This is a genomic window from Kribbella sp. NPDC058245, from assembly GCF_042882005.1.
Lineage (GTDB): Bacteria > Actinomycetota > Actinomycetes > Propionibacteriales > Kribbellaceae > Kribbella.
Map to the genome: position 1 here is coordinate 229584 of NZ_JBHVWY010000011.1, position 57207 is coordinate 286790.

51 protein-coding genes are annotated in these 57207 nt (G+C 66.9%); 26 read left to right on the plus strand and 25 right to left on the minus strand.

Annotated elements, in window-relative coordinates:
* Window positions 1–106: 106 nt before the first annotated feature.
* The 6 genes from ACFVWG_RS25645 to ACFVWG_RS25670 all read left to right on the plus strand — a co-directional run bounded on the left by ACFVWG_RS25645 (window position 107) and on the right by ACFVWG_RS25670 (window position 3717).
* Window positions 107–319: a hypothetical protein gene (locus ACFVWG_RS25645; protein ID WP_391545939.1), complete on the plus strand. Its 213-nt coding sequence runs from the start codon at window positions 107–109 to the stop codon at window positions 317–319.
* Between the two features lie 105 nt (window positions 320–424).
* The gene (locus ACFVWG_RS25650; protein WP_391545940.1) at window positions 425–865 is read left to right on the plus strand and encodes a hypothetical protein; all 441 of its coding nucleotides are present in this window, start codon (window positions 425–427) and stop codon (window positions 863–865) included.
* Entirely contained in the window at window positions 862–2091 is a 1230-nt protein-coding gene (locus tag ACFVWG_RS25655; RefSeq protein WP_391545941.1) for an NRAMP family divalent metal transporter, read from the plus strand. Before ACFVWG_RS25650 ends, ACFVWG_RS25655 begins: the two co-directional genes overlap by 4 nt.
* Window positions 2088–2387, plus strand: a complete 300-nt coding sequence (locus ACFVWG_RS25660; protein WP_391545942.1) for a hypothetical protein — start codon at window positions 2088–2090, stop codon at window positions 2385–2387. Before ACFVWG_RS25655 ends, ACFVWG_RS25660 begins: the two co-directional genes overlap by 4 nt.
* Entirely contained in the window at window positions 2374–2721 is a 348-nt protein-coding gene (locus ACFVWG_RS25665) for a PRC-barrel domain-containing protein (protein ID WP_391545943.1), read from the plus strand. Before ACFVWG_RS25660 ends, ACFVWG_RS25665 begins: the two co-directional genes overlap by 14 nt.
* Before the next feature lie 117 nt (window positions 2722–2838).
* On the plus strand, window positions 2839–3717 hold the full coding sequence (locus ACFVWG_RS25670) for an alpha/beta fold hydrolase (RefSeq protein WP_391545945.1): 879 nt from the start codon (window positions 2839–2841) through the stop codon (window positions 3715–3717).
* A 3-nt stretch (window positions 3718–3720) separates the two neighbouring features.
* Here ACFVWG_RS25670 and ACFVWG_RS25675 read toward each other — a convergent pair whose 3' ends face one another.
* Together ACFVWG_RS25675 and ACFVWG_RS25680 are read right to left on the minus strand one after the other, a co-directional pair.
* The gene (locus ACFVWG_RS25675; protein ID WP_391545946.1) at window positions 3721–4389 is read right to left on the minus strand and encodes a GAF and ANTAR domain-containing protein; all 669 of its coding nucleotides are present in this window, start codon (window positions 4387–4389) and stop codon (window positions 3721–3723) included.
* A 600-nt stretch (window positions 4390–4989) separates the two neighbouring features.
* Window positions 4990–5367, minus strand: a complete 378-nt coding sequence (locus ACFVWG_RS25680; RefSeq protein ID WP_391545947.1) for a VOC family protein — start codon at window positions 5365–5367, stop codon at window positions 4990–4992.
* Between the two features lie 89 nt (window positions 5368–5456).
* Here ACFVWG_RS25680 and ACFVWG_RS25685 point away from each other — a divergent pair, with 89 nt between their 5' ends.
* The gene (locus ACFVWG_RS25685) at window positions 5457–6629 is read left to right on the plus strand and encodes a zinc-dependent alcohol dehydrogenase (protein ID WP_391545948.1); all 1173 of its coding nucleotides are present in this window, start codon (window positions 5457–5459) and stop codon (window positions 6627–6629) included.
* Window positions 6630–6663: 34 nt separating this feature from the next.
* Here the strand turns inward: ACFVWG_RS25685 and ACFVWG_RS25690 are convergent, their stop codons facing one another.
* A complete protein-coding gene (locus ACFVWG_RS25690; protein WP_391545949.1) occupies window positions 6664–8163 on the minus strand; it encodes an FAD-dependent oxidoreductase in 1500 nt (499 codons plus the stop codon).
* Between the two features lie 253 nt (window positions 8164–8416).
* Between ACFVWG_RS25690 and ACFVWG_RS25695 the strand changes: the two genes are divergently transcribed.
* From ACFVWG_RS25695 to ACFVWG_RS25710, 4 genes are read left to right on the plus strand one after another with little or no spacing between them, the layout of a single operon-like run.
* Window positions 8417–8887, plus strand: a complete 471-nt coding sequence (locus ACFVWG_RS25695; protein WP_391545950.1) for an Hsp20/alpha crystallin family protein — start codon at window positions 8417–8419, stop codon at window positions 8885–8887.
* Window positions 8888–8919: 32 nt separating this feature from the next.
* Window positions 8920–9543, plus strand: coding sequence for a hypothetical protein (locus ACFVWG_RS25700; RefSeq protein WP_391545951.1), 624 nt, complete (start codon window positions 8920–8922; stop codon window positions 9541–9543).
* Between the two features lie 32 nt (window positions 9544–9575).
* Complete coding sequence (locus ACFVWG_RS25705) at window positions 9576–9959, plus strand: VOC family protein (protein ID WP_391545952.1); 384 nt, start codon at window positions 9576–9578, stop codon at window positions 9957–9959.
* A gap of 4 nt (window positions 9960–9963) precedes the next feature.
* Window positions 9964–10164, plus strand: a complete 201-nt coding sequence (locus tag ACFVWG_RS25710; RefSeq protein ID WP_391545953.1) for a hypothetical protein — start codon at window positions 9964–9966, stop codon at window positions 10162–10164.
* Between the two features lie 300 nt (window positions 10165–10464).
* On the opposite strand, the gene trxA is transcribed toward ACFVWG_RS25710, so the two are convergent.
* The 3 genes from trxA to ACFVWG_RS25725 form a co-directional block, all read right to left on the minus strand.
* Window positions 10465–10803: a thioredoxin gene (trxA, locus tag ACFVWG_RS25715; protein ID WP_391545954.1), complete on the minus strand. Its 339-nt coding sequence runs from the start codon at window positions 10801–10803 to the stop codon at window positions 10465–10467.
* 22 nt (window positions 10804–10825) lie between these two features.
* Window positions 10826–11797, minus strand: coding sequence for a thioredoxin-disulfide reductase (trxB, locus tag ACFVWG_RS25720; protein ID WP_391545955.1), 972 nt, complete (start codon window positions 11795–11797; stop codon window positions 10826–10828).
* Window positions 11798–11901: 104 nt separating this feature from the next.
* Window positions 11902–13662: a cytochrome c biogenesis protein CcdA gene (locus ACFVWG_RS25725; RefSeq protein WP_391545956.1), complete on the minus strand. Its 1761-nt coding sequence runs from the start codon at window positions 13660–13662 to the stop codon at window positions 11902–11904.
* 276 nt (window positions 13663–13938) lie between these two features.
* Between ACFVWG_RS25725 and ACFVWG_RS25730 the strand changes: the two genes are divergently transcribed.
* The 4 genes from ACFVWG_RS25730 (at window position 13939) to ACFVWG_RS25745 (ending at window position 16254) form a co-directional block, all read left to right on the plus strand.
* Window positions 13939–14211 carry a twin-arginine translocation signal domain-containing protein gene (locus ACFVWG_RS25730; protein WP_391545957.1) on the plus strand — a complete coding sequence of 91 codons (273 nt, stop codon included), beginning with the start codon at window positions 13939–13941 and terminating at the stop codon, window positions 14209–14211.
* Entirely contained in the window at window positions 14211–15590 is a 1380-nt protein-coding gene (locus ACFVWG_RS25735) for a DUF4331 domain-containing protein (RefSeq protein WP_391545958.1), read from the plus strand. Before ACFVWG_RS25730 ends, ACFVWG_RS25735 begins: the two co-directional genes overlap by 1 nt.
* Window positions 15587–15973 carry a hypothetical protein gene (locus ACFVWG_RS25740; RefSeq protein WP_391545959.1) on the plus strand — a complete coding sequence of 129 codons (387 nt, stop codon included), beginning with the start codon at window positions 15587–15589 and terminating at the stop codon, window positions 15971–15973. The genes ACFVWG_RS25735 and ACFVWG_RS25740 overlap by 4 nt, the downstream gene beginning before the upstream one ends.
* Window positions 15974–16077: 104 nt before the next feature.
* Entirely contained in the window at window positions 16078–16254 is a 177-nt protein-coding gene (locus tag ACFVWG_RS25745) for a hypothetical protein (RefSeq protein ID WP_391545960.1), read from the plus strand.
* 33 nt (window positions 16255–16287) lie between these two features.
* Here the strand turns inward: ACFVWG_RS25745 and ACFVWG_RS25750 are convergent, their stop codons facing one another.
* The 3 genes from ACFVWG_RS25750 to ACFVWG_RS25760 are packed head-to-tail and all read right to left on the minus strand — an operon-like array spanning window position 16288 to window position 19299.
* On the minus strand, window positions 16288–17124 hold the full coding sequence (locus tag ACFVWG_RS25750; RefSeq protein ID WP_391545961.1) for a carbohydrate ABC transporter permease: 837 nt from the start codon (window positions 17122–17124) through the stop codon (window positions 16288–16290).
* A gap of 1 nt (window position 17125) precedes the next feature.
* Window positions 17126–18016 carry a carbohydrate ABC transporter permease gene (locus ACFVWG_RS25755; protein WP_391545962.1) on the minus strand — a complete coding sequence of 297 codons (891 nt, stop codon included), beginning with the start codon at window positions 18014–18016 and terminating at the stop codon, window positions 17126–17128.
* A 5-nt stretch (window positions 18017–18021) separates the two neighbouring features.
* A complete protein-coding gene (locus ACFVWG_RS25760; RefSeq protein ID WP_391545963.1) occupies window positions 18022–19299 on the minus strand; it encodes an ABC transporter substrate-binding protein in 1278 nt (425 codons plus the stop codon).
* Window positions 19300–19440: 141 nt separating this feature from the next.
* On the opposite strand from ACFVWG_RS25760, the gene ACFVWG_RS25765 reads away from it, so the two are divergent.
* From ACFVWG_RS25765 to ACFVWG_RS25775, 3 genes are all read left to right on the plus strand, one after another.
* Window positions 19441–21096: a hypothetical protein gene (locus ACFVWG_RS25765; RefSeq protein WP_391545964.1), complete on the plus strand. Its 1656-nt coding sequence runs from the start codon at window positions 19441–19443 to the stop codon at window positions 21094–21096.
* A 98-nt stretch (window positions 21097–21194) separates the two neighbouring features.
* Window positions 21195–22172 carry a LacI family DNA-binding transcriptional regulator gene (locus ACFVWG_RS25770; RefSeq protein WP_391545965.1) on the plus strand — a complete coding sequence of 326 codons (978 nt, stop codon included), beginning with the start codon at window positions 21195–21197 and terminating at the stop codon, window positions 22170–22172.
* A 74-nt stretch (window positions 22173–22246) separates the two neighbouring features.
* Window positions 22247–25129, plus strand: coding sequence for a family 43 glycosylhydrolase (locus ACFVWG_RS25775; RefSeq protein ID WP_391545966.1), 2883 nt, complete (start codon window positions 22247–22249; stop codon window positions 25127–25129).
* 267 nt (window positions 25130–25396) lie between these two features.
* Here ACFVWG_RS25775 and ACFVWG_RS25780 read toward each other — a convergent pair whose 3' ends face one another.
* The 5 genes from ACFVWG_RS25780 to ACFVWG_RS25800 are packed head-to-tail and all read right to left on the minus strand — an operon-like array spanning window position 25397 to window position 31689.
* Window positions 25397–27157 carry a beta-galactosidase family protein gene (locus ACFVWG_RS25780; protein WP_391545967.1) on the minus strand — a complete coding sequence of 587 codons (1761 nt, stop codon included), beginning with the start codon at window positions 27155–27157 and terminating at the stop codon, window positions 25397–25399.
* A 45-nt stretch (window positions 27158–27202) separates the two neighbouring features.
* Window positions 27203–28552, minus strand: coding sequence for an ABC transporter substrate-binding protein (locus tag ACFVWG_RS25785; protein ID WP_391545968.1), 1350 nt, complete (start codon window positions 28550–28552; stop codon window positions 27203–27205).
* A gap of 18 nt (window positions 28553–28570) precedes the next feature.
* Window positions 28571–29965 carry a ricin-type beta-trefoil lectin domain protein gene (locus ACFVWG_RS25790; RefSeq protein ID WP_391545969.1) on the minus strand — a complete coding sequence of 465 codons (1395 nt, stop codon included), beginning with the start codon at window positions 29963–29965 and terminating at the stop codon, window positions 28571–28573.
* 9 nt (window positions 29966–29974) lie between these two features.
* Entirely contained in the window at window positions 29975–30781 is an 807-nt protein-coding gene (locus ACFVWG_RS25795) for a carbohydrate ABC transporter permease (protein ID WP_391546021.1), read from the minus strand.
* Window positions 30782–30816: 35 nt separating this feature from the next.
* Window positions 30817–31689: a carbohydrate ABC transporter permease gene (locus tag ACFVWG_RS25800; RefSeq protein WP_391545970.1), complete on the minus strand. Its 873-nt coding sequence runs from the start codon at window positions 31687–31689 to the stop codon at window positions 30817–30819.
* 112 nt (window positions 31690–31801) lie between these two features.
* Here ACFVWG_RS25800 and ACFVWG_RS25805 point away from each other — a divergent pair, with 112 nt between their 5' ends.
* Together ACFVWG_RS25805 and ACFVWG_RS25810 are read left to right on the plus strand one after the other, a co-directional pair.
* Window positions 31802–32815, plus strand: coding sequence for a LacI family DNA-binding transcriptional regulator (locus ACFVWG_RS25805; RefSeq protein ID WP_391545971.1), 1014 nt, complete (start codon window positions 31802–31804; stop codon window positions 32813–32815).
* The gene (locus tag ACFVWG_RS25810) at window positions 32812–34695 is read left to right on the plus strand and encodes a heparinase II/III family protein (protein ID WP_391545972.1); all 1884 of its coding nucleotides are present in this window, start codon (window positions 32812–32814) and stop codon (window positions 34693–34695) included. The genes ACFVWG_RS25805 and ACFVWG_RS25810 overlap by 4 nt, the downstream gene beginning before the upstream one ends.
* On the opposite strand, the gene ACFVWG_RS25815 is transcribed toward ACFVWG_RS25810, so the two are convergent.
* Genes ACFVWG_RS25815 through ACFVWG_RS25835 form a run of 5 tightly spaced genes read right to left on the minus strand, consistent with a single transcriptional unit; the run spans window position 34616 to window position 41461 of the window.
* Window positions 34616–35854: an ROK family protein gene (locus ACFVWG_RS25815; RefSeq protein ID WP_391545973.1), complete on the minus strand. Its 1239-nt coding sequence runs from the start codon at window positions 35852–35854 to the stop codon at window positions 34616–34618. The genes ACFVWG_RS25810 and ACFVWG_RS25815 overlap by 80 nt on opposite strands.
* A gap of 11 nt (window positions 35855–35865) precedes the next feature.
* Window positions 35866–38406 (minus strand): beta-galactosidase, encoded by a 2541-nt coding sequence (locus ACFVWG_RS25820; protein WP_391545974.1) that lies wholly within the window; start codon window positions 38404–38406, stop codon window positions 35866–35868.
* The gene (locus ACFVWG_RS25825) at window positions 38403–39254 is read right to left on the minus strand and encodes a carbohydrate ABC transporter permease (RefSeq protein ID WP_391545975.1); all 852 of its coding nucleotides are present in this window, start codon (window positions 39252–39254) and stop codon (window positions 38403–38405) included. Before ACFVWG_RS25825 ends, ACFVWG_RS25820 begins: the two co-directional genes overlap by 4 nt.
* Window positions 39255–40151 (minus strand): carbohydrate ABC transporter permease, encoded by an 897-nt coding sequence (locus tag ACFVWG_RS25830; protein WP_391545976.1) that lies wholly within the window; start codon window positions 40149–40151, stop codon window positions 39255–39257.
* Window positions 40152–40159: 8 nt separating this feature from the next.
* Window positions 40160–41461, minus strand: a complete 1302-nt coding sequence (locus ACFVWG_RS25835) for an ABC transporter substrate-binding protein (RefSeq protein WP_391545977.1) — start codon at window positions 41459–41461, stop codon at window positions 40160–40162.
* Window positions 41462–41616: 155 nt separating this feature from the next.
* Here ACFVWG_RS25835 and ACFVWG_RS25840 point away from each other — a divergent pair, with 155 nt between their 5' ends.
* The 5 genes from ACFVWG_RS25840 to ACFVWG_RS25860 all read left to right on the plus strand — a co-directional run bounded on the left by ACFVWG_RS25840 (window position 41617) and on the right by ACFVWG_RS25860 (window position 49559).
* A complete protein-coding gene (locus ACFVWG_RS25840) occupies window positions 41617–43695 on the plus strand; it encodes a glycoside hydrolase family 36 protein (RefSeq protein ID WP_391545978.1) in 2079 nt (692 codons plus the stop codon).
* Between the two features lie 83 nt (window positions 43696–43778).
* Window positions 43779–44918 carry a multiple monosaccharide ABC transporter substrate-binding protein gene (gene chvE / locus ACFVWG_RS25845; RefSeq protein WP_391545979.1) on the plus strand — a complete coding sequence of 380 codons (1140 nt, stop codon included), beginning with the start codon at window positions 43779–43781 and terminating at the stop codon, window positions 44916–44918.
* Window positions 44915–46453 (plus strand): multiple monosaccharide ABC transporter ATP-binding protein, encoded by a 1539-nt coding sequence (gene mmsA / locus ACFVWG_RS25850; protein ID WP_391545980.1) that lies wholly within the window; start codon window positions 44915–44917, stop codon window positions 46451–46453. The genes chvE and mmsA overlap by 4 nt, the downstream gene beginning before the upstream one ends.
* On the plus strand, window positions 46450–47691 hold the full coding sequence (mmsB, locus tag ACFVWG_RS25855) for a multiple monosaccharide ABC transporter permease (protein WP_391545981.1): 1242 nt from the start codon (window positions 46450–46452) through the stop codon (window positions 47689–47691). The genes mmsA and mmsB overlap by 4 nt, the downstream gene beginning before the upstream one ends.
* Before the next feature lie 83 nt (window positions 47692–47774).
* Entirely contained in the window at window positions 47775–49559 is a 1785-nt protein-coding gene (locus ACFVWG_RS25860; protein ID WP_391545982.1) for a glycoside hydrolase family 127 protein, read from the plus strand.
* A gap of 384 nt (window positions 49560–49943) precedes the next feature.
* Here ACFVWG_RS25860 and araA read toward each other — a convergent pair whose 3' ends face one another.
* The 5 genes from araA to ACFVWG_RS25885 form a co-directional block, all read right to left on the minus strand.
* On the minus strand, window positions 49944–51449 hold the full coding sequence (araA, locus tag ACFVWG_RS25865) for an L-arabinose isomerase (protein WP_391545983.1): 1506 nt from the start codon (window positions 51447–51449) through the stop codon (window positions 49944–49946).
* Window positions 51446–52099 carry an L-ribulose-5-phosphate 4-epimerase gene (locus ACFVWG_RS25870; RefSeq protein WP_391545984.1) on the minus strand — a complete coding sequence of 218 codons (654 nt, stop codon included), beginning with the start codon at window positions 52097–52099 and terminating at the stop codon, window positions 51446–51448. The genes araA and ACFVWG_RS25870 overlap by 4 nt, the downstream gene beginning before the upstream one ends.
* Window positions 52096–53775, minus strand: a complete 1680-nt coding sequence (gene araB / locus ACFVWG_RS25875; RefSeq protein WP_391545985.1) for a ribulokinase — start codon at window positions 53773–53775, stop codon at window positions 52096–52098. The genes ACFVWG_RS25870 and araB overlap by 4 nt, the downstream gene beginning before the upstream one ends.
* 166 nt (window positions 53776–53941) lie before the next feature.
* Entirely contained in the window at window positions 53942–54433 is a 492-nt protein-coding gene (locus ACFVWG_RS25880; RefSeq protein WP_391545986.1) for a hypothetical protein, read from the minus strand.
* A 52-nt stretch (window positions 54434–54485) separates the two neighbouring features.
* Entirely contained in the window at window positions 54486–55211 is a 726-nt protein-coding gene (locus ACFVWG_RS25885) for a 2OG-Fe(II) oxygenase (protein ID WP_391545987.1), read from the minus strand.
* Window positions 55212–55392: 181 nt separating this feature from the next.
* Here ACFVWG_RS25885 and ACFVWG_RS25890 point away from each other — a divergent pair, with 181 nt between their 5' ends.
* Window positions 55393–56367 carry a glycoside hydrolase family 16 protein gene (locus tag ACFVWG_RS25890; RefSeq protein ID WP_391545988.1) on the plus strand — a complete coding sequence of 325 codons (975 nt, stop codon included), beginning with the start codon at window positions 55393–55395 and terminating at the stop codon, window positions 56365–56367.
* Window positions 56368–56372: 5 nt separating this feature from the next.
* Here the strand turns inward: ACFVWG_RS25890 and ACFVWG_RS25895 are convergent, their stop codons facing one another.
* On the minus strand, window positions 56373–57056 hold the full coding sequence (locus ACFVWG_RS25895; RefSeq protein ID WP_391545989.1) for a GntR family transcriptional regulator: 684 nt from the start codon (window positions 57054–57056) through the stop codon (window positions 56373–56375).
* Between the last annotated feature and the right edge of the window lie 151 nt (window positions 57057–57207).

Below are 57207 nucleotides of genomic sequence, written 5' to 3' on the forward strand. Positions count from 1 at the left end.
GCTCGCGGTCCGACGACTGGCCGCGGTCCGCCGTCGCCGCGTCGTACACCGGGCTTTCGAGCGGCCGTTGGTGGGCACAGGGTGGGGGAGACGCTCAAGGAAGGAAGTGAGATCGATGGTGTTGCCGCAGTCCGTCAGTAACGCGGAAAAGCCGTGGACGGAGAAGGAACTTGCTCGCCTGGGTGAGTTCGCCGCTTCGAATATCCCGCCGTGCGTGATCGGCATCAGGCTTGGTCGTCCGCAGGCTGCGGTGCAGCAGAAGGCAGCCCAGGCCGGCATCACCCTGCAACCGGCGCAGCGGCCGCCGTACGGCCGGTGATACCCGGACGCGATGCCCGACGCCGGTTGGGCAGGCGATGACGCATGTGGCCTGCAGTTGGGGGGTACCGGCGGTGCAGTACGGCCGAACAGACAGGAGATCAGGGTGCGGCGACTGATTGGCTGGTGCGCGGCGGGTTGCCTGATCCTCACGGCTGCCGCCGGGTGTGGTGACGCGGATCAGCAGTTGCGGTCGGAGGGTGCCAGGGCGGCTCGGGATGCGGCCTCGGCAGCTGGCGCTGCGCGGGTGGCTGGTCAGTCGTTTCTTGATCACAAGCTCTGGTCCCAGCCTGCCACCCAGCTCGTTGACGAGGCGGAGAAGTCGATGGGTAAGGCCGTGAGTACGTTCGGCCAGCAGCAACCCGAGTCGCCGGAATCCCGAAAGACCTACGAGCAGGTCTCCAAGACGCTGGACGACGCCGACGGCACCGTGACCGACCTGCGGATCGCGTTGGTGAACGGAGACCGCGACGGGGTGGCCAAGCTGGTGCGGAAGCTGGCCGACACCACAGAGGGTCTGCGGCAGCTCGGGGAGACCGCGAAGTGAAGAAGATCCTCGCCGTCAGTCTCGGCATCCTCACCGCGATCGGCGGCTTCGTCGACATCGGCGACCTGGTCACCAACGCCCTGGTCGGCGCGCGGTTCGGGATGCGGCTGAGTTGGGTCGTGGTGGTCGGCGTGATCGGGATCTGCCTGTACGCCGACATGTCCGGGCGCGTGGTCGCGGTGTCGGGACGGCCCGTGTTCGACCTCATCCGGGAACGCCTCGGCCGTCGTACCGGGTTGTTCACGCTCATCGCGTCGTTCCTGGTCACCTTGCTGACGCTGATCGCGGAGATCGGCGGCGTCGCGCTCGCCTTCGAGTTGGCGACGGGCGTGAACTACCTGCTGTGGGTACCGCTGGCCGCGCTGGCTGTTTGGCTGGTCATCTGGCGGGTCAGGTTCTCGAAGCTGGAGACGGTCTTCGGGTTGATGGGGCTGCTGCTGATCATCTTCGCCGTAGCCCTCTGGAAACTGGGTCCTGATTGGGGCCAGCTCGTCCACCAGGCGACGAACCCGCACCCGACCGGTCACGAGACGTGGGCGACGTATGCGTACTACGCGATCGCGCTGTTCGGTGCGGCGATGACGCCGTACGAGGTGTTCTTCTTCTCGTCCGGGGGCGTCGAGGAGAAGTGGACCAGGCGCGACCTGTCCACCGAGCGATCGAACGTGTTCATCGGGTTCCCGCTCGGCGGACTGCTGTCGCTGGCGATCGCCGGGTGCGCGGCGGTGCTGTACCTGCCTGTCGGCATCAAGGTCGAGACACTCGGCCAGGTGGCGCTGCCGGTAGCGGTTGCCTTCGGCAAGCTCGGGCTCGCGATCGTGCTGATCGGCGTGTTCGCGGCGACCTTCGGCGCGGCTCTGGAGACGTCGCTGTCGTCGGGGTACACGATCGCGCAGTACTTCGGCTGGCAGTGGGGCAAGTTCGTCCGGCCGCGGCAGGCGTCGCGGTTCCATGTGGTGATGATCGTCTGCTTGCTGCTGGCGATCCTGACCTTGATGACGATGGTCGATCCGGTGCTGGTGACTGAGTACTCGGTGGTGTTCGCCGCGATGGCACTGCCGCTGACGTATCTGCCGATCCTGATCATTGCCAACGACCCCGACTACATGCGCGACCAGGTCAACGGCAAGGTGCGGAACTTCCTCGGACTGATCTATCTCGCCTTGTTGCTGGTGGCATCGATCGCGGCGATTCCCTTGATGATCATCACGAAAGCGGGGCGGTGACAGTGGCTGGCAAGGTGCTGCACGCGCAGTTGCATCTACTGGATCGGCAGCTGATCGACCAGGCGTCGGGAGCGTTGCTGGGCAAGGTCGACGACGTCGAGCTGGATCTGGACGCCGATCCGCCGGTCGTGTCGGCACTCATCTCCGGGCGGGTGCGCATCCCCGCCGTACAGGTGATGGAGATCGACACCGCGGTCAAGATCGTGCCCGGAGAGTTGAACCTGACCAGCGGTGACGACTGGGCGAACAAGCACATCATCGACCACATCCCCGGAGCCGGCCATGCGCCTGAATGAGCTGCTCGGCCGGCCTGTGCTCGACGGCGACGGTCAGCGCGTCGGTGGTGTCGCGGACGTCCGATTGGTTCAGGACGGCCCGCTGGCACCGGGTGCCGCCCAGGCGGCGTTGCGGGTGGACGGCCTGATTGTCGTGGAGCGGCGGGCGACACAGCTGTTGGGGTATGAGCGTCACGTCGGCCCTGCGCTGCTCCGAGCCTTGGTGCACAGGAGGCTGGGTGAGGTCTGGTATCTGCCGTGGGCCGGCATCGCCCGGATCACCAATGAGGCCGTCGAGTTGACGACCCTGCGCGCGGATCTTCAGCCGCTCGAACAGTTGGCACGCTACGGCTGAGCGCTGCGTCGCCCTCAGCGTCACGGCGCTGCCGTTGGACCCGCGCGCTGTTGAACGGCCCGATGCCCAAGACCTTCGATCACACCCGTCCACGACCGGCCTTCTGGAGGCGGATAGATGTTCGACGGGTTCGTTCTGGAAGAGATGGATGTCGCGGGTGTGCGGATCCGCGTGCGACACGGCGGATCGGGTCCTGCAGTCGTGCTGCTGCATGGTCATCCACGGACGCACACGACCTGGTACGCCGTCGCGCCGCGCCTCGTAGCTGCCGGCTTCACCGTGGTCTGTCCGGATCTGCGCGGGTACGGCGGTTCCGCGAAACCGCTGACCGATGCCGAGCACACGCCGTACTCGGGCCGTGCGATGGCGGGCGACGTGGTGGGCCTGATGGAGCTGCTGGGGCATCGACGGTTCGCGGTGGTGGGGCATGACCGCGGGATGCGGGTCGCCTACCGTACGGCGCTCGACCATCCGGATCGGGTGACCAGGCTGGTCGTCATGGACGGGATCCCGACGGTCGAGGCGCTCGAGCGGTGTGACGCGAAGTTCGCGGCGGCCTGGTGGCATTGGTGGTTCTTCGCGCAGACCGCGAAGCCGGCCGAGCGGGTGATCTGTGCGGATCCCGAAACGTGGTACAACGCGTGGACCAGCAACGGCCCCGGCCGGCTCGGGGCCGAGAATCACGCCGACTTCCTGGCCGCGATCCGGGATCCCACGACGGTTCACGCGATGCTGGAGGACTACCGCGCCGGCGTCGGCATCGACCGCCGCCACGACGAGGAGGACCGCGCTGCCGGTCGGCAGATCACCTGCCAGGCCATGATGTTGTGGTCGACGCGCGACGACATGGAAGAGCTGTACGGCGATCCGCTGGCGATCTGGCGACCGTGGTGCCCGCAGATCGTCGGGCACGGGATCGACTCCACCCACCACATCGCCGAGAACGCCCCAGAAGAGCTGGCTGACAGCTTGCGTGCTTTCTTGACGGGTGACTAGCGATCAGCCGGGGAGTTTGCGGGTGTCGATGAGTTGCTGGGCGACGTCGCGCAGTTTGGTGTTGGTGTCTTGGGAGTAGCGCTTCAGGACGGCGAAGGCGCGGTCGGAATCGATGTCATGGCGCTCCATCAGAATGCCCATCGCTTGGCCGACCAGCTTGCGGGCGTCGATCGCGACAGCCATCGTCTCTTCGTGCCGGGCGGTGGCAACCGCCACCGAAGCGTGCCGGGCGAGGATCTGCGCGATTGCCTCGTCGTCAGGCCCGAACGCGTTCGGTTGCGCACTGTAGAGACCTAGTACGCCGACGGTGCCGGCCGATGTCGCCAGCGGCACGTCGAACACGCTGCGGACACCCAACCGCAGCACCTGAGCGGACCAGTCCGGCCAGCGCTCATCAGCGGCGGTGTCGCCGACGGCGACCGTCGTACGGTGGCGCATTGATTCCGCCAAAGGCCCGGTGTTGCAGCGGATCTGCAGCTCGTAGATGTCCGCGACCACGGGATCCGTCACGGCCGGAATCTCCAGGCGGCCGCCGCGCGTCACCAGCGCGACGCCGGCGTGCGAGCAGTCGAGAGCCTGCAGGGCGAACTCGACGACGGCCTGGACGGTTTCGTCAACGCCGTCTGAGTCGTGGAGTTCGACGGCCAGCTGAGCGAATCGGTCTGCGGACACGCCGCCGACCAGGCTGAGGGAAGGCGTAGGCTCCCCAGCGCCCTCGAACCCGGAGGTCACAGTGCGGCCGACGTGATCATGGGGCCATACTTCCCCAACATCGCTCGTCCCGGAAGGCGATCGATCAAGATCAGGCTCACCAAGCTCTCCGCCAGGTCATGCTCACTGAGCGTCACGTCAAGCGATAAGGTCGGCAAAGAGCGGGTTCGTCGGGATCGAGTTGAACGGTGGTGTTTCGATGCGGTGGGCCCGCGATCACCGTGTCTACCTGCGGCAGCGTTCGTCGTCGCAGTCCAAGCCTGTGCACGCACCCAACGCCGAAACAGGGGACTGATCCTCAAGCCCGGCTAGTCGGCGGGCCGCGCCCGCCCCCGGCGCTAACGTCCGAACGTCCGGAGGGCCCGTCTCCGGTTCTTCGGACGTTAGCCCCGGTCCTGCGTTAGCGTCCGAACGTCCGGAGGGCCCGTCTCCGGTTTTTCGGACGTTGTGAGCGGTCGGGCGGGGTTTGGGGAGAGTTGGCCCGGCCTGGAAGGCGGTCTGGGGAGGGTTTGCCCCCCGAATCGGTCCACCATCCTCCCCAAACCGGCCTTCGTCTGGCGCCTAGAAGCCTGGGAGGAACAGGCATAACACGTGGCCGTGTGGGTCGCGGATGACCCGTACGCCGTCGGGTTGGGGCTGGTGGTCCTCCACGGTCGCGCCGAGGCTGACCGCGCGAGCGGTTTCGGCCTCCAGGTCGTCGACCTGTACGTCGAGGTGCGCCTGCATCTGTTGGTCGCCGGGTTGCTGGGGCCAGACCGGTGGAGTGTGGTCGGTCTCGAGCTGGAAGCTGAGGCCGGGGCGGTCGTCGTCGGGATGGCGAAGCCGGGCCCAGGTCCGGTCGCTGCTGGTGATCGGCCAGCCCAGCAGATCGCGGTAGAAGACGGCCAGCGCCGGGGGATCCGGCGTACCGAGAACGGTGGCGACGAGTTTCGCTGGCATGGCAGACCTCCGGGTCCGTTGGGTGCTGGGCCGGTACCCAGGAATGTCACCGGGTACCGGTGCGGCTCAGCGATCCGAGGAGCAGCGTCGTGAAGGCATTGACCTGGCAGGGCAAGCGGAAGATCGAGTACGGCGAGGTGCCGGATCCGCGGATCGAGCAGCCGACGGACGCGATCATCAAGGTGACGTCGAGTGGTATCTGTGGTTCGGATCTGCATCTGTACGAGGTGATGGGGCCGTTCCTGGACGCGGGTGACGTGCTCGGTCACGAGGTGATCGGGATCGTCGAGGAGACCGGCTCCGAGGTGACGAACCTGAGGGTCGGCGACCGCGTCGTCGTACCGTTCCAGATTGCGTGCGGCTCGTGTTTCATGTGCGACCAGGGCCTGCAGACGCAATGTGAGACCACGCAGGTGCGCGACCAGGGCATGGGCGCGGCGCTGTTCGGCTACACCAAGCTCTATGGGCAAGTCCCTGGCGGGCAGGCCGAGTACCTGCGGGTTCCGCAGGCGCAGTACGGGCCGATCAAGGTGCCGCATGGTCCGCCGGACGACCGGTTCGTGTACCTGTCCGACGTGCTTCCGACGGCCTGGCAGGCGGTCGAGTACGCCGGGATCCCGGCGGGCGGAACAGTCGCCGTACTGGGTCTTGGGCCGATCGGCGACATGGCATGCCGCGTCGCGCTGCACCGCGGTCACCGGGTGATCGGCGTCGACCTCGTCCCGGAGCGGCTGGAGCGAGCGCGGCTGTACGGCGTCGAGACCCTCGAGTACGACGATGACGTGGCGGACGCGATCCGGAACCTGACCGACGGGCGCGGACCGGACTCGGTGATCGATGCCGTGGGCATGGAAGCGCACGGTTCGCCGGGTGCGAAGTTCGCCCAGCAGGCGGCTGGCTTGCTGCCCGATGCGATCCAGCGTCCGTTCATGCAGAAGGTCGGCGTGGATCGGCTCGCCGCGTTCCTGCTCGCGATCGACGCCGTACGGCGTGGTGGCACGATCTCGTTGATCGGTGTCTACGGTGGTATGGCCGATCCGTTGCCGATGCTGACGATCTTCGACAAGCAGATCCAGTTGCGGATGGGGCAGGCGAATGTCCGGCGCTGGAGTGACGACATCCTGCCGTTGCTTGGCGATGACGACCCGTTGAAGGTGGATTCGTTCGCCACTCATCGGCTCTCGCTGGCCGACGGACCGGCGGCGTACGAGATGTTCCAGGCCAAGCGCGACGGCGCCGTCAAAGTCCTCCTCACCCCGTAATCCATGCAGAGCTTCTACCGGCGCCGTCTTCCGGTTATCGGTGCTCGGGTTTGGCCAGTGGGGTGGTGGCGGGGCCGTCGAGGACGGTGCCGTCGGGGGTGAAGCGGGATCCGTGGCAGTTGCAGTCCCAGGTCGTGTCGCCTTGGTTCCAGCGCAGTGGGCACCCTAGGTGGGTGCACACCGGTACGACGGTGTGCAGGTGGCCGTCGCGGTCGCAGTAGGCGCCGACGGTTTGCCCGTCGACGTCGTACAGGCCGCCTTCGCCGACCTCCAGGTGATCCAGTCCGCCACCTAGCAGGCGGCGGAGGTGACCGGCGGCGAACTCCTTGCCCACCTTGAGGTTGTCTTTCACCAGGCTTGCGACGGCGTGCGCGTCGCCGATCCGGCCGGCGTCGTACAGGGTGGTGAAGGAGTTGGTGCGGTCGAGGACGAGGTCGCGAAGGATGCCAGCGGCAACGGTTCCGTTGCTGAGTCCCCATTTGTGCATGCCGGTGGCAACGAGGATCGGCGAACCTGGCGCCTTGCCGACGTAGGGGAGCTGGTCCGGGGTGCTGTAGTCGTGGGCCGACCATCGGTATTCGGGCTCCAGGCGGTGGTCCCACAGCGAGCTCGCCCAGTCGATCAGGGCGCGGTAGGCGGCGTCGGTGTCGGTCTGGTCGCCGACCTCGTGATCGCTGCCGACGATGATCAGCCCGTTCGGACCGCCGCCCGGCCAGGGCCGGGTCGAGCGGGTCGGGCCGTTGGCCGAGATCGCCAGACCGGCCGGAGCCGGGACGGGCAGGCGGACGGCGATGCCGTGAGACTGCTGGGGTCGGGTCCGGGCAAAGTACCCGCCGAGGATTCCGATGGGCAGCAGGGTCGCGACGATCGCCTGTTCGGCGCGGACGACGGCGCCCGGCTCAGTTTCTGCCGTGATGTCGTCGCCGTCGGCGGTGAGTGCCGTCACGCGGGTGTTTTCGAAGATTCGTCCGCCGGCCTGGGTGAAGGCACGCGCGAGACCGGCGAGGTACTGGCTGGGATGCAGCTGCACCTGGTCGTCGAAGCGGACCAGCCCGGTGGCCGTGAGCGGTAGTCCCAGCTCGGCGGGATCGGCGTAGTGCGCGGGCAGGCCGAGTTTCGCCGCAACGTCGGCTTCTTGCCGCAGGTCGGTGTCATCGGTGGCGTAGACGAAGGCCGGCGTACGGGTGAACTCGCAGTCGATGGCGAACCGGTCGACGAGTTGCGCGACGCGCTCGACGCCGGCTTGATTCGCGGCCGCGTACTGACCAGCCGTCTCCAGGCCGTGTCTGTCGGCCAGTGCGGCGTAGATCGCTCCGTGCTGTGAGGTGACCTTGCCGGTCGTGTTCCCGCTGGTCCGAGCGCCGATCCGGTCGGCCTCGAGGAGTACGACGTCGGCCCCTTCCAGTTGCAGTTCGAGGGCTGTGGTCAGCCCGATGATGCCGCCGCCCACGACAAGGACCTCGGACCTCAGATCGGAGGCGAGCGCGTCGTACTGCGGCAGATCGGCGGTAGCGAGCCAAACAGACGTGGTCATACCTCGTGCGGTACCCGGCCGGAATCTCCTTGAGCGGATCGGGCAGCGCGGGGTGTCGTTGCGTCCGAATGCTCGCAGTACGTGGTCGGCGTGTTTTCGGACGTTGCGCGCTCGCGGACGTGGTCCCAGTAACAGCGATGTCCGGCGGAATTTCGTCAACGGATTGATGACTAGGCACTTGTCAACGGAGTGATGACGCGTTATAACAGTGGGGCGTGTTGACAGAGCTTGTCGACGATTCTGGAGGTGGATGATGTTGATGCGCACCGACCCGTTCCGGGAGTTCGACCGGCTGGCCCAGCAGTTGAGCGGGGCCGCGACGCCGGGCACCTGGTCCCGGCCGGCCTCGATGCCGATGGACGCCTACCGTGCTGGGGACGACTACGTGATCGTGTTCGATCTGCCGGGGGTGAGTCCGGACGCGATCGACCTGGACGTCGAGCGCAACGTGCTGACGGTGAAGGCCGAGCGCCGGCCGGATGCCGTTGCCGAAGGCACCGAGATGCAGATCGCGGAGCGCCCGCTGGGGATCTTCTCGCGGCAGCTCTTCCTCGGCGACACCCTCGACGCCGACCGCATCAGCGCGGCGTACGAGAACGGCGTACTGACCGTGAAGATCCCGGTCGCGGCGCGGGCCAAGCCGCGCCGGATCACCATCGACAGCGCACCGCCCACGACCATCGACGGCCAGACCGTCACAGACACCCAGCAACTCGACGCCTGACCCGCGAACCGGCGCCGGACCGAGGAGCACCAGTGGCACGAAACGACGGACCGGCGCCGGTGACGGCGTTGCAGAAGCTGACCGACGTACTGGCGCAGTGTCCCTCCGCGCCAGATGGAGCGGAGAACGCTGCCATGCTTGCCGCCTTGGCACAGCTGCGTGTTCTGCGGGAGCAGTTGGACGCCTGGGAGCCACAGCTGATCGCCGCCGCCCGAGCTGCCGGAGTCAGCTGGGCACAACTCGCCTCAGCTCTCGGCCTGGCCAGCCGGCAGGCGGCCGAGCGTCGCTATCTCCGGCTCGCTCCGAACGCAGCCGAGCCCGGACTGAATCGTGAACAGCGAGTGCAGGCAGCACGTGATCAGCGCGCGGGGGACCGGGCAGTGACCGTCTGGGCTCGCGCGAACTCCGCCGACCTGCGTCGGCTCGCCGGCCAGGTCGCGGCCCTCGACGGCCTGGCGCCAGGAGCCCAGCAGGCCAGTGTCGACGCCGTGCACGACGCGCTCTCCGACGACGATTCCGCCGCGTTGCTCGCGCCATTGGCGGCCGCAGGTCACCAGCTCGGCGGAGACCATCCGCGGCTGGCCGACCGCATCTCCGAGATCACCGCACGGACCGACGAAGCCCGCCAGTCGGGCCATGACCGCAACCGCTCGTGAATCGGCACCGACACCCACAGGAGGCTGAATCGATGAAACTGCTGTTCGAGCTGCGTCCGGTCGAACACCTCGACGCCAGCGTGGACTACTACCGAACCCTCGGCCTGGAACCCTCGGCGTGGCCCGGCGACGACACCGCTCTGCTCAGTCCCGCCGGCACCAACACCCCCACGATCGCCCTGATGCGCGACCCCGCCGAGGCCGCCCTCGGTGCCGGTGGCGTGTACGACGTCGGCGATCTCACCACCTTCTTCGAGGAGCACCGCGACCTCGACTGGCTCCTCGCTCCCGCCGACAGCCCGCTAGGCCGGTACGCCGTTTTCGCGGACCGCACCGGCACCGCCATTCGGCTCCTCGAACCGCCGCCGGGCGACCTGCTGGCGCCGTACGCGACTCTCACCACCGCTGCCGCCTGACGCGGTGACGGCGGCTAGAGAGTTTCGACCGCCGCACCCTTCGGGAAGGTACGCCGGTACGCCGTACTGCGTCCCGCCGTTGTTGATGGTGTCAGACGATCCCGAGCGGAAGCAGGCAGTCGCGGAGGCGGCGAAGTCAACCAGTCGCGCGCACGGCGTCGTACCGGCGCGCGGTCTGCCAGAGCACACCGACGCTCAGGACTGATGCAAAAGGTCCGTCGCGTGCGCACGCGACGGACCGTCAAAGGCGGTAGATCAGTTGAACAGGCCGAGCAGGCCGTGGCTCCAGCCGCCGTGACCGCTCCAGCGGGAGCTGATCTCGACGTACAGGCCGATGACGATGTTGAGGCCGCTGTGGTAGTCCATGGTGTCTCCTTGGTGCGTTGGGAGGGTTCTTGCTTACCTGTCTACTTCGGAGCGGCGGCCGTCCGGGATAGGTCAAACGCTTTATCTCTTGGGGATTCGTCGGCGGACGTTGCGAAGGGCAACAGGTGCCGACGGCAACTCAGGTGTCGAGATCGGCGAACGGGGCGAGGTCCTTCAGGAGGGCTGCCTTGGGCTTGGCGCCGACGATGGACTTGGCCAGTTCGCCGTTCACGTAGACGTTGATCGTCGGGATGCTGATGACGCCGTACATGCCTGGGGTGGCGGGGTTCTCGTCGATGTTCAGCTTCAGGAACGTCACCCTGTCGCCATGCTCGCCGGCGAGCGCCTCGAGGATCGGCGTGACCTGCTTGCAAGGGCCACACCACTCGGCCCAGAAGTCGACGACGACTGGTCTGTCGCTCTTCAGCACGGTCGCGTCGAAGTCGGCGTCGGTGACATCGTTCATCTTTTCGCTCATGATCAGGTCCTTGAGGTGGGGGTCAGGCAGGGATGGTCTGGCTGGTTGTCGCGAGGTAGTCGAGGTCGGCCAGGAAGCGTTCGGCGTCCAGGGCTGCCGAACAGCCGGTGCCGGCGGCGGTGATGGCCTGGCGGTAGGTGTGGTCCACCAGGTCGCCCGCGGCGAAGACGCCGGGCAGGTTGGTCCGGGTGCTGTCCGGCTGGACGAGTACGTAGCCTTCGTCGTCCAGGTGGACCTGGCCTTTGACCAGTTCGGAGCGTGGGTCGTGGCCGATCGCGATGAACAGGCCAGTGACCGGCAGTCCGCGGGTCTGGCCGGTGACGGTGTCGGTCAGTGTGACGCCGGTGAGCTTGTCGTGGCCGTGGATCTCGGAGATCGCGGAGTTCCAGGCGAACTCGATCTTGTCGTTCGCGTGCGCCCGGTCGGCCATGATCTTCGAGGCGCGCAGTTCGTCGCGGCGGTGCACGATGGTCACCTTGTCGGCGAACCGGGTGAGGAAGGTGGCCTCCTCGATGGCGGTGTCGCCACCACCGACGACGGCGATCTCGTGGGTGCGGAAGAAGAAGCCGTCGCAGGTCGCACACCAGGAAACGCCGTGGCCCGACAGCCGGTCCTCGTCCGGGAGGCCGAGCTTGCGGTAGCCCGAGCCCATCGACAAGATCACCGCCCTGGCGCGATGCGTCGTACCGGCTGAGTCGGTGACCGTCTTGAGGTCGCCGGTCAGGTCGACCTCGACGATGTCGTCGGCGACCAGTTCGGCACCGAAGCGTTCGGCCTGGGTGCGCATCTGCTCCATCAGCGCCGGGCCCATGATGCCTTCGGCGAAGCCGGGGTAGTTCTCGACCTCGGTGGTGGTCATCAGCGCGCCGCCCGCGGTGACGGAGCCTTCGAAGACCAGCGGCGTCAACTGGGCGCGGGCCGCGTAGACCGCTGCTGTGTATCCGGCTGGGCCGGAGCCGATGATGAGGACGTTGCGGACTTCGGACTCACTCATGAGACGTCTTTCTGCTGCTGGTGGAGGTGGGATGCAGACCGGCCCGGAAGGGGTTGGTCACGGACCGGCCTGCAGTCGGAAGTGCCCTTACTGGGCAGGCCGGCTCAGCCGAAGCTGAAGGTGAAGGCCGAAACTCCGGCGGAGTAGGTCAGCGTCATCGTTTTGCGTTCCTGGACGGTCTTGTCGACCAGTTGGTAGGCGTTCGGCGTACCGGAGACCTTGATGGTCTTGTCGGGCTCGCCGGGGATCGAGACCGTGACGGTGCCTTCGCCGGACAGGACGTGGAAGACCTTCGCGGCGTTGAAGTTCAGGCGAGCCTGTGAGCCCTTGGTGGAGGTGACGCTTTGGGTACCGACGGCCCAGTTGCCGCCGAGACTGAACGTGTCATTGGGCTGTTCGGGGTTGAGGCCGAAGGCAACGGTCTTGTTCGGGGTGAGCTTGCCGGTGCCTTGCAGGTTCGCCGAACGCGAGTAGCCCAAGTAGGTCTCGGGCGTGGTTCCAGCAGCGCCGATCGAGTCGGCCTTCACCGTGCCATCGACCGGAGCCGGGAGCTGGACGTTGGGGTTCGCGTCCTTGAGCAGCTGGCGGATCTGGTTCTCGGTCTGGTCGTAGCTACCCTCACCGAACTTGATCGAGCGGACAGTGCCGGTGGCGTCGACGAGGTATTTGGCCGGCCAGTACTGGTTGCGGTACTCCGTCCACGTCGCCAGGTTGTTGTCCTGGCCGACCGGATAGGTGATGCCTTCCTTGCGGATGGCGGCGTCGAGGTTGCCGGCGCTCTTCTCGAACGCGAACTCCGGCGAGTGGATGCCGACGATCTCCAGCCCGAGCGACTTGTACGCCTTGTTCCAGGCGAGCAGGTGCGGGGTGGCGCGCTGGCAGTTGATGCAGGAGTAGGCCCAGAAGTCGACCAGGACGACCTTGCCCTTGAGCTCAGCCAGGGTGGCCGGCTTGTCGCCGGGGGTGTTGAACCACTTCTGCGTCCCGGTGAACTCCGGCGCCGTACCACACATCGCCAGCTCGGCCGCACCCGGCGTGCACTTCGCCAGCTCCTGCCCACCCTGACCAAGCGCCGGAGCGAGCACCCCCTGAACCGTCTTGTTCTCGGCGACCTTCTTCTCGAGACCACTCGTGTACGACGGCAGCGAGCGCTGGATCACGTCGGTGATGTTGAAGGCCAGCGCGATCGCGAGCAGGATCATCACGATCCCGCCGCCGATCCGGAAGCCCTTCTGGTGATCGCGGTAGGCCTTCACCCGCTGCGAGATCCGCGAACCGGCCGACGCGAAGATCAGCAGCGGCAGCGCCGCACCGATCGCGAACGACACCGTCAGTACGACGGTCCGCCAGCCAACGTTGCCGGTGGCACCGGCCACGGTGATGGCGGCCAGCACCGGTCCCGCGCACGGGACGTACAGAGTGCCGAGCCCGAGACCGAGGACGAAGGCGCCGTTGTTGTTCTTGTTGATCTTCGGCAGCCGGTAGAACGGCTTCTCGATCCAGTGACCGAGCGCCGGGAAGATCAGGCCGAGGCCGACCAGCGTCAGGATGGTCAGGCCGCCCCAGCGCAGGAAGCTGTCGGGCAGACCGAGCGCGGACAGGATCACCGATCCGGTCAGCGTGAACAGACTGAAGCTGACCACGATCCCGCCGATGATCTTCAGTGGCCTGAAATCGCGCTTCGGCTTGGCGATCTCGACCTCTTCGACGAGGACGTCGCCCTCGGCTCGGGAGGTCTTGGCAGGAACGGTTTCCTTCTTACCGGCGGTGCCGGCGAAGAAGATGATCGGCAGCATCGGCAGGACACAGGGTGAGACACCGGTGATCAGCCCGCCCACCAATCCGATAAAGGCCAGCGTCAACATCAGGGTCACTCCCAGTGGAGAAGGGTTCGAGCGGTCTCCTCTACTTCGAGTCACGGCGGCCTGACGGATGGGTGAAGAGGCCTGCCGATCGGTTACGGCGCTCTTACTGCGGCTCGCTCCGGCGGCGGTGCGAAGTTTTTCGGGTTCGGACCTATCCGCCTGCTGGACCGCGCCGAATGGAGGGCGACCGTGGTTGTGATCCAGATCACAACAGATGCGACGGGTTCGCATCTGCACCTGATGTCGACGGGGCGGTCATGAGCAGGGAGGACAAGCATGAGTGACGCAACACGTCGCGGGTTCCTGGTGTTCGCGGGGGCGGGGACCGTGGCCGCGGCCGGGGCGCTCGCCGTACCGAAGATCTTCGACGAGCAGCCTGCCGATGCCGCGCCGCAGCTCGAGGCCGCGGATCTGCCGGACGCGGAGTCGTTCGTCGTCCACGTCAAGGACGTGCGGAAGGGCGAGATGGCGATCATGGTCGGCGAGCGCGAAGTGCTGATCACCGATCGCGAGCTCGCGACCCGGCTCGCCGGAGTGAGGACCGCCTGATGTCATCGCACCGCGAAGCCCCGGAGATCTCGAAGGACCCGGTTGCCGACAACACCGACGTCTACGCGTTCGTCAGCCCGGACAAGCCGGACACGGTGACGTTGATCGCCAACTTCATCCCGTTCCAGAACCCGTTCGGCGGGCCGAACTTCTACGAGTTCGGCGACGACGTGCTCTACCAGATCCACATCTCCAACGAAGGTGACGGCAAGGCGGACATCAGCTACCAGTTCCGCTTCCACGCCGAGATCCGGAACAAGAAGACCTTCCTGTACAACACCGGCCCGATCACCTCGATCAAGGACACCACCTGGAACCGGCCGCAGTACTACTCGGTGACCCGGGTCGAGAACGGCCGCTCCCGTGTTCTGGCCCGCAATCTGGCCGCGCCGCCGGTCAATGTCGGGATCCGCAGTACGCCGAACTATGCCAAGCTCGCGGGTGAGGCGATCCACACGTTCGGCACCAGCCGTAAGGTGTTCGCCGGTCAGCGCGCGGACGGGTTCTTCGCCGACCTGGGATCGATCTTCGACCTCGGCACGCTGCGTCCGTTCCAGGCCGCACACCTGATCCCGTCGGCCGCCGCGATGGGCGTCAACGGCTTGCAGGGCTCGAATGTGCACACGATCGCGCTCCAGGTCCCGATCACCGACCTGACGCGTGACGGCAAGAAGCCCACTGATGTGATGGACGCCAAGGCCGTCATCGGCGTCTACGCCTCGGCGAGCCGCCAGTCGTCCAAGATCTTCGACGACATCCTGGGCATTCCGGTGTGGCATGGTCCGTACAGGCAGGTTTCGCGGCTGGGGAACCCGTTGTTCAACGAGGTCATCGTGCCGATGGCCGAGAAGGACAAGTGGAACAGCCGGCCGCCGCACGAGGACAAGCGGTTCGCGCAGTACGTCACCAAGCCCGAGCTCGCGGGACTGCTGCCGGCGCTGTACCCGGGCGTGTTCCCGAATCTGGCGGCGTACAAGAAACCGCGTGCGGACCTGGCCGCGATCCTGCTGACCGGTATCCCGAAGGGCGTCGTACCGGGGTTCCAGAACTACACCGGCCCGGTTCAGGCCGACATGCTGCGGCTGAATGTCGCCGTACCGCCTGCGGCGAAGCCGAATCCGCTGGGTCTGGTGGCCGGCGATGCGGCCGGATTCCCCAACGGACGCAGGGTTTTCGACGATGTCGTCACGGTTGAGATTCGCGCGGTCGCCGGATTGACGATCCCGCTGGTCGATCCGTCGTACAAGCCTGATGGGGCCGCGTCGGCCGTTCAGGACGGTACGTCGAACACGAACTCCGACTATCTGAAGGTGTTCCCCTACCTCGGGACGCCGGGCGGGGGATACCAGTCGAAGCCGGGCGTCCCGGCCGCGTCATGACCAAGCCGCTCGCGAACGCCGAGGAGAATCCGCATGCGGGTAAGGGCTCGTCGGTCCTGCTCGACATCGGTGACGGTGTCGGCGCGATCGTGATCACGATGCCGGCCGAACTGGAAGACATCGAGATCGAACGCCGTCCAGTAGGTGCAACCGCCACCGAAGACCACGGCCACGGGCACGGCCATGGTCATGGGCATGGGCACGGGTTTCCGCACGTGGCGGTCGTTCCTCGGTCCTCACCCGAGGGCGAGATCGTCCACTCCGCCGTGTTCTTCGATGTTCCTGAGGGCAGCTACGAGCTGTACGTGATCCCTGACGGGCCAGTTCAGTTGACCGTCGATGTTGCCGGTGGTCGGGTCACCGAGGCCGACTGGCCGAGCTAGCACGAGAGGCGTGAAGCCGTCGGGAGTGGGCACAGGGGCCACGCCCGACGGCCGACGCTCGCCGACCATTCGTCGAGCTGCGGATCGGTCCCGCCTGACACCGAATGCCGAAGACCCGCGCCGACGACCGCGTCATCGTCCTCGGCTACTACCGCGGCCGCGCCCGTACCACCAACCGTCCTTACCAGGCTGCATTCGCTCACGACCTGACGATCACCGACGACTTGATTGCCCGTCTCACCCAAATCACCGATACAGACCTTGGTACGACGCCTGCGTAGCACCTGCCGGCCGCACCACCTCCTGATCGCCGGCTAGTCCTTCAGGCCGGCGTCGATGTCGGCGCTCATGACGTATTTCTGGAAGACGAGGTAGAGGGCGACGAGGGGGATCATCGAGAGGACGGAAGCGCCCAGGAGGACGGACCAGTTGACGTTCTCGGCGCCGACGATGGTGGCGACGCCGATCTGCAGGGTGTATTTGCTGGGGTCGTTCAGGACCACGAGCGGCCAGATGTAGTCGTTCCAGCGCCATTGGAAGGAGAAGATCGCCAGCGTCAGCATGATCGGGCGCGAGAGCGGCAGCATGATGCGGAACAAGGTGGAGAGCTCGCCGGAGCCGTCGATGCGGGCGGCCTCGAGGAGGTCGTTCGGGACGGTGAGGAAGAACTGGCGGAACATGAAGGTGCCGGTGGCGGTGATGACTGACGGTACGACGACGGCCGCGAGGCTGTTGTAGAGGCCGAGGTTGCGGACCACCAGGAACAGTGGGGCGAGGATGACCTCGCCGGGGAGCATGGTGGTGGCCAGGATGCAGAGGGTGAACGCCTTGACCCACCAGTTCTTGTACTTCGCCAGCGCGTAGCCACAGGCCGCGCTCGCGACGATGGTGAGCAGGGTCGCCGACACAGCCACGATGAGCGTGTTGACGAAGTAGTGCGCGACGTCGAAGCTCGTCCAGGCCTGGGTGAAGCCCTTGATCGTGGGGTGCTTGGGGAAGAACGTCAGGGGATAGGAGAACAGTTCGCCGGCCGGCTTGAACGAGCTGAGCAGGAACCAGAGGACCGGGACGCCGTACACGGCGACCATGAGCCACATGACCGCGGTCGCCCAGATCTTCTTGGGGAGTTCCCCAGTGGTGGTGGCGGCCATGTCAGGAGTCCTTCCGCCGGTTCAGGGCGAGCTGTACGAGCGCGATCACCATCAGGATCAGCAGCAGCACGAACGACGCGGCGCTGGCGTAGCCGATCTGCGCGCGCTGGAAGCCCTTGGTGTAGATGTACTGGACGAGCAGGTTGTTCGCCGTTCCCGGCCCGCCCGCGTTGATCGCCTGGATCAGCGCGTACTCCTTCATCGAACCCAGAACGCTCAGCAGTACGACGATGAAGGTGGTCGGCGCGATCGCCGGCAAGGTGATGTGGCGGAACTTGGCCCACGAGCCGGCGCCGTCGAGCGATGCCGCCTCGTAGTACGACGTCGGCACGTTCTTGATCGCGGCAACGAACAGCAGCATGTTGAAGGCGGTGCCGCCCCAGGCCGCCGCGATCACGACCACGAGCATCGACAGGTTCGCATTGGACTGCCAGGGCACTTCGCTGCCGCCGAGCGAGGTGATGAGGTAGTTGACGAGGCCGAAGTTCTCGCCGAACATCCAGCGCCAGATGACACCGGCGATGATCGGCGAGATCAGCCACGGCAGGAAGAAGATGACCCGCGCGACGGCCTTGCCCTTGGTGTAGTTCGTGACGAGCAGCACCGCCGTACTCAGAGAGAGCACGAGCGTCAGCGGTACGACGCCTGCCGTGAAGACCAAGGTCCGGGTCAACGCCGCGTAGAACGCGTCGTCCTGGAGGAGGCGCTGGTAGTTGTCCAGTCCGACGTACGGCGCCGTACCGATGCCGGTGTAGCTCGTGAACGAGTACAGCAGGCCGGTCACCGCCGGCCAGACGAAGAACGTGACGAACAGCAGCAGGTTGACCGAGATGAGTACCAGCGGCGCCGCGGTGTAGTGGTTCAGGCGGCGGCGCGGCCAGATTCCTTGCACCGGTGTCAGCCCAGCTGCGCGTTGAGGCCGTTGACGATGTTGTCGACGGTCTTCTGGACGTCCTGCTCGCCGTTGATGAACTTGGCGAGTTCGGCCTTGGTCGGGTCGTCCGCGGCGGCCTTGCCCTCGAGGAGCAGTTTGGTGCCGGCGGCCTGGCCGGAGGCCGAGATCGGGTCGGCGAGCTCGATCTCCTGGGTGTAGAGCGCGAAGCCGTCGAGCGCGGCCTGGGACTTGAAGGGGTACTTGAGCGTCAGTCCGGATTCGACCGGCAGGTAGCCGTTGGACTGCGCCAGCTTGGTGTAGTTGTCGCGCTCGAAGAGGAAGTCGACCCACTTCTTGGCGGCGGCCGCGGTGTCCTTGTTGTTGAAGGCAACGACCTTGCCGCCGAGGTTGATGTCGGTCGCGTGCACCGGACCCGGGGTCGGCGCGGCGGCCCAGTCGAAGCCGGTGATGCCGTCGGCGAAGTCAGGGACCTGCCAGACACCGGAGAAGTAGGCGACGACCTGCCCGCTCTTGAACAGCGCGTTCGGGTCGGCTCCCGAGGTCCAGACCGACTTCGGCATCACCTTGTTGTCGTTCATCGCCTTGAACTTGGTCAGCGCGTCGACGGTCGCGGCGTCCGGCGTCTGGTATTTGCCGTCGGCACCGAGCTGGAAACCCTTGCCGCCGTTGTTGTAGATGAAGGCCCGGATCCGCGCCGCCGAGTTGTCGTAGACCAGGTCGTACTTGGCGCCGGTCGCGGTGCGGACCTTCGACGCGGCGGCGAGGAACTCGTCCCAGGTCCAGGTCTTGGCAGGATCGGTCGGTACGGCGATGCCCGCCTTCGTGAACAGGGTCTTGTTCACGAACAGCCCGGCCGCGGTGAGGTCGGACGGGATGGCGAGCACCTTGCCGTCCTGCTCGGTGACCAGGTCCTTGCGGATCTTGTTGGTCTCGTTGTTCGCGGTCGCGCTCAGATCCTGGAGCTGGTTGATCCACAAGGTGTCGAGCGAGGGCACGCTGGCGACATCCGGCAACGAGTTGGCCTGGGCGGACTGCCGGAGCTTGTCCTGGTAGCCGTCGTACGGCTGGTTCACGACCTCGACGGTGATGCCCTCCTTGGCCTGGAACTCCTTGGCCAGGTCGGTGTACCCCTGGATCTGCGCAGCCGTCGACAGCCAGAAGGTGATCTTCTTCGCGTCGCCGGAGCCCGAGTCACCGGAGCCGGAACCACAAGCGGTCAACGCCATCGCGGCCGCCACGCCTACCGTCAGCCACCGCCACCGCCGAAGCGAACCGCTCATCGTTTTCTCCTTGTGCTCCGTGCCGCCGGGGTAGGCGACGGTCGGACGCTAGGAGGCAAGCGCTTACCGCGTCAAGAGGAAATGGTGTATCGATATACATTTAAGTCCTGACATAAGTCCCTGGAGCGTGAGGATGCCACGATGGACAAAGATTTCCTGGGGTTGCTGACGACTGCCGGTACGGCGCAGATCGCCCGCCTGCTGCGGTCCCAGCAGCCCGTCGGTGCCGAGCCCAGACGGGTCGGAAGGGAGGTCCGGCGGCTGGTGGCCGGCTACGTGGGGGAGTCGTCGTACGGCGATGATCCGGCGGTTCTGGAGCGATTGCAGCTGCTGTCCGGGCAGCTCGCTGCCTGGCAGCACGCGGACGGGACCTACGACATCGGCAACCTGCACTCGCCGCCCGATACGGCCTTCCTGATCCAGGATCTGTGTGTGGTCTGGGAGTTGCTCGACCGCGCGGAAGACGCGGCGACGGCGCCGCTCCGGTCGGAGATCCACGGGATCCTGCAGAAGGCCGGCCCGGCGCTGGCGAGCGGTGGTGTGCACACGCCGAATCACCGGTGGGAGGTGTCGGCGGCGCTGGCGCGGATCAATCACATCCTCCCTGACCAGCGGTACGTCGACCGGATCGACGAGTGGCTGGCCGAGGGCATCGATGCCGGGCCGGACGGGATCTACAGCGAGCGGAGTGCGATCTACGCGGCCGCGGTGACGAATCCCTCGCTGCTGACGATCGCCTGGCGGCAGGATCGCCCCGAGCTGATCGAGTTCGTCCGGCGCAACCTGGAAGCAACCCTGTACCTGCTGGAGCCGAACGGTGAGGTGGACGTGATCGCGTCCCGCCGGCAGGACCAGTTTCAGATCCGCGACGTCTCGGAGTACCTGCTCCAGTTTCGTGAGTTGGCGCTCCTGGACGGCGACGGCAGGTTTGCTGCGGTCGCGCAGGACATCGAGCGTCGCGGTGCCGGGGAATTGGGTGACTGTCTGGCCGAGGTGCTCGAGCGCCCCGAGCTGGCCGCCGCACTACCGCAGGCGACGGAGTTGCCGACGGACTTCGTCAAGGAGTTCCCGTCCCAGGCGTCGGTGCGGATCCGGCGGGGGACTCGGACGGCGACGGTCTTCGGCGGAACCGATCTCCCCGACTTGCCGGTGATCGCTTCCGGTCTCTCCGTCAATCCGACGTTCTTCAAGGTGCGCCACGGGGATGCGATCCTCGACTCCGTCCGGCTCGCACCGCAGTTCTTCGGCACGGGGCATTTCCACAGCGAGTACCTGCGCCGGTGGTCGCCATCCGTGGTCGAGCTCGGCGCCGAGGTCGCGGTGCCGTACTACCAGCCGTTGCCGCCGGAGCGCCGTACCGCCGACGGCCGGTACGCGTTGACGCCGGACGGCCGCTTCTACGCGTCCATGGCCTTCGATCAACGGCCGAGGGATTACCGGGCGTTGCGGACCGCGATCACTGTGGCCGAGGTCGAGAACGGGTTCGACCTGACCTTCGAGCTGGCCGGGTCCGAGGCGCCGTACGCGATGGAGCTCTGTTTCCGACCGGGCGGAGTGCTGTCGGGGGTCGAGACGATCGATGGCTTCGGCAACTACCAGCTGGAGTCCGGTACCGGGGTCTACGCCGTGGGCAACGATCGGATCGAGTTCGGTCCCGGTTCGGGTACGGCGCGGGTGGTGATGGATCCCGGCGAGCGGTACCGGATGCTCAACGGCACGCTCGTCCCCGACGGGCTGCGTGTCTACCTGACCGGCTGCGCTCCGGGCCGGCAGAGACTCGAGATCAGAACGGCATAACGGTCCTTGACCAAGGCGTTGTTACCGCGAACACTGGCGTGTGGCGCATGTACGCAGCAACCAGGGGGTTCGGATTGACCGGCGGTAGGCAAGCGAGCTTGACCGATGTCGCGGACCTCGCGGGCGTGTCGCACATGACAGTGTCGCGGGTGGTCAACAAGACCGGTCCGGTGAGCGCGGCGACCCGGGCCAAGGTGCTCGCGGCCGTGGAGAAACTGAGCTACCGACCCAATTCGGCCGCTCGTGCCCTGGTGACCGGCAAGTCCGGCATTCTCGGCGTGGTCACGCTGGACTCGACCCTCTACGGCCCGGCCAGCACGCTGTACGGCATCGAGCATGCGGCGCGGGAAGCGGGCTACTCGGTCACGATCACCAGCGTCGGTACGCCGAACAGTTCGGCGATCGCGGAGGCGATCGAGACGCTTCGCCGGCTGGCGGTGGAGGGCATCGTGGTGATCGCGCCGCACGCGGCCGCGAGCAAGTCACTGGAGGTTGCGCCGCGTGACATCCCACTGGTCGCAGTGGGCGGCGGGCAAGAAGCGCCGGTTCCGATGATCGCCGTCGATCAGGCCGACGGCGCGCGCCGCGCCGTCGAGCACCTGCTCGCTCTTGGTCACAAGACCGTCTGGCACGTGGCCGGGCCGGTCGACTGGCTCGAGGCCCAGGATCGCGAAAAAGCCTGGCGGCAGACTCTGAAGCGGCACCGTGTCCGGGCACCGCGCATCGTCCGCGGTGACTGGAGCTCTCGGTCCGGCTACGCCGCGGGCCAGGCGCTGGCTCGTGAGAAGGACCTGACCGCGGTGTTCGTGGCCAACGACCAGATGGCGCTCGGTCTGCTGCGCGCCTTCGCCGAAGCCGGGATCGCGGTGCCGAAGGACGTGCACGTCGTCGGCTTCGACGACGTCCCCGAGGCGGCCTATTTCAGCCCGCCGCTGACCACGGTCCGGCAGGACTTCATCGAGGTCGGCCGCCGGACGTTCCGCCAGTTGGCCGAGCAGATCGACGGCGGTGAGCCCGCCGCTCGCGACCTCGTCCCCGCCGAGTTGATCGTCCGGGAGAGCACCGGACCTCGGTAGCCAGGTCTTGACGGACCGCGTTCGCTCGGCCACAGTACCAGGACTGTTAACGCTAACATCCTGGTGAGGTCTCCGTGAAGCTCAGCATCCTCCACGCAGCGACCGCAGTTCTGGCTCTCCTTGGTGGGCAGCTCCTGTTGCCCGGCGTGCACGCGGCCGCCGACGACGCCCCGGCGCCGTACGCCGGTTATGTCTTCGCCTACTTCACCGGCAACTCGATCGCGGAGGAGAAGATCTCCTTCGCGGCCAGCCGTGGCAACACCGCGCTCAAGTGGGACGAACTCAACAACGGTCGGCCGGTGATCGAGTCCACGAAGGGCACGCTCGGGCTGCGCGATCCGTTCCTGATCCGGTCTCCTGGTGGTGACCGGTTCTTCCTGATCGCCACCGACCTGTCGATCGGCCGCAACGGCGACTGGGACGCCGCGCAGCGCCACGGCAGTCGCTACTTGGAGGTCTGGGAGTCCACCGATCTGGTCACCTGGTCGGAGCAGCGCCATGTGCTGGTCTCGCCGGAGACGGCAGGCAACACGTGGGCGCCCGAGGCCTACTGGGACGAGGAACTCCAGTCGTACGTCGTGTTCTGGGCCTCGAAGCTGTACGCCGCCGACGATCCCGGGCACACCGGTTCGACGTACAACCGGATGCTCTATGCAACGACTCGCGACTTCCGGACCTTCAGCGCGCCCGCGATCTGGCAGGACCGCGGTGAGTCCCGCATCGACTCGACGGTGATCAAGGAGAACGGCGCCTACTACCGCTTCACCAAGGACGAGGGCGGTGGTGGCACCGGGTGCTCGGACATCATCCAGGAGAAGTCCTCGTCCCTGACCGCGGTCGACCTGCCGGGCCAGCCGGCCTGGGCGATGCAGGACTCGTGTATCGGGAGAGATGCGGGGACGTCGGCGGTCGAAGGGCCGACAGTCTTCAAGTCCAACCCGGGTGACACTTCTGGTTCCAAGTACAACCTGTTCGTCGACGAGTACGGCGGCCGCGGGTACATCCCGCTCGGCACGAACGACCTCGAAGCCCCGAACTGGAAGGTCCCACCGAAGTACTCGCTGCCCGCCAGCCCGCGCCACGGCACCGTGCTACCAGTCACGCAGGCCGAACTCGACCGGCTGCGCGACGGCATCGTCCTGCCGTCCCCGGTGCAGGCGGATGCGAACGGACTCGTCGCGCACTACCCGCTCAACCAGACCAGCGGTACCAAGGCAACCGACGTGACAGGTCACGGGTACGACGGTGTGGTGGCCGGCGACGCGAGTTGGGCTGACGGCGCACTCACTCTCGGTGGTACCAACGGCCATGTGAAGCTCCCCGACAACCTGATGGCCGGGCTTGGTGCGATCACGGTGTCGACCCGAGTCTGGATCGATCCCGGGCAGGCGACGCCGTACTTCCTCTGGGGGCTCGGCAATACCGCGAACGACATCGGCAACGGCTATCTGTTCACGACCGGCGATTCCTACCGTACGTCGATTGCCACCGGCAACTGGTCGACCGAGCAGACCGCTTCCGCGTCGAGCGCCGTACCGCGGGGAGTCTGGAAGGCGCTCACCTACACCCTCACGCCACAAGGCGTTGCGACGATCTATCTCGACGGAGTCCAGGTCGGTCAGAAGACCGGGGTCACCATCGACCCGGGTGACATCGGCGGCGGCCGGACGACGGCCAACTACCTTGGCCGTTCGGTGTACACCTCCGACAAGTATCTGAAGGGCAAAGTGCGCGACTTCCGGATCTACAACCGGGCCCTCTCGGCGTCCGAGATCAGGGACGCGGATGCCGATCCGCACGCGATCCTCGGCGTCGAACTGGACAGCCTCAAGGTGCCCGCGGTGATCGACGATGCGTCGTCCACCGTGACGTTGCCAGTCGTCCCGGGAACGGATCTCCGCAAGCTGGCACCGGCGTTCAAGCTGGTCTCCACCTCGAAGATCTCGCCGACCGGCAGCGTCGACCTCACCGCGCCCAAGACCTTCATCGTGAAGGCCAAGGATCGGACCATGCGGGCCTGGAAGGTCAAGGCCGTCGAGATGCACTCACCGGTGCTGCCGGGCTACAACGCCGACCCGAACATCGCCGTCTTCGGCGACACCTACTACCTCTATGTGACCAGCGACGGGTTCCCCGGCTGGGGAGGTAAGGACTTCTATGTCTGGAAGTCCAAGAACCTCAGGGACTGGAAGCGGTCGGCGAAACCGTTCCTGACCCTCGATGGCGCGAACGGCAACGTCCCTTGGGCGAGTGGGAACGCGTGGGCACCGACGATCATCGAGCGCGGTGGCAAGTACTACTTCTACTTCTCGGGGCACAACCCGACGTACAACCGCAAGACGATCGGCGTCGCGGTCGCCGACAGCCCAGAGGGCCCGTTCACCGCGCAGCCGACCGCGATGATCCTCAACAACGAGACGGTCACGTCGGGTCAGGCGATCGACCCGGCCGCGTTCCGCGATCCCCGGACGGGAAAGTACTACCTGTTCTGGGGCAACGGCTCGCCGGTGTACGCCGAGTTGAGTGCGGACATGTTGACGATCAAGCCGGAGACGCTGAAGCCGATCAGCGGCCTGACCAGCTTCCGCGAAGGAGCCTTCGTCAACTACCGGCAGGGCCTCTATCACCTGACCTACTCGATCGACGACACCGGTTCACCCAACTACCGGGTGGGGTACGCGACCTCGAAGAGCGTCGACGGACCGTGGACCTACCGCGGCGTCATCCTCGAGAAGGATCCAGCGCAGGGAATCCTCGCGACCGGACATCACTCGATCATCCAGATTCCCGGCACCGACGACTGGTACGTCGCCTATCACCGCTTCGGCATGCCCGGCGGCGACGGCCAGCACCGCGAGACCACGATCGACCGGCTGACCTTCGCCACCGACGGCACGATGAGGAAGGTCAAGCCGACCCTGACCAGCATCACCCCAACCCTTGTCCCCCGACGCTAACCACAGCCCGGTGATCCCCGTCGCCGCTGCGCACTCGAGTGGAGCAACCGTGTCGTTGGAAACCCTTTACCGGCAACACGGTTCGCACACTCGCTGACCCACTCACCACATTCGCACGGTGGCTCCACTCGCGCCGCACGGTGGTTCCACTCGCGCTGCGCGGTGGTTCCACTCGCGGGGCGGGGTGAGCCCACTCGCGGGGCGGGGTGGGCCCACTCGCGGTGCATGGTGGGTTCGGTGGCGGATTGGGGGAGCACTGAGTTCGGGTTAGAGGTCGGTGGGGCCGAGGTCTGGGGTGGGGGTGAAGCGGGCGGTGGTGTCGGCGAGGGGGTCCAGTTCGAGGATGACGAGTTCGTTGGTGCCGGGACGGAGGACGGGTTCGGGGATGTAGAGGGTGTGTTGGGGTCCGCGGCGCCAGTAGCGGCCGAGGCAGAAGCCGTTGACCCAGGCGAATCCCTTGCCCCAGGCATCGGTTCGCAGGAAGAGATCGGTGGGATCCTCGAGCACGAAGGGGGTTCGGTAGGCAGTCGGCCCGACGCCGGGCGCGGATGGCAGGGTGGACTTCCATAGCTCCGGTACGGCGTTGAGGTCGATCGTCAGCGTCTGCCAGGTGGCGGGCGTGGTCGTGCCGACGTGGAGCGGCCCGATGAGACCCTTCGGTTCGCCGATGCGGGGGCCGTAGTTGACGCGGCCCTGGTCCTCGACGATCAGATCGAGGCGGCCGCGTCCGCGCGGGAGCGTGATCGCGCGGTCGTGGTCCTCGCGGCTGAGGACGCCGATCGGGTCGTCGTCGAGGAAGACGTGCGCGCGGTCGCGGACCTCGCCGAGTTGCAGGATCGCGGGGCCGTCGAGGTCGAGTTCGGTGCGGCACAAGGCGAACTGGGCATCCAGGTCGTCCAGAGTTGGGAGTCGGTCGTGTGTGCGCCAGGTACCCCAGCTGTCCGGCCGGTCCAGCAGCCGGATCGGTTCGCCGAGGGTCGCGGTGAACTCCAGCGTGGGCGAGTGCGGCTCGAGGTCGGGCAGCGGCGGGACCGGTGCGTGCCGAGCGATGACGTCGCGGAACGCGTGGAACTTCGCCGTCGGCCGCCCGGCCTCGTCGAGAGGTGCGTCGTAGTCGTACGACGTGACCGTCGGCCGATAGACGCCCTTGTCATTGGCGCCATTGGTCAACCCGAAGTTGGTGCCGCCATGGAACATGTAGATGTTCACCGACGCGCCCGCAGTCAGGAGCGCGTCCAGCTCGGCGGCCGCCTCGGTGGCGGAGGTGGTGTGGTGTGGTCCGCCCCAGTAGTCGAACCAGCCGTCCCAGAACTCCATACACATCAACGGACCGGTCGGTTGGTGGTCCCGCAGTGTCGCCAGGCGCTCGACACTGCGGGACCCGAACGAACCGGTCCGCAGTACGCCGTCGATCCCGCCGGCGACGAGCATCTCGTCCTCCGGCTGGTCGACGGTGACCAGCGGCACCGTGATGCCCTCGGTCCGGAACAGCTCGACCAGCCATTTCAGGTACGTCGAATCGTTGCCGAAGGCACCGTATTCGTTCTCCACCTGTACCAGCAGGACCGGACCGCCTCCATCCCCATTCGACTCAGTGACCTGCAGGGGGCGGACGATCCGCAGTACCTCGCTCAGGTACTCGCCGACCGCGGCGAGGTACTGCGGTTCGTGCCGGCGAACCCCCACTCCTGGCTGCCGGAAAAGCCAGGCGGGGAGGCCGCCGTTGTCCCACTCGGCGCAGATGTACGGGCCGGGCCGGACGATCGCGTGCAGACCCGCTTCGGCCACCCGGCGCAGGAACAGCTCGAGGTCGAGCGTCCCGCTGGTGTCGAAGACACCGCGCCGGGGTGAGTGCGCGTTCCACGGCACGTAGGTCTCGATGGTGTTGAGACCCATCAGCCGTGCCTTCTCGATCCGGTCGGCCCACTGGTCCGGATGGATCCGGAAGTAGTGCAGCGCACCGGACAGGATCCGGAAGGGCCGGCCGTCGAGCAGGAACTCGGACTCACCGATCGCGAAGTATGACATATCTCCCTCAGCTAGTTGTTGTGGCTTGTCAACCGTTGACCTGCCTCAGCCGTTGACAGTGAAGCCTTGCTGGTTGCCGTAGGCCACCAGCGCGTCCTGCCAGGCCTTCAAGCCGTCGTCGAGACTGGACTTCGCTTGATACGACTTGCCCACGGTGTCACCGAAGATGCTGTTGGCATAGAGCTGGTACGGCAGGTAGCTCCAGCCTGGAGCCACCGTGCTCGCCGCGCCGGTGAGTACCTGGTTGATCTCCTGACCGCCGAAGTACGCGCTCTTCTTGCCGACGAACTCGGGCGCCTTGAGGTCGGCCGTGGTGGCCGGGAAACCACCGCTGGCCAGGAACGTCTTCACGCCGTCACCGTTGTTGAGCCAGCGGACGAACGCGGCTGCGAGCGCCGGGTTCTGGCTCTGCTTGAGAACGGCCTGGGTGCTGCCGCCGTTCTCCGCCGTCACCGGCTGCCCGTCGTACGTCGGCATCGGGGCGACCCGCCATTTGCCGGCACCAGCCTTGACCGAGGCCTCCATCACGCCGGGCATCCAGGCGCCGGTGGGCAGGGTGGCGATCGTGCCGTCCCCGAGCCCCTTGAACCAGGCGTCGGACCAGCCGGGGATGCTGGACACGAGTCCACCCTGGACCAGCTGGTTCCACTCGGCGGTCCACTTCTTGGAGCCGTCGTCGGCCAGGTTGATGGTGACGCTCTTGCCGTTCGTGCTGAACGGCTTGCCGCCGGCCTGCCAGATCATGCTGGTGGTGAACCCGGCGTCACCACTGTCGTTGGTGATGTACTTCTTCGGGTCGGCCTGGTGCAGCTTCTTCCCCGCCGCGACGTACTCGTCCCAGGTCTTCGGCACGGTCAGCCCGTACTTGTCGAAGACCTCCTTGTTGTAGAACAAGGCCATCGGGCCCGAGTCCTGCGGCAGCCCGAACAGACCCTCGCCGGCGTGCACCGCGGCCCAGGTCGACGGCGTGTACGCCGATTGGAACTGGTCGAAACCGTACTGGCGCAGGTCGACGAGTGAGCCGGGCAGCGCGAACTGCGGCAATGCCTGGTACTCGACCTGGGCGACGTCGGGCGCACCCGAGCCGGCCTTGATCGTGTTCTGCAGCTTGGTGTAGTGGTCGTTGCCGGTCCCGGCATTGACGTAGTTCACCTTGACGTTCGGATAGGCCTTCTCGAACGCGGCGACCTGGGCCTGGGCGGACGGCGTCCAGCTCCAGTAGGTGATCGTGCCGCCCTTCTTGAGCGCCTCGTCCACCGCGGCGGGGGAGCCCTGCTGCTTGCTGTCGCCTCCGCTGCCGGAGTCGTTGCCCGAACCGCAGGCTGCCAGGACCAGCGACAGCGCCGCGATCGTCGCGCCGGCGACCACCAGCCGGCGTCGTTGGAATGATTTCATGACGTTCCCTTTCACTGGTTACGCTCGCGCCCATTGCTGGTTCGGCTGGCCGTTGCAGGCCAGCAGCTGCACCGAAGTGCCGTTCGCAGTTCCGGTCGCCTGCAGGCAGAGCGCCGGGTTGCTGATGCTGGAGATCGACTTGTCCGCATTGAGTTGCCAGGTCTGGTTGGCGGCTCCGGTGCAATCGCTGATGATCGTCGCGCTCGCGCTGCCTGGGGTCAGACACTTGTCGGCGTAGATGGTGAGCTGCTTGCTCGCGGTCCAGTTCCAGCTCTGGTTGCCGCCGCCATTGCAGTCCCACAGGTCAAGCGCCGTACCGTTGGTGGTCGAGAAGCCCGGTACGTCGACGCACCGGTTGCTCTCGACTCCTCGCAACGGCTGACCGGGCGGGGACGGCGGCAACGTGTTGACCGGCTCCTTCTTGAGCAGACCCCAACCCCACTGCAGTTGCGCCAGACCGCTTGCACTGTTGACCTTCAGATCACGTTCGCTGACCTGGGTGGTCATCGAGTACGAGTCACCGGTCCGCAGACCGGGCCAGTAGACGATGCCCATCCGCTGCGCCCGCGCCGTCTCGGTCAGGGCTCCCAGGTACGCCGTGGAGACGTTCCCCTCGTGGTTTCCGTAGTTCAGGCCGATCGTCATCGGGGAACCGGCCTCGTCGATGATCGTGCGTCCGCCGTACTCGCCGATCCGTGGCCGCAGATTCGCGAGCCAGGCTGCCTCCGTGGTGTCGGAGGCCCAGAAACCGTAGAAGTGCAACGAGAGCAGCGTGCCCTTCAGTTCGGGCGCGGCGCCGACACCGGTGACGTTGTCGTTGTAGCCGGTGCCGGAGATGACCAGGCGACCGCGGGGGACGTTCGAGTGCCGGTCGGCCCAGGACGAGGTGAGCGACACCCAGTCGGGCAGGGAGTAGCCGAAGGGTTCGTTCATCGGCTCGAAGTAGACCTGTGGGTTCCTCCGGTAGGTCTTGAAGACGGTGTCCCACATGGCGGTGAAGGCCGCGGTGTCGTCGACCCGGCCGTCCTTGGCGTTGTCGGCCTCCCAGTAACTCAGGATGACCTTGAAGCCCTGGTCGGTGGCGGCGTCGATCGCCGCGCGGTAGGACGACCACCAGTTCGTCCCGACGCTGGACGGGTTGATCGGCAGCCGGACCGTGTTCGCCCGCAGCTCTTTGCGGAACTCGCCGAGGATGCCGGTCGACTTGCGATACGTGGTGCGGTAGCTGTCCGCCGTACTGAGACCGGACGGGACGACCTCGTCGGAGGCGTAGTTGTCGCGCGGATCGGCCCAGTTGACGCCGCGGAAGTCGGCCGTGTTCTGGGGGTGTGGCGGCGTGGCCGCCGCGGGGACTGTGAGGGCGGTGGCCAGCGTGGCGAGTGCCACGGTGACGCGCCAGAGTGCGGATCTCATCGGACTCCTTTACTTGACGCTGCCGGCGCTGAGGCCGGACTGCCAGAAACGTTGGAGCAGCAGGAAGGCGATCACGAGGGGGACGATCGTCAGCAGCGACCCGGTGATCACCAGGTTGTAGATCGGGTGCGCGCCGACACCGGTCGCCTGGTTGTTCCATTGGGTGAGGCCGACCGTGAGCGGATACAGGTTCGGCTTGCTGAGCATGATCAGCGGCAGGAAGTAGTTGTTCCAGGTCGCCACCACGGCGAAGAGCAGCACCGTCACCACCCCGGGCGCGAGCAACCGCAGCGCCACCGTGACGAAGATCCGGACCTCACCGGCGCCGTCGATGCGGGCTGCTTCGAGGAGCTCGTACGGGATGGCTTCGCCTGCGTAGACCCACATCAGATACAGGCCGAACGGGCTGATCAGCGAGGGGATGATGATCGCCCAGACCGTGTTGGTCAGGCCGAGCTTGGAGAACAGCAGGAACGTCGGTACGGCGAGCGCCGTACCGGGGATCGCGATCGCGCCGAGCAGCACGGCGAAGACCGCACGGCGGCCCGCGAACTTGTACTTCGCCAATCCGTAGCCGGCCGCGGTCGCGAGCAAGGTCGCGCCGCCCGCCCCGACCACGACGTACAGGAGGGTGTTTCCCAGCCAGCGCAGGAAGATGCCGTCGTCGTAGGTCAGCGTCTGCCTGATGTTGGTGAACAGCGCGAAGCTGTCGCCGAACCACAGCCCCGGCGTGGACAGCAGGTCGTCCTGGGTCTTGGTCGCGCTGATCACCAGCCAGATCAGTGGCACCAGCGTGTAGATCAGGTACAGGACCATCAGTCCGGTCAGCACCCGCGACGACTTCTTGCCGTTCACAGGGCCTCCCGGGATCCGCGGAGCTGGACGACGTACGCGATGATCGCGGTCAGGACGCCCATCACGATCGCCACCGTGGCGGAGTAGTTGAACTGCTGGCCGGCGAACGAGAGGTTGTAGGCGTACATGTTCGGCGTGTAGTACGTCGTGATCACGTTCGGCGCCAGCGTGCGCAGGATGTTGGGCTCGTTGAACAGCTGGAAGCTGCCGATGATCGAGAAGATGGTGGCGATCACGATCGCGCCGCGCAGGGCGGGCAGCTTGATCGCCCGGATCGTCCGGATCGCACCGGCGCCGTCGATCGCGGCGGCCTCGTACAACTCACCGGGGACCGTGCGCAGCGCCGAGTAGAAGATCAGCATGTTGTAGCCGACGAACTCCCAGGTGACGATGTTGGCGATCGACGGCAGCATCCAGGACCCGCTGAGCGGCTGGATGGCGTCGGTGCCGAACAGTTTGTTGAGATCCGCGGCCAGGCCGAAGGTGTCGCCGTACAGGAAGCCCCACATCAGGACCGCGACCACACCCGGTACGGCGTACGGCAGGAAGAGCGCGATCCGGAAGAAGCCGGCGGCGCGGAGCCGGGCGCTGTCGATCGCGAGCGCGGCCAGCAGCGCCAGGACGAGCATCACCGGGACCTGGACCACGAGGAACGCGAGCACCCGGCCGGCCGACTCCCAGAACTTCGCGTCCTTCAGCACCTCGGCGTAGTTGTCGAGGCCGACGAATACGGTCCCGCCGAAGAACGCCTGGTCGCGGTACAGGCTCAGATAGATCGCGTAGCCGATCGGGGCGAGAAAGGTGAGTGCGAAGACGGTCAGGAACGGGCCGACGAAGACCCACCCTTTCGCCTCCTGGCGGCGCGCCATCCGCAGCCCTCCTGACCCCCGGTCCGGGGATTGTTGACGTTAACAATGCTGGCGGGGACGCTAGCTTGTTAACGTCAACATGTCTAGACTCCGGCGGGACGGAGGTGGGCGAATGCGCAAGCGAGGATCCTCGATGGCCGACGTGGCCCGATTGGCCGGAGTGTCGGGCCAGACCGTGTCCAGGGTCGCGAACGACAGGCCGAACGTCGACGCCGCCACCCGGGACCGGGTGCTGGCCGCGATGCGTGAGGTCGGCTACCGGCCCAACAGCGCGGCCCGGGCGTTGCGCAACGGGCAGTTCCACAACATCGGCGTGATCGTCTTCGAGCTGTCCAGCTTCGGCAACACCCGCACGTTCAACGCCGTCAGCCAGGCCGCGACCGTCGCCGGCTACGCGATCAACCTCATCCCCTTGCTCGACGCCGACCAGGGCAAGGTGACCGGTGCGTTCACCCGGCTCCAGGAGCAGGCGGTCGACGGCATCATCATCCTGATCGAGGCTCACCAGCTGGATGAGGCAGAGATCCACCTTCCGGCCGGTCTGCCGGTCGTTGTCGTCGACTCGAGCGCGCACTATGACTACCCGATCGTCGACACCGATCAGGCCCAGGGTGCCCGGCTCGCTACCGAGCACCTACTGGACCTTGGCCACCAGACTGTCTGGCATCTCGGTGGCCCGCCGACCTCCTTCGCCGCGACCCGTCGCCGCCGTTCCTGGGAGGAGACCCTGGTCTCGCGCGGGTGCCCGGTCCCGCCGGTACTCGTCGGCGACTGGTCCGCAGCGTCCGGGTACGACGTCGGCCGCCAACTCGCCGCGGACCCAGCGGTCACGGCGGTGTTCGCCGCGAACGACGAGATGGCCCTCGGCCTGCTCCGCGCCCTGCACGAGCAGCACCGCGACATCCCCGGCGACGTGAGCGTGGTCGGCTTCGACGACCAGGAGTCGGCCGCGCAGTTCTGGCCGCCGCTCACCACGATCCGCCAGTCCTTCGCCGACGTAGGCCGCCAGGCAGTCGACGCCCTGATCGCCGAGCTAGCCTCCCGCGAGCACCATCACCAACCGGTGAGTGTCCCGACCGAGCTCGTGATCCGGAGCAGCACCGCTCCACCGCGGGTCGGTCGATGACGATCGCCCAACGCTGGACTGCGTTGAGCCCGGCGATCCGCCAGGCTGCCGTGGACTCGGCGCGAGACCGAGCCGGCGTACCGGATCTGTTGCAGCGTTCCCAGTGGGAGTCGCGCCAAGCGCCGACCGTGCTTGCCCGGGCGGCGGCCAACCGTGAGCGCCCGTGGCCGCAGTTGCTGCTGTCGGATTACGCGCGGTATTGGCGAGATGGAGTCCGCACGGCCTATGAGAATCCGCTGGGGGAGTTGCTGCGGCGGACGAGTACCGCAGTCCTCGCCGCAGCATTGACCGCGGACGAACAGTACGTCGACGAGGCAGCCGACGGACTGTTGTTGCTGTGCGAGCAGACGACGTGGTGCTGGGCAGCGCATGAGTCGTTCGCGGCGGCTCGTGGGGAAGTCGTGGCGGATCCTGAGACGCCGTACCTGGATCTGGGCGCCGCGGAGACGGTGGAGGTGCTGGCGTGGGCCGATCTCGTGCTGGGGACGGCGCTGGATGAGCGTGTGCCTGGCCTCCGTCGCCGGTTGCGGGCTGAGGCGGACCGGCGCGTGCTGGAGCCATTCTTGACTGACCGTCGGTGGCACTGGCTCGGGCTCGACGGTCACCTGCACAACTGGAACCCGTGGATCCACGGGCATGTGCTGGCCGCGGCGCTGTTCCTGGAGACCGACCCGGTACGGCGAACGCAGGTGGTGGACCTGGTCGTCGACGGTCTCGATCGCTACCTCCGGGCGCTTCCGGCCGACGGCGGTTGTGACGAGGGCTACGCGTACTGGTGGAACGGGCCGGCGCGACTGGCCTCCGCCTTGGAGCTGCTTGATCGGATCACGCTGGGTGCGCTGAACCCTTGGCCTGTTGAGCCGCTGGCCGAGCTCGCCCGGTATCCGCAGCGGATGGAGTTGGGCGATGGCTGGTACGTGAACGTCGGTGATGGACCGGCCCGGCCGGACCCCGCACAGCCGTGGGATGTGTTGCACCGTTGGGGACGCAGGACTGGTGATCGGGAGGTGATGGCGCAAGCTGCCGCACACCGTGATCAGTCGGGCGCCGTCGTCGGTCTAGGACGAGCGTTGGTTGCGCTGGTCGACGACGAGTGGTGGCAGGCACCCGCCGTACCGTTGCCGTTGCCTCGCTCGAGCTGGCTGCCTCAGGTGCAGTTGCTGGTAGCGCGGCAGGAGGGTGGCTCCGCCGCGGGCTGGACGCTGGCCGTGAAGGGTGGGCACAACGACGAGAACCACAACCACAACGACGTCGGCTCGTTCATCGCTGCGCTGGACGGGACGCCGGTGCTGGTCGATCTGGGGCAGCCGACGTACACGGCGATCTCGTTCTCCGATCGCCGGTACGAGCAGTGGGTGGTCCGCAGCGAGTGGCACAACGTGCCGGTGGTCGACGGGCTGGAGCAGGAGGCCGGTTCGCGATGGCGAGCGGCAGAGTTCGCCGTACAGGGTGATGCGGGAGCCGAGGTTGACCTGTCGGACGCCTATCCCAGCGGGAATCTGCGGCGGACGGCGACGCTCGATCGGCTCGAGCAGGCCATCCGCATCGTTGACACCTGGGCAGCTGGGACCCAGGTCGCCGAACACTTCGTGATCGCCGGACAACCTCTTGTCCACGAGCCTGGCCGCCTCGTGGTCGAGACCCTGGGCGCCAGCCTCGCCGAACTGCGCTGGGACGTCGGTCTCGGCGCCGGACAACTGGAGCAGCGAGTTGTCGACGACGAGCTGCTCCAAGGTGTCTGGGGCCCCGCCGTCCATCGCCTGATCCTTGCTGCAGGCAACAATCGCTTCGAACTCACGCTCATGACCGTCGGCGGCGTGGGGTCGGTGCACTTGCGGGACTCGGTACGCCGAGATGGCCCAGGTACTGCTCAAGGGTGAAGGCGGCCATGCCGAGGGCGACCGGGTTGCCCGGGACGGCGGAGGCCTCCACGACGAGGCCGGCCAGCGAACCGGGCAGCACATGGCTGGGCAGCTCCTCGCGCACCGCGGGGATCAGCCACTGGCCGATCGCGGTCGAGGTCCAGCCGGTCAGAGTCAGGTGCGGGACGTTGAGCAGGTTGACCAGGTCTGCGAGTGCGGCCGCCAGATAGTGCGCCGTCCGGCGGGCCAGCTCGCTGAGCACGGGGTCGTCGGCGGCGAGGCCCTCCGCGACAGCGTCGACGAAGCCGCGTTGCAGGGGTTGCCGCAGGGCAGGGTGGTCGGGGTTGATCTCGGCCAGCGTCATCTCCAGCCCGTGCACGCCGAGGTAGGCCTCGACGCAGCCGCGCCGCCCGCATCGGCATTGCCGGCCGTCCAGCTGTAGCAGGGTGTGGCCCCACTCGCCGGCGTTATTGGTCGCGCCGCGGATCAGCGTGCCCTCGATCGCGAGCCCGGCCCCGACACCGGTGCCGAGGTTCACCACGGCCATGTTGTCGGTGACCTGGCCGACGCCGAACCACATCTCGGCCAGCGTGATCGCCTTGAGTGGATTGTCGACGTACACGGAGATGCCGAGGCGGCTCTCCAGCATCTCCTCGATCCGGACGTCGTGCCACTGCCAGTTCGGTGCGAACACCGAGACGCCGGCGTCCGGCTGTACCTGGCCCGGCATGCTGACACCGACCCCGATCAGCTCGGCCGGGTCGGCGGTGACGGTGGCCAGCGCGTTGTGGGTCGCCGTCACGATGCCGTCGACGACGTACGCGGGATCGTTCTTGTGTTCGTCGAGGGTGATCGCGCTGTGCCCGAGCGCGCCGAGGCCCAGGTCGAAGACGGTCGCGTCGACGTAGGTCTCGGCGACGTCGACCCCGACGATCCGGCCCCGGCCGGGGTCGATGCTGAGCCGCTCATACGGGCGTCCGACCGTACGACGTTCCACCGTGGCGATCCGCAGTACGCCGGCGGCCAGGAACTCGTTGACCAGCGTTGCGACTGTGGCCGGGCTCAGCCCGGTGTGCCGAGTGAGCTCCTGTCGGGTCGAGGGGCCGAGCGTGAACAGCGCATGGAGTACCTCGAACCGGTTCTCGTTGCGCAGGTCATGGGAGGTCTGCCGTGGCACCAGATCTCCCTTCAGATAATCGGTGGTTCCAGCCGTAGCGTACGCAGTTCAGGTCCGGCCGGGCCGTCAACACCGCGGATCAGCAGGGTCAGACCGGCCCAGCCAGGTGGTATCCAGAGCAGGTCGGGATCACCGCCCGAGAACGCGGGCCGATCGCCCAGCCAGACGCGTCCGATGCACTCACCACCGGACCAGCCGGTCACTCGAAGCTGGGTGCCCTCGAGTCTCAGCACGTAGCCGGTCTCCGAGAGGGGGACATCCACGTCGAGCCAGGCCTCCTCGCCGGCCTCGAGTTCGGTCGGTAGCTCAACCGTCTGGCCCGGGCTGGAGGACACTGCGAAGGCGGTCAGTAGTTCATCGTCCTGGACGGTGCAGGACCAGCCCGTCACCGGTTCCAGGGTCAGCAGTTCGGCGCTCAGACCAGCGCGACTCGGGTCATGCGGCAACGTGACGGCGAGCTGGCTGCTGCCGGCCGGAAGGAGGATCCACGGATTCTCCGCCGAGACGGTCACCGGGTCCGCGCCGTCGATCCGGACGAAGGCGGGTTCATCGAGGTCGCGCAGCAGCAAGGCCGCAGCGGTGGGGGAGTGGATCAGCCGCGTGTAGGTCACTCGTTCGCCGCCTCGCGTACTGCTCCAACCACCGAGCTGACGAACGGGTGCCGGCTGCCCGGCCCAGTGGCCGCTGACCGTCCACAGCGCCGACACGTCGTGGACGGCGCGAATCGTCCACACCGTGCCGAGCCCGCGCAGGGCGCCGAGCCGCAGTGCGGGGAGCCGGGTGTCGTCGAAGTTCGCGTGCCCCCAGATCTCGACGGTCGCCTGGATCGGCGTCGGTCCGGTCAGATCTTGTACGTCGATCCGCCGGTTCGCGCCGTACGTCACCAGTGGAGGCCGGACCGAACCTCCGATCGCGAGGTCGACGATATCGGCGGCTCCGGCCACCAACAGTTCGTCGACACCGGTCAGGTCCGCCGTCGTGCTGTACGCGCCGCGGCCGCGAAACACGCCTAATGACTCCAGCGGTGGCGGCAGTTCGTACTCACCGGCAGCTGCCGCTGGTGCGGATGCCGAGCGGCGGCGTACCGAGGTCACTTCGGTCATGGCGCCCGCCTTGTGGACCGGCTGCGGCGCGAACTCGAGTACGCCATCAGGCTGGATCGACGTGAGCAGGGCAGCTTCGGTCGGCGGCAGCGCAACCAGTTCGAGGTCCGCGAGGCTTGCGCGCTCGCCGATCGGCACCACGACCATGGTGTCGCCGATGACGACTGTCACTGGTACTGCGGACGAGAACACCAGCACGCCCTTCGCGGCGCCGACCAGGTCCGCTGAAGCGAAGGTGAGGGTGTGCGTGGAACCCCAGGCGGCCAGCGGGAGACCGACCGGCAGGAGCGGGCACGCCCCGGCCGCGATCTGCACCGGCACGCCGGCGATGATCGCGTGTCCGTCGGTCGTGCCGAGATTCGGTACGGCGATCAGCTGGCCACCATCACGCAGATCCAGTGCACCCATTGCCGAGCTGGTCCTGAAGTCGGTCAGCACCTCGACAGCAGGTGTTCCCGGGGCGGCGAGGGCCAGCCGCGGACCCAGTACGTCGATCAACCGGGCGAGCACCTGGGCTTCGGCGTACTCGACGCGTTCCTGTCCGGTCGAGGAGACATACCCGCCGAAGTCGTATCCGTGGCTCATGAAGTTGCCGGGATCGCCCCAGTTCCCGGTTGACGGCGTGTAGCCGAAGTTCCAGCCGGACGACTGCAGGTACGGCGCGATGAGCGCGGCGCCCGAGATCAGCAGCCGGCGCAGGGTGCGATGCCGCCGGTTCGTCTCGGTCACCAGCAGTGGAAGGTCCCGCTCGGCCAGCAGATCGCGATACCGCCGTACCTCGGCCTCGATGTGCGGCGACTCGTCATCAGGGTAGAAGTTGCACGCCGGTACGACGCCTGCCGCGTCACCGGTAGCGCCGTACAGATCGCCCTGTCCGGCGCAGGCGATCAGCGGAACCGTGATGCCGTGCCCGATCGCCAGCTTCCGCAAGGCGGTCAGGTAGCCGGGTCGATCGGTGCAGTCGAAGAAGTCCAGCTCGTTCTCCAGCTGGACCATGATCACCGGGCCGCCGACCGAATGCTGCCGGGCAGCGACGATCGGCAGCACCTGATCGAACCAGGCGGCGACCTGCTCCAGGAAACGCGGCTCGTTCTGCCGGACCTGGAGTTCGGGATCGAGCCCGAGCCAGGCCGGCAGCGCACCGCCGTCCCACTCCGAACAGATGTAGGGGCCTGGCCGGGCGATGACCGACAGCCCGGCCTCGTGGGCCAGATCGAGGAACGCCGCGACGTCGCGACGCCCCTCGAAGTCCCAGCGACCCGGGGCGAGCTCGTGGAAGTTCCACGGCAGATAGACGTCCACGCAGGTGTAGCCGGACGCCCGGACCTGGTCGAGCCGGGCCCGCCACTGCTCGCGCGGCAGGCGGAAGTAGAACAGTGACGCGCACAGCACGACCTGTGGCACGCCGTCGATCTCGATGCCGTGGGCATCCAATCCGACAGTTCTCACTTGACCCCCGCGCTGCCGCCGCTGATGTCCATCTCGTACAGGTACTTCTGGCCGAGGTAGTAGACCAGGATCATCGGCAGCGTCAGCAGGATCGACCCGACCATCACCAGGTTCCACGGCGGGGCCTGCAGGGCTTGCGACGTACTGGTGATGTACTGCACGCCGAGCGCCAGCGGCATCTTGGACTCGTCGTTGAGGTAGATCAACGGACCCATGAAGTCACCCCAGGTGGCGGTCAAGGTGAAGATGCCGATCGCGATCAGGACCGGCGCGAGCATCGGCAGCATGATCCGGCGGTAGATGCCGAAGAAGCCGAGGCCGTCCACCATCGCCGCCTCGTCGATCTCGCTCGGCAGCCGGGAGACGAACTGCCGGACCAGGAAGACGTTGAAGGCGTTCGAGAAGAAGTTCGGCACGATCAGCGGCAGGAACGTGTTCACCCAGCCGAGCTCCTTGAACAGGATGAACTGCGGGATCATCGTGATCTGGCCCGGGATCATCATCGTCGCGATGACGATCAGGAACAGCGCGTTCTTGCCCGGCGCCCGCAGCCGCGCGAACGCGTAACCGACCAGGCCGCTGGACAGCACCTGACCGGCCACCGCACCGACCGAGATGATCACCGAGTTCAGCAGGAAGCGTTGCATCGGCAGCTCGGTGCCGAAGACCCGGGTGAAGTTCTCCCAGTGGAACTCGCGCGGGATGATCGTGAAGGTGTTCGCGTTGACCGTCTGGTCACTGGACAACGCGATCGAGACCACGAAGACCAGCGGCACGCAGAGCACCGCCGAGACGATGATCAGCGTGGCATAACTGAACGGCGTGGCGCGGAACGCACGGACCGACATCTACCGGACCTCCGTTTCGTAGAAGACCCAGCGGCGTGCGCTGCGGAACGCGATCAGCGTGAAGATCATGATCACGGCGAACAACAGCCACGACAGCGCGGAGGCGTAGCCCAGGTGGTAGAAGGAGAAGGCCTGGTCGAACAGCAGCGGAACCATCGTCTGGCTGGCGTTGTTCGGCCCGCCCTTGGTCAGGATGTAGATCTGCGAGAACACCTGGAACGCACCGATCAGCCCCATGATCAGGTTGAAGAAGATGATCGGGGTGAGCTGCGGGACGGTGATACTCCAGAACTGCCGGATCGAGCTGGCGCCGTCCACCTCGGCCGCTTCGTACAGTTCCCGCGGGATGCCTTTCATTGCCGCCAGCAACAAGACGGTCGCGCCGCCGGCGCCCCAGACCGACAGCAGGATCAGGGCGGGTTTCACCCAGGCCGCCTCGAGTAGCCAGGACGGGCCGGGGATACCGGCCAGCCCCAGCAGGTCGTTCAGCGGTCCGGACGGTGCGAGCACCATCTTGAAGATCATCGCGGTCGCGACCAGTGGGACCAGGGTCGGCAGGTAGATCAGCGTCCGGAACAGCTTGCGCATCCGGACCCGCTTGTTCAGCAGGTTCGCCAGCCACAGTCCGAGCACGAGCCCGAGCGGGACCGAGATCGCCGCGTAGTAGAACGTGTTCCACAACGCCTTCCAGAACACCGGGTCGTCGGTGAGCAGGCGCCGGTAGTTGTCCAGACCGACCCACTTCGGCGGCGTGAAGGAGTCCCAGTCGGTCAGCGAGAAGTAGATCGAGGCAACCATCGGGCCGAGCAGGAACACCACGAAGCCGATGATCCAGGGCGAGGCGAACAGGTAGAACCAGAGCGCCTCGCGGCGGCGGAGCTTCGACAGCTTCGACATCCGGGGGCCTACCCCGCCGGCTTGATGACCGACTCGAGCTTCGCCTGGACCGCTGTCAGTGCGCTCCGGGCATCGGTCTTGCCCAGCCAGAAGTCGGCCAGCCCGTCGTCGAAGGCCTTCTGCATCTCGTTCCAGGCCGGGATGAACGGCGCCCGGTAGATGAACTCGCTGGACTCGCCGAAGACCTTCATGTCGACCGGCTTGGTCATCCAGGCCGGCTTCAGGAACGCGTCGCTCTTCTGCACCTCGATGGCGGCCGGGACGTCCTCGCCGGTGGCGATGATCTGCTGCTGGGCCGGCGGTGAGGTCAGGAACTCGATCGCCTTGAACGCGGCGTCCGGGTTCTTGGTGGTCCGCGAGATGGCCAGGCCGCTGCCGAACGCCGTCACCGCCTGCTGCTTGCCCCGCCACAACGGCGCGATGTCCCAGTCGATCGTGGCCTTGGACAGACCGTTGATCGCCCAGAATCCGGTCGTGTTCACGGCGACCTTGCCACTGGCGAACGCCGCATCACCGCCGACGTCGGCGCCCAGATCGGCGTACTGCTTCTGAGCCGGTACGACGCCGTGCTTCGTGACCAGATCACCAGCCCACTGCAGGGCCTCGATCACCTCGTCGGTGGCGACGGCGGGCTTGCCCGCGTCGTCGATGATCTTGCCGCCGTTCTGGTACACGAAGCTCCACCACTGTGCCCACCAGCCGGCCCCGGAGTATCCCCACTGCTTACCAGGCACAGTGAGTTCCTTGAAGGCGCTGAGGGCGTCGTCCCAGGTCCAGTCGGCGGTCGGCGCCTTGATGCCCTTGGCGGCGAACAATCCCTTGTTGTAGTACAGGATCATCGCGCCGGAGCGGTCGGGGATCGCGTACACCTTGTCCTGGTAGCTGTAGATCTTGCCGATCGAGCCGAACCGCTGGGTGAGGTCGAGGTTGACCTTCTTCGCCAGGTCGTCCAGCGGCAGCAACTGGTTCTTGCTGGAGTAGACGTTCACGTTCTCGGCCACCTGCATGATGTCCGGGCCCTTGCCGCCCGCGATCATCGTCTGCACCTTCTGCGCGTAACCGTCACTGGGGATCAGCTGCAGCTTCACCTTCAGTTCCGGATACTTCGCGACCAGCAGATCGATCCGCTTCTGGTACGTCGCCTTGTCGTTCTCGCCGCCCCAGACGGTCATCACGAGTTCGGCGGACTCGTTGGCACCGGACGATTTGTCACTGTCCGCACCGCAGGCGGTGAGCGTGATCATGCCCGCGGCGGCGCTCAGTCCGAGGAAGCCTCGGCGCGAGAGACCCCCGTTCGACGTCGATGTCATCGCCTTGCTCCTTCCGGTCCGAGGTTGAGGTGGGGGTTAACCTAACCATCAGAAAAACTCTTGCCAAGGGCTCGGCGAGGATCCGGCCGAATCGTGACCCCCGCCGTACCGATACTGCCTGTTAGCGTGAACAACTCACCACACCAAGGAGTTTCATGCCGATCGACGATTCAGCAGTGGGCCGGGTGCGCTGGGCCGGCGGTGATGTCGAGCTCGAGCTGCTCGTCGATCGATCCGCGCCGGTCAAGATCTGCTCGGTGCGCCCGGCCGGCGCGCAACCGGCGAGTGAGGAACGTGCGATCAACCTGGTCGAGCTGAGCCTGGCGGGTCAGGGCCGGACGCATCAGCCACCCGGGACCCGGCACCGCACCTATGCGGCGGCGGACGGCCTCCGGCTGGTCGACGTGTCCGAGCAGACGGATGCTGTGGGCAACGAGGTGCTGCTGATTCGGCAGGCCTCCGCGGACCTCGAGGTCGTGAGCCGGATCGAGAGCTGGGCCGGTACGTCGGTGCTGCGCGCGACGACCGAGGTGATCAACCGAGGCGAGGGCGAGTTCACCTTGACCTATGTCTCGTCACTCGCGCTGGCGGGATTCGGCGGTGGATTGAGGGCGGGCACGCGGATCCACCAGGCGCGGAACTCGTGGTGTGCGGAGTTGCGCTGGCAGGTGCTGACTCCGGAGCAGGCCGGTCTGGTGAGCATCCTGGGTTCGGGTGATCCGAAGGACCGGTTCGCCGTGACCAATGTCGGCAGTTGGTCGGGCGCTGAACTGTTGCCGATGGGTGCCGTCGAGAACGTTGCCGACGGGCTGACCTGGACCTGGCAGATCGAACACCAGGGCGCGTGGCACTGGGAGCTCGGCGGACTCAAGGAAGACCTGTACCTGCAGGTGTCCGGTCCCACTGACGGGGAGCATCAATGGCGGCAACGACTCCAGCCGGGGGAGTCGTCCACCACAGTCCCGGTCGCCGTGGCGGTAACCCATGGTGGCCTCGACGACGGGTTACGCGCGCTCACGTCGTACCGGCGGGCGATGCGGCGGCCGCAGACGGACCACAGCAACCTGCCGGTGATCTTCAACGACTACATGAACTGTCTGTGGGGTGATCCCACCGCGGCCAAGCTCACCCCGCTGATCAAGGCCGCGGCCGAGGTCGGCGCGGAGTACTTCGTGATCGATGCCGGCTGGTACGCCGATGACTCGGGCTGGTGGGACACCGTGGGGGCCTGGGAGCCGTCGCAGGTCCGGTTCCCGGCCGGCCTCGGCAAGACGATCGAGGAGATCCATGGCGCCGGTCTGGTGCCAGGGCTGTGGTTGGAGCCCGAGGTGGTCGGCGTGCGGAGCGAGATCGCCGAACAGTTGCCGCCGGATGCGTTCTTCTGGCGGGACGGACGCCGGATCGCGGAGACCGGCCGCTACCACCTCGACTACCGGTCAGCGGCCGTTCGTGAACGGATGGACGCGGTGGTGGACGGCCTGATCGCGCAGTACGGGATCGGGTACTTCAAGTTCGACTACAACATCAACCTGCCGGGGACCGACGCGCTCGGTGAGGCGCCAGGGGCCGGGTTGCTCGGTCACAATCGCGCCTACCTGTCCTGGCTCGACGGCCTGCTGGACCGCCATCCCGGGCTCGTCCTGGAGAGCTGTGCATCCGGTGGCATGCGACTCGACTACGCGATGCTGGCCCGGATGACGTTGCACTCGACCAGCGATCAGGTCGATCTGGTCGCGTATGCGCCGATCGCCGCGGCAGCGCCCAGTGCGGTCACGCCTGAGCAGGGCGCGGTGTGGGCCTATCCACGGCCTGTGCACACTCCGGAAGAAGCATCGTTCGCGCTCGTCAATGCGTTGCTGGGCAGGATCCATCTGTCCGGGCGGCCGGACGAGATGGACGCTGAGCAGCTCACCCGGGTCGCCACGGCAGTCTCGACGTACAAGGAACACCGCTCGCTCATTGCGCGGGCAGAACCGCATTGGCCGCTCGGCCTCCCCGGCTGGTACGACGAACAGCTCGCGCTGGCGCTGGTTGCCGATGACACCGCCTTGCTGGCGGTCTGGCATCGCGGCGACGGAGCCACGACTGTCGACGTACCGCTGCCAGGTTGTTGGCGGACAGCCGACGTGATCTTCCCGACTGACTTGCCGACCACCCTGGCCCTGGTCGGCGACCGGCTCGGGGTGAGTCTGCCCGCAGGCCCGGCCGCACGGCTCATCCGCCTGCAGCGCTGACCGGTCGAGGTCTTGACCAACACCACTGTGAGCGCCAACATGTGAGCGCTAACAGTCGCCCGAGTCCCCGGAAGGGAAAAGTTGTGACGAAGAGGTTTGTGGCCACCGTGAGTGGCGCCCTGCTGGTGCTCGGCCTCGCGGCCTGTGGTGGCCAGGGAGCGGGCGGAACGACCGATACCGCGAGTCAGCAGCCCGCGGACCTGACCATCGGGGTGTCGATGCCGACGCAGACGTCGGAGCGCTGGATCGCCGACGGCAAGTCGGTCAAGGAGAAGCTCGAGGCGAAGGGGTACAAGGTCGATCTGCAGTACGCGAACGACGACATCCCGACGCAGTCGCAGCAGGTCGACCAGATGATCACCCAGGGCGCCGACGTCCTGATCGTGGCCGCGATCGACGGCACCGCGCTCAGCGGCCAGCTGCAGGCGGCCGCCGACAAGAAGATCCCGGTGATCTCCTACGACCGGCTGATCCGCGGCAGCCAGAACGTCGACTTCTACGTGAGCTTCGACAACTACAAGGTCGGTGTCGCCCAGGGCAAGTCCCTGCTGCGCGGACTCGGCCTGGAGAACGCCGACGGCTCGAAGGGCACCAAGACCGGCCCGTTCAACATCGAGCTCTTCGCCGGCTCGCTGGACGACAACAACACCCAGTTCTTCTTCCAGGGCGCCATGGACGCCCTGAAGCCGTACCTCGACAACGGCACGCTGGTCGTCAAGTCCCAGCAGACCAAGGTCGAGCAGATCGCTACGCTGCGCTGGCAGCAGGAGGCCGCGCAGAAGCGGATGGAGAACCTGCTGACGTCGAGCTACAACGACGGCGCCAAGGTCGCGGGTGTGCTCTCGCCGTACGACGGCATCTCGCGCGGCATCATCACCGCGCTGCAGAACGCCGGCTACGGCACGGCGGCCAAGCCGATGCCGGCGATCACCGGCCAGGACGCGGAGATCGCCTCGGTCAAGCTGATCAACGACGGCGTCCAGAGCTCGACGATCTTCAAGGACACCCGCAAGCTGGCCGAGGAGGCCGTCAGCACGGCCGAGGCGTTCCTGCAGAAGAAGACGCCCGAGGCCAACGACACCAAGACCTACAACAACGGCGTCAAGGTGGTTCCGGCGTACCTGCTGCCGATCCAGGCCGTCTTCAAGGAGGACGTGACGAAGGCGCTGGTCGACTCCGGCTACTACACGGCCGCGCAGGTGGCCGCCGGTAAGACCAAGTGACCGACGTACTGCTCGAGATGCGGGGAATCACCAAGAGATTCCCCGGGGTGATCGCGCTGCAGGACGTCTCACTGGAGGTCCGGCGGGGCGAGATCCATGCGATCTGCGGCGAGAACGGGGCCGGCAAGTCGACGCTGATGAAGGTGCTGTCCGGGGTCTATCCGAGCGGCGGCTACGACGGCGAGATCTGGTTCGACGGCAAGCCGGCCCAGTTCGCCGGGATCCGGGACAGCGAGGCCGCGGGGATCGGCATCATCCACCAGGAACTGGCGCTGGTGCCGTACCTGTCGATCGCGGAGAACATCTTTCTCGGCAACGAACGCCGCGGTGCCGGCGGGCTGATCGACTGGAACCGGAGCAACGCCGACGCCGCGGAACTGCTCGCTTCGGTCGGACTGGACGAGCGCCCGGTCACGCCGGTGATCCAGCTCGGCGTGGGTAAGCAGCAACTGGTCGAGATCGCCAAGGCGCTGTCGAAGGAGGTCAAGCTGCTGATCCTCGACGAGCCGACCGCCGCGCTGAACGACGTCGACTCCGCGCACCTGCTCGACCTGCTCCGCCGGCTCCGGGACCGGGGCATCACCTGCATCATGATCTCGCACAAACTCAGCGAGATCACCGCGATCGCCGACTCGACCACGGTGATCCGCGACGGCCGCACGGTGGAGACGCTGCGGATGCAGGCCGAGGAGATGACCCAGGAGCGGATCATCCGCGGCATGGTGGGGCGCGACCTGGACAGCTTCTACCCGGTGCGCGACTCCGCGCCCGGAGCGGAGGTGCTCCGGATCGAGGACTGGACGGTGTGGCACCCCGTGCAGCCGCGCAAGGTCGTCGACGGCGCCGGCCTGACCGTGCGGGCCGGCGAGGTGGTCGGGATCGCCGGCCTGATGGGCGCGGGCCGGACCGAGCTGGCGATGAGCGTCTTCGGGCGCTCGTACGGCCGCAACATCAGCGGCCGGCTGTTCATGCACGGCCAGGAGGTCCGGGCGCGCACGGTGGCCGAGGCGATCGGCAACGGCATCGCCTACGCCACCGAGGATCGCAAGCGGTACGGCCTGAACCTGATCGCCGACGTCCGGACCAACGTGTCGGCGGCCGCGCTCGACAAGCTCGCGCAAGCGGGCTGGGTGAACGGCCACGAGGAGATCAAGGTCGCGGAGGCGAGCCGCCGGGACCTGAGCATCAAGACCCGGACCGTGATGGATGTCGTCGGCACCTTGTCCGGCGGCAACCAGCAGAAGGTCGTGCTGTCGAAATGGCTGTTCACGGATCCCGACGTACTGATCCTCGACGAACCGACCCGCGGCATCGACGTCGGGGCCAAGTTCGAGATCTACACGATCATCAACCGGTTGGTGGCCCAGGGGAAGGCGGTCGTCGTCATCTCGTCGGAACTGCCCGAACTGCTCGGGACGTGCGACCGGATCTACACGCTGTCGGCCGGCCGGATCACCGGAGAGGTCCCGGTCCGGGAGGCCACGCAGGAAGGCCTGATGGCGCTCATGACCATGGAGAAGGAGCTCGCTGGATGAGCACGACCGAAGACCGGGAGGCCGCGGTGGCCGAGAGCGCCCCGGCCGCCGCACTGCACGCCGGGACCAGCGATCCCCGGATGCTGATCATGCGCAACCTGCGCCAGAGCGGTATCTACATCGCCTTCGTCGTCATCGTGGCACTGTTCGCCGTGCTGACCGACGGGGTCCTGCTCAGCCCGGGCAACCTCACCAACATCGTGCTCCAGTACTCCTACATCCTGGTGCTCGCGATCGGCATGGTGATCCTGATCATCGCCGGTCACATCGACCTGTCGGTCGGTTCGATCGTCGCACTGACCGGCGCCGTCTCCGCCGTGCTGGTCATCCAGCACGGGCAGCCCTGGGCTGTCGGGGTGGTGGCCGCCATCGCGGTCGGGGTCGCGGTCGGCGCCTGGCACGGCTTCTGGGTGGCCTTCGTCGGGATGCCGGCGTTCATCGTCACGCTCGCGGGCATGCTGCTGTTCCGTGGTCTGACGTTGCAGGTGCTCGACAACGTCTCGCTGTCGCCGTTCCCGCCGGCGTACCAAAAGGTCGCCAGCGGCTTCCTGAACGGGCTGATCGGCGGCAACGGGTACGACGCGTTCACGTTGCTGATCGCCGCGCTCGCGGTCGGCGGGTACACGGTCAGCGTGTTCCGCACCCGGCTGGCCCGGATCCGGTACGAGCAGCCGGTCGAGTCGTTCCCGCTGTTCGTTGCCCGGGTACTGCTGGTCGCGGCGATCGTCATGTACTTCGCCTGGCAGCTCGCCCACGCCCGCGGACTGCCGATCGTGCTGATCGTGCTGGCCGTCCTCGTGATCGCCTATGGACTGGTGACCAAGAGCAGCGTCTTCGGCCGTCAGGTCTACGCGATCGGCGGGAACCTGTCCGCCGCGATGCTGTCCGGGGTGAAGGTCCGCAAGGTCAACTTCTGGATCTTCGTCAACATGGGATTCCTGGCCGGCGTCGCCGGCGTCATCTACTCCTCCCGCTCCAACGGCGCCCAGCCCGCGGCCGGCAACATGTTCGAGCTCGACGCCATCGCGGCCGCCTTCATCGGCGGCGCAGCAGTAGCGGGCGGCGTCGGCACGGTGGTCGGTGCCGTGGTCGGCGGCCTGATCATGGCTGTGATGAGCAACGGCATGCAGCTGATGGGTGTCGAGCAGTCGACCCAATCCGTCGTGAAGGGCCTGGTCCTCCTCCTGGCCGTTGCCTTCGACATCTACAACAAACGCCGCGCCGGGGCCACCCGGTGACCATCGTGGGACCTGCAGTACCGCGAAGACCCCCGTACGTCGCTCCGCTACCACTGAGCGCCGTACGGTTCGATCCTGCGTCGATGCTGGGCAGCTGGCAGGAGCTCAACGCGGTGGCCACCATTCCACATTGCCTGGACAACATCCGGCGTACCGGCGTGATCGAGAACTTTCGTCGGCTCACCGAGGACGACCCGCCGGGCGAGTTCTTGGGCTTCTGGTTCGCGGACTCGGATCTCTACAAGACGCTCGAGGCGATCGGCTGGGAGATGGGTCGCAGCGGTACCGGCCAGTGGACAGAGGTGCTGTCCGAGGTGGCGGATCTCCTTGAGCGCGTGCAGGAATCCGACGGTTACCTCAACACCTACGTGCAGGGGACCGCGGGCCAGGAACGCTTCGGCCGTCTTGAACAGAGTCACGAACTGTACTGCGCGGGGCACCTCCTGCAAGCCGCCGTCGCACTGCATCGTGGTGGTGGCGACACGCGCATCCTTGCGGTCGCGCGGCGAGTGGCCGACCTGATCGTCAAGGCCCTCGGCGCGGAGTTGCCACTCATCGACGGGCACCCCGAGGTGGAGACTGCGCTCGTCGAGCTCTACCGCGAGACGGGCGAGGAGTCCTACCTGCGTGCGGCCGAGCTACAGGTCGAGCGACGAGGGCAGCAGACCCTGACCGGCGGTTTCGGTCCGCCGTACTACCAGGATCATCTCCCGGTGCGCGAGGCGAGCGAAGCCAGCGGACACGCGGTACGGCAGCTGTATCTGGCCGCTGGAGTCACGGATCTCTACCTCGAGAACGGCGACGAGTCGTTGCTCAAGGCAATGGAACGACTGTGGGACAGCGCCTTCGGCAGCAAGATGTACGTCACCGGCGGACACGGATCACGACATCGCGACGAGGCCTACGGTGATCCCTACGAGCTGCCGCCGGACCGCGCGTACGCCGAGACCTGCGCGTCGATCGCTGCCCTGCAATGGTGCTGGCGGATGCTGTTGGCGACAGGCCAGGCCCGGTACGCCGAGGAGATGGAGCGCGCTCTCTTCAACGCCATCGCCGCCGCCATGGCGACGTCCGGCACCGCCTTCTTCTACTCCAACCCGTTGCAGCTCCGCACCGGCCACGACGGTTCGAGCGAGGACGCGCCGAGCGAACGGTTGTCGTGGTACGACTGCGCTTGCTGTCCGCCGAATCTGGCCCGCCTGCTCGCGTCGCTGGACGGTTACGCCGCGACCTCGGATGCATCCGGACTTCAGCTGCACCTGCTCAGCGCGGGCACGTTCGCCACGGACACGTTGACCGCCGTCGTCGAGACCGGCTATCCCTGGGAGGGCGACGTCGTGGTCACCGTCAGCGGACAAGGCGAGCTGGCGATTCGGGTCCCCACCTGGGCAGCTGATGCCGATCTCACGGTGACCGGCGCGACGGTGCTCGTCGAGCCGGAGCCGGGAGCCTATCTCCGGGTGGCTTGTGAAGATGGCGCGAGGGTGCGGTTGAGGCTGCCGATGACTCCCCGGCTGATCCGTGCTGACGAGCGAGTCGATGCTGTCCGCGGCTGCGTGGCGATCGCCCGCGGGCCGATCGTGTACTGCGTCGAGCAGGCCGATCTCCCCGATAGCGTCCTCGTCGAGCAACTGCGTCTCGATGCCTCGGCCTCGATCACCGAAGAACGCGCACCCGATGACCTGACGCCCGTCCGGCTCCGCCTCGCGGCCATCGCCAGGCCGCTGGAGACGGACCTGTACGCGGCGTACCAGCCGGACCTCCCGGCCGGTACGCCGATCACTGTCACCGCAATCCCGTACCACGCCTGGGCGAATCGTGGGCCCGGCGCGATGCGGGTCTGGCTGCCCGTAGCTACTGACCGTTAGAACGGCCGACGGAGAAATTTTGAGGGGAGATCCCCTGAGGTTGCCGGTTCTCTGTCCGAAATTTGGAGGGAGAAGGGGCAACTTCAACGGAGATCCCCCTCCCCCGCCACCCCACGCCCTCCCCCGCCGCATCCCTCTGCCCCCTGGCGAGCACGGTGGGTTCAGTCGGCGTGCAGGATCAGCGGTGCGACGTCGAGTGGAGGGAGATTGCTGCCAGAAATCGATGTCCAGCGGCACAGTGCGTTCAGTCGACGACGTACTTCCCACACTGACCGATCACATCGCTCGAGATCCTGCGATCGGACGGCAACCTGCCGGTCCGACAACGCGCGAACCACCCACACATACGTCATAAGAGCCGAAATTTGCCGGTAGCTTGACGAGTCAGAATCCTTGGGCGAGACGGTGGTAGGCCTGGGACCAGCGGAGTTCCTGGGTGAAACGGCGGGTGGTGGTGTCGGCGTCGATGACTGCGAGTTCGGTGCGGGTCATCTCGGCGAGGTCGGCGAGTTCCTCGACGCCGATCGCCGTACTGAGGACCGTGTGGTGCGGGCCGCCGGCGGTCAGCCAGGCTTCGGCTGAGGTGCGGAGGTTGGGGCGGGGCTTCCAGACGGCTCTCGCGACCGGGAGCTGGGGGAGTGGGCGGTCGGGCGTGACGACGTCGATCTCGTTGGCCACCAGGCGGAAGCGGTCGCCCAGGTCGGCCATACCCACAACCACACCTGGGCCGGGTGCGGCGTCGAAGACAAGGCGGACCGGGTCTTCGCGGCCGCCGATGCCGAGCGGGTGGATCTCGACGGTCGGAGTGCCGGCGGCGATCGACGGGCAGACCTCGAGCATGTGGGCGCCGAGGATCCGCTCCGCGCCGGGCGTCAGGTCATACGTGTAGTCCTCCATGAACGACGTACCGCCGGGCAAGTTGCCGGCAGCAACCTTCAGCGTGCGTAGCAGGACGGCGGTCTTCCAGTCGCCCTCGCCGCCGAAGCCGTAGCCGTCGGCCATCAGACGCTGTACGGCGAGGCCGGGGAGCTGGCGCAACCCACCGAGGTCCTCGAAGTTCGTGGTGAAGGCGGTGAAGCCCCCGTCGGTGAGGAACGCGCGCAGGCCGGTCTCGATCCGCGCGGCGTACCGCAAGGACTCATGCCGCTCGCCACCAAGGCGCAGTTCCGGTACGACGTTGAAGTCGTACTCCTTGAGCAGGGTGTCGACGGCGGTGTCGGAGATCTCGTCGACGACCGCGACCAGGTCGTTGACGCCGTAGGTGTTGACCGAGACGCCGAAGTGCAACTGGGCCTCGACCTTGTCGCCTTCGGTGACGGCGACATCGCGCATGTTGTCACCGAACCGGGCGACCCGCATCGTTCGCATGGCCGCGTATCCGGCCGCCGCGCGAGCCCAGACCGCGATGCGGGCCCGGACCGCCGGGTCGGCGACGTGGCCGGCGACCGTCGTCCGGGCGACGCCCAGCCGGGTCTGGATGTAGCCGAACTCGCGGTCGCCGTGTGCGGCCTGGTTCAGGTTCATGAAGTCCATGTCGATCGTTGCCCAGGGCAACTCGACGTTCGCCTGCGTGTGCAGGTGCAGCAGCGGGGTGCGCAGGGCGTCCAGGCCGGCGATCCACATCTTGGCCGGGGAGAAGGTGTGCATCCACGCGATCACGCCGATACAGGCGTCGCTGGCGTTCGCCTCCAGGCAGACCCGGCGGATCGAGTCCGCGTCCGTGAGCACCTCCTTCCAGACCACTCGCGGCGCCAGGTCCCCGGATTCCTGGAGTTGCTCGGCCAGGCCGCGCGACTGATCGGCTACCTGGCGCAGGGTTTCTTCGCCGTACAGGCCCTGGCTGCCGGTCAGGAACCAGACTTCGGTCGGGGTCACAGGAGTCTCCGTCATCGTTGGCCGTACACGTTCTGATAGCGGTCGTAGAGCCGGTCGACGTCGTCCTCGGCGATCGTGACCAGGTCGCCCGCGGATCGGGCGAGGTGCACGGTGCGGGCGACGTCCTCGCACATCACTGCCGCCTTGACGGCGGCTTTCGCGTCCTTGCCGATCGTGAAGACGCCGTGGTTGCGCATCAGGACCGCGGGGGAGCGGTGGCCGGACAGCGTCGCCACGATGCCGCGGCCGATGTCGTCGTTGCCGATCAGGGCGAACGGCCCGACCGGGACCTCGCCGCCGAACTCGTCGGCCATGGCGGTCAGGACGCACGGGATCGGTTCGCCGCGTGCGGCCCAAGCGGTCGCGTACGTCGAGTGGGTGTGCACGACGCCGCCGACCTCAGGCATCTCGCGGTACACGTAGGCGTGTGCTGCGGTGTCGCTCGAGGGATCGAGGTCGCCCTCCACCACCTTGCCGTCCAGGTCGCACACCACGATCGCGTCGGGGTTCAGGTCGTCGTACGAGATCCCACTGGGTTTGATGACGAACAGGTCCTCGCCGGGAACGCGACCGGACACGTTGCCGGCGGTCCAGGCGACCAGGCCGTAGCGGACCAGTTCGGCGTGCAGGGCACAGACCTCTTCACGGATCCGGCTGAGAGTCATTGGGCCGCCTCGTTCCGGAGGGCGCGGAGTCGATGGAGTACGCCGCTGCCGCCGTATCGCTCGCCCGCGAAATAGTCGTGCAGGGCGCGGTACTCGGCGTACAGGCGGTCGTACGCATCGGCGCGGTCGGGGTCGGGGACGAAGGCCGCCTCGGTGCGCCCGCCCATGGTGGCGGCCGCGGCCTTGACGTCCGGGTAGGCGCCGGCGGCAACGGCCGCGTGGATCGCCGACCCGAGAGCAGGTCCCTGCGCGGAACGAATCACCGACAACGGCCGGCGCAGAACATCGGCGTAGATCTGCATCACCAGCCGGTTCTTCAGCAGGCCGCCGGCGACGATGAACTCGTTGACCGGTACGCCGGACTTGTCGAAGGCATCGAGGATCGTGCGCGTCCCGAAGGCGGTGGCCTCGATGAGCGCGCGATACGTGTCCTCCGGTTGGGTCTCGAGCGTCTGGCCGATCACCACGGCGGACAGGTCGTGGTCGACGAGGACGGAGCGGTTGCCGTTGTGCCAGTCGAGGGCGATCAGGCCGTGCCGGCCGACCGGTTGCTGCTCGGCGAGCGCGGCGAGGTGGTCGTGCACGGTCACGCCGCGAAGCTGTGCGTCGGTGTGATACTCGCGCGGCACGCAGGTGTCCACGAACCAGCCGAAGATGTCGCCGACCGCCGACTGCCCAGCCTCGTAGCCCCAGAGGCCGTCGACGATGCCGTCGCGCACGACACCACACATGCCCGGTACTTCGGCCAGTTGCTCGGACGACATCACGTGGCAGGTCGACGTACCCATGATTGCCACCAGTTGACCGGGCCGGACCGCGTCGGCTGCGGCCGCGGTGACGTGGGCATCGACGTTGCCGACGGCTACTGCGATGCCTGCCGGGAGTCCGGTCAGAGCGGCCGCCTCGGTGGTGAGGCGGCCGGCCCGTCCGCCGAGCGGAGACAACTGGTGCCCGAGCTTGTCGGTGAAATCACCGAAGGCGGGATTGAGCGCCTCCAGGTACTCCCGCGACGGATAGCCGTCCTCGGTGTGGATGCCCTTGTAGCCGGCCGTGCAGACGTTGCGGGTCTCGACGCCGGTCAACTGCCAGACGATCCAGTCCGCCGCCTCGATCCAGCGGTCTGCTCGGCGATAGGTCTCCGGGTCCTCCTCCAGCACCTGCAGCGCTTTGGCGAACTCCCACTCCGACGAGATCCGGCCGCCGTACCGCGACAACCAACGTTCGCCGCGTTGCTCCGCGACGGCGTTGATCCGGTCCGCCTGGGGCTGTGCCGCATGATGCTTCCAGAGCTTGGGCCAGGCGTGCGGACGGAACCACATCCCATGTACCTCACAGAGCGGCGTACCGTCGGCGAGCGTCGGAAGCACCGTGCACGCGGTGAAGTCGGTGCCGATTCCCACCACGTCATCCACCGAGATGCCGGCCGCCGCGACCGCCTCCGGCACCGCATGCCGCAGGACGTCACGCCAATTGCTCGGCGCCTGTAACGCCCACGCCGGCCCGAGAGTGACATCGGACCCGGGAAGCCGGTCGTCGATCACACCGTGCCGGTACTCGGACACCGCCGTCCCCAGCTCAACCCCGTCCGACACTCGGACCACCACGGCGCGGCCGGACAGGGTCCCGAAGTCGACCCCGACGACGTACTGGCTGTGAGCGTTAACATTCTCGGTCATAGCGAGCCCTCTGTGGTGATGTCCGGGTCTGCTGCAACGGACGATGAGCGGGTGACTGTCAGCAGTTAACGCTAACAGTCGCTGCGCTGCAACGTCACGGGTGTGGCGGGAATCGGTTGCTGCGCCGCTGGCATTCGCACCGCAGGCGACCAGTACGCCGCCGGTCTCAGCTGTTGGTCTTCAGCTGGTGCTGGGTGCGCAGTTTGGTGAGCCAGGCGGCGAAGGCGCGGAGGTCCTCGACGTTGGTCTGGGGAATGTGGAGTTTGGTGCCGCGGGTGGAGGTGATGGTCAGGTAAGGGGCGGCGGCACCGTTCGGGGTGACGAGGGTGGTGCCCTCGAACTCGGACCACCGGATCTGCCGCCACCAGGCGAAACGGATGCCAGTGGCATTCACAGTCACTCGCGGATGGCCGAGCAGGAACAGGACGGCCAACGCGATACAGGCGGCCAGAAGTACGGCGAGCAGCCCCACCCGGATCGTGAACCAGGTGCCGCGGGTATCGAGGTCCCGAGCCACCGAGACGATCGGGATGGCGGCCAGCACCAGTGCGACGACCAGCCCACCGAAGGCCAGCGCGCGCCGGACCGCGAAGATCACCCGGCCGGAACGGTGAAACTCCGCGTCCCACGCGCCGATGTCCTGATTTCCCATCACCATGTGTCGATCCCTCCGCCGCGAAAGCTTACTTGCCATGCCCGACGGCGTGCTTTCAGGCTGCGTCGTGGAAGACGAGGGCGAGGGTGTGGCGGTGACCGCTGCGGATGGCCGAGACTCCGTGGCGCACGGGTGCCGCGGACCAGCCACGTTTTGAGGGGACCGGGCGATCGCGGGTTGTGAAGGCGTAGCCGTGGCCCTTGGGGAGCAGGGTGGCTGTGCCGCGGGACTGGGCGCGGGGACGTTGCTCCAGGAGGAGGAACTCGCCGCCGGTGTGGTCGACACCCGGGTCGTTGAGGTTGATGACCACTTGCAGCGGGAACACCAGGTCGCCGTACAGGTCTCTGTGTAGTGCGTTCCAGTCCTTCTGGTGGTACTTGAGCAGGATCGCCGTCGACTTCGTTTGGCCGGCGTCGTGGCACCTGGCGAGCCACTCGTCGAGGGTGTCGGGCCATGGGGCTTCACGACCGAGCCTGGTCCACCAGTCGCGGGCGATCGGGAGGAGTCGGGGGTAGAGCGCCTGCTTGAGTTCCTCGATGGCGGCCGGGTACGGCGTCGCGAGGTATCGGTACTCGCCTTCGCCGAAGCGGTGCCGGCCCATGTTCACGGTGGCCCGGAAAGCGTCGTCGTCGGCGTACAGGTCGCGGATGGTCGCGGTCTCGGTGTCATCGAGCAGGCGGGGCAGCAGCGCTCCGCCGTACTCGTCGAGCTCTGCGGTGATGCTTGGCCAGTCCCCGCTCTCGACGCGATCTCGCCACGGTGCGGCCTTGGGGTTGCTCACAGCGCCTCCTGTCGATTCGTTCGTCCGACAACTGAACGTTCCGGCCGGGGGAAGTGTGAGTCCTTGACCAGTGGTCAGACCGATCCGGGCATCGTTCACGCTCACTTTTGACCTTGACTTTACCAGTTGGATAACCCATCTTTACGTGGAGGTGCCCCGAGCCGAAGGTGTGAAGCCAGCCATGCCACGTCAGCGAACGAAAGCCGTCCTCGTAGTAGCCGCCTCGATCGCCTCGACACTGGGTGGCGCGACTGCCGCCGTCGGTTCGGCCGACCAGACCGGCCATCGGCCACCTGTCTGCGGTGTGTTGTTCGACGACTTCCAGTACAAGTCGGCGACCGATCCTGATCTCGCCGCCCACGGCTGGAACGCCCGCAGCGAGGTGGGTGGTCCGGGTGTACCGGGCGCGACCTGGCCGGCGAGCAACGTCTCTTTCGTCAAGCAGGACGGGCAGAACGTCGCTCAGCTCCGGGCGACGACCAACGGCACGGCGGCTGGAACGACGCACGCCGAACTTCGCCGTACCACCATGAATCTGCGCAACGGAACCTATGCGACCCGGGTCCGGTACGCCGACAGGCCGGCCGCCGGACCGGATGGTGACCACATCAACGAGACGGCGTTCGCGATCGGCCCGACGAAGTTCGACTACGACCCGATCTACAGCGAACTCGACTTCACCGAGTACCTGCCGAACGGGGGCTGGGGAGAGACCGGCCCCATCAACTTCCAGACGAGCTACCACACCTTCCGCGAGGACCCGTGGGACGCGCGATCCGCGGCCGACAACCAGGCCAGGTCACTCGACGGCTGGCATACCTATGTCGTCCAGGTTGGTCACGGCCACGCGAAGTACTACATCGACGGCAAGCTCACCGCCGACCACACCGTCGACCAGGACGGCAATACCATCCTGCCGCGCCAGGACATGAGCATGAACTGGAACCTGTGGTTCATCGATCTGGGCGCGCATCAGGGTACGGCGACCAGTGAGTACCACCAGCAGATCGACTGGGCGTACTACGCCAAGAACGAGACGGTCACGCCCTCACAGGCCGCGGCGCGCGTGACGTCGTACCGGAAGCACAACACCAGCTACCAGGACACCTTGATCAACACCGGGAGCTGCGAGAACTACCAGCCGCCGGCGCACTGATCGCGTTACCAGGCGGCCAATAGGCGGGTTCGCGACTTCTCGAGATGAGCCCGCATCGCTTGTTCGGATCCGGGCCCGTCGTGAGCTCGGATCCGGTCGCTGATCGCCTGGTGCTCAGTGGTGGTGACCTCGGCGATGCCGTGGCGGAAGTAGAGCCGGTACGAGTGGACGTGGGCGCGTAACCGGTCGAGCGTCTCGGCGATCAGCGGGTTGCCACTGGCGTTCGCGATGGTGCTGTGGAGTTTGGCATCCTCCTCGGCGAACTCGCGGTACGCCTGATAGCTGTCGCCATGGACGGCGGGCGCCATCGCCTGTACGGCGTCATCGATGTCCCGGCGGTCGCGCTCGGTCGCGTTGGTCGCGGCGCGGGCGGCTGCCGTCGGCTCGAGCAGGAGGCGGAGGTCGTAGAGGTCGAGGAGTGCGTCGCGGCTGATCAACGGCGCGACGAGGTAGCCCGCATTCGGGCGCCGAACCACCAGACCTTCGGCCTCACACCGGAAGAGCGCCTCCCGGACGGGCGTCTGGGAGACCTCCAATTCGCGAGCCAGGCCGTCGATCGACAACCGGGCGCCGGGCTCCAGGGCGTTGTCCATGAGGAGTCGTTTCAGCGACTCGTAGACGCTCTCGCGCAGCATCAGCCGCGCCGCGGGCCGCAGCCTCGGCGCCGGGCCTGGATCTGGTTCGCGCACGATCTCCTCCTGCTCTGGCCATTGACACTGGCCTGCGCAGCTCCTAATTTCCAATATCGTATCCGATTTCGATGCAGCCCCGCCCAGCGATCGAAAGGCCACCCCCGATGCCGACTCCTGATTCTCCCGCCGATGGCTTACGTCGCCGTTC

What these genes read in the sequence shown, in the direction of transcription:
- ACFVWG_RS25665 (WP_391545943.1), top strand. Translation starts at nt 2,374, where the DNA reads ATGCGCCTGAATGAGCTGCTCGGCCGGCCTGTGCTCGACGGCGACGGT.
- ACFVWG_RS25670 (WP_391545945.1), top strand. Translation starts at nt 2,839, where the DNA reads ATGTTCGACGGGTTCGTTCTGGAAGAGATGGATGTCGCGGGTGTGCGG.
- ACFVWG_RS25680 (WP_391545947.1), bottom strand. Translation starts at nt 5,367, where the DNA reads ATGCCAGCGAAACTCGTCGCCACCGTTCTCGGTACGCCGGATCCCCCG.
- ACFVWG_RS25690 (WP_391545949.1), bottom strand. Translation starts at nt 8,163, where the DNA reads ATGACCACGTCTGTTTGGCTCGCTACCGCCGATCTGCCGCAGTACGAC.
- ACFVWG_RS25695 (WP_391545950.1), top strand. Translation starts at nt 8,417, where the DNA reads ATGTTGATGCGCACCGACCCGTTCCGGGAGTTCGACCGGCTGGCCCAG.
- ACFVWG_RS25705 (WP_391545952.1), top strand. Translation starts at nt 9,576, where the DNA reads ATGAAACTGCTGTTCGAGCTGCGTCCGGTCGAACACCTCGACGCCAGC.
- trxA (WP_391545954.1), bottom strand. Translation starts at nt 10,803, where the DNA reads ATGAGCGAAAAGATGAACGATGTCACCGACGCCGACTTCGACGCGACC.
- trxB (WP_391545955.1), bottom strand. Translation starts at nt 11,797, where the DNA reads ATGAGTGAGTCCGAAGTCCGCAACGTCCTCATCATCGGCTCCGGCCCA.
- ACFVWG_RS25725 (WP_391545956.1), bottom strand. Translation starts at nt 13,662, where the DNA reads ATGTTGACGCTGGCCTTTATCGGATTGGTGGGCGGGCTGATCACCGGT.
- ACFVWG_RS25730 (WP_391545957.1), top strand. Translation starts at nt 13,939, where the DNA reads ATGAGTGACGCAACACGTCGCGGGTTCCTGGTGTTCGCGGGGGCGGGG.
- ACFVWG_RS25735 (WP_391545958.1), top strand. Translation starts at nt 14,211, where the DNA reads ATGTCATCGCACCGCGAAGCCCCGGAGATCTCGAAGGACCCGGTTGCC.
- ACFVWG_RS25740 (WP_391545959.1), top strand. Translation starts at nt 15,587, where the DNA reads ATGACCAAGCCGCTCGCGAACGCCGAGGAGAATCCGCATGCGGGTAAG.
- ACFVWG_RS25745 (WP_391545960.1), top strand. Translation starts at nt 16,078, where the DNA reads ATGCCGAAGACCCGCGCCGACGACCGCGTCATCGTCCTCGGCTACTAC.
- ACFVWG_RS25750 (WP_391545961.1), bottom strand. Translation starts at nt 17,124, where the DNA reads ATGGCCGCCACCACCACTGGGGAACTCCCCAAGAAGATCTGGGCGACC.
- ACFVWG_RS25760 (WP_391545963.1), bottom strand. Translation starts at nt 19,299, where the DNA reads ATGAGCGGTTCGCTTCGGCGGTGGCGGTGGCTGACGGTAGGCGTGGCG.
- ACFVWG_RS25765 (WP_391545964.1), top strand. Translation starts at nt 19,441, where the DNA reads ATGGACAAAGATTTCCTGGGGTTGCTGACGACTGCCGGTACGGCGCAG.
- ACFVWG_RS25780 (WP_391545967.1), bottom strand. Translation starts at nt 27,157, where the DNA reads ATGTCATACTTCGCGATCGGTGAGTCCGAGTTCCTGCTCGACGGCCGG.
- ACFVWG_RS25785 (WP_391545968.1), bottom strand. Translation starts at nt 28,552, where the DNA reads ATGAAATCATTCCAACGACGCCGGCTGGTGGTCGCCGGCGCGACGATC.
- ACFVWG_RS25790 (WP_391545969.1), bottom strand. Translation starts at nt 29,965, where the DNA reads ATGAGATCCGCACTCTGGCGCGTCACCGTGGCACTCGCCACGCTGGCC.
- ACFVWG_RS25795 (WP_391546021.1), bottom strand. Translation starts at nt 30,781, where the DNA reads ATGGTCCTGTACCTGATCTACACGCTGGTGCCACTGATCTGGCTGGTG.
- ACFVWG_RS25800 (WP_391545970.1), bottom strand. Translation starts at nt 31,689, where the DNA reads ATGGCGCGCCGCCAGGAGGCGAAAGGGTGGGTCTTCGTCGGCCCGTTC.
- ACFVWG_RS25805 (WP_391545971.1), top strand. Translation starts at nt 31,802, where the DNA reads ATGCGCAAGCGAGGATCCTCGATGGCCGACGTGGCCCGATTGGCCGGA.
- ACFVWG_RS25810 (WP_391545972.1), top strand. Translation starts at nt 32,812, where the DNA reads ATGACGATCGCCCAACGCTGGACTGCGTTGAGCCCGGCGATCCGCCAG.
- ACFVWG_RS25825 (WP_391545975.1), bottom strand. Translation starts at nt 39,254, where the DNA reads ATGTCGGTCCGTGCGTTCCGCGCCACGCCGTTCAGTTATGCCACGCTG.
- ACFVWG_RS25830 (WP_391545976.1), bottom strand. Translation starts at nt 40,151, where the DNA reads ATGTCGAAGCTGTCGAAGCTCCGCCGCCGCGAGGCGCTCTGGTTCTAC.
- ACFVWG_RS25835 (WP_391545977.1), bottom strand. Translation starts at nt 41,461, where the DNA reads ATGACATCGACGTCGAACGGGGGTCTCTCGCGCCGAGGCTTCCTCGGA.
- ACFVWG_RS25840 (WP_391545978.1), top strand. Translation starts at nt 41,617, where the DNA reads ATGCCGATCGACGATTCAGCAGTGGGCCGGGTGCGCTGGGCCGGCGGT.
- mmsB (WP_391545981.1), top strand. Translation starts at nt 46,450, where the DNA reads ATGAGCACGACCGAAGACCGGGAGGCCGCGGTGGCCGAGAGCGCCCCG.
- ACFVWG_RS25860 (WP_391545982.1), top strand. Translation starts at nt 47,775, where the DNA reads ATGCTGGGCAGCTGGCAGGAGCTCAACGCGGTGGCCACCATTCCACAT.
- araA (WP_391545983.1), bottom strand. Translation starts at nt 51,449, where the DNA reads ATGACGGAGACTCCTGTGACCCCGACCGAAGTCTGGTTCCTGACCGGC.
- ACFVWG_RS25870 (WP_391545984.1), bottom strand. Translation starts at nt 52,099, where the DNA reads ATGACTCTCAGCCGGATCCGTGAAGAGGTCTGTGCCCTGCACGCCGAA.
- araB (WP_391545985.1), bottom strand. Translation starts at nt 53,775, where the DNA reads ATGACCGAGAATGTTAACGCTCACAGCCAGTACGTCGTCGGGGTCGAC.
- ACFVWG_RS25880 (WP_391545986.1), bottom strand. Translation starts at nt 54,433, where the DNA reads ATGGTGATGGGAAATCAGGACATCGGCGCGTGGGACGCGGAGTTTCAC.
- ACFVWG_RS25890 (WP_391545988.1), top strand. Translation starts at nt 55,393, where the DNA reads ATGCCACGTCAGCGAACGAAAGCCGTCCTCGTAGTAGCCGCCTCGATC.